The organism is Defluviimonas salinarum (assembly GCF_026013545.1).
In the GTDB taxonomy this organism is placed as follows: Bacteria; Pseudomonadota; Alphaproteobacteria; order Rhodobacterales; family Rhodobacteraceae; genus Albidovulum; species Albidovulum salinarum.
Window position 1 is genome coordinate 1 of the sequence record NZ_JAPDOG010000011.1, and the last position, 54,531, is coordinate 54,531.

Annotated in this window: 62 protein-coding genes and 1 pseudogene (1 of these 63 only partly in view); 37 read left to right on the forward strand and 26 right to left on the reverse strand. The window is 66.8% G+C overall.

The annotated features are described in order from the left end of the window. Nucleotides 1-107: 107 nt before the first annotated feature. The 4 genes from OM960_RS12895 to OM960_RS12910 all read left to right on the forward strand — a co-directional run bounded on the left by OM960_RS12895 (nt 108) and on the right by OM960_RS12910 (nt 3,299). Complete coding sequence (locus tag OM960_RS12895) at nt 108-875, forward strand: hypothetical protein (protein WP_264772208.1); 768 nt, start codon at nt 108-110, stop codon at nt 873-875. After that, nucleotides 872-1,423: a GNAT family N-acetyltransferase gene (locus OM960_RS12900; RefSeq protein WP_264772209.1), complete on the forward strand. Its 552-nt coding sequence runs from the start codon at nt 872-874 to the stop codon at nt 1,421-1,423. Before OM960_RS12895 ends, OM960_RS12900 begins: the two co-directional genes overlap by 4 nt. Before the next feature lie 30 nt (nt 1,424-1,453). Further along, nucleotides 1,454-2,335, forward strand: coding sequence for a hypothetical protein (locus OM960_RS12905; RefSeq protein ID WP_264772210.1), 882 nt, complete (start codon nt 1,454-1,456; stop codon nt 2,333-2,335). Nucleotides 2,336-2,438: 103 nt separating this feature from the next. Beyond that, nucleotides 2,439-3,299 (forward strand): hypothetical protein, encoded by an 861-nt coding sequence (locus OM960_RS12910; protein WP_264772211.1) that lies wholly within the window; start codon nt 2,439-2,441, stop codon nt 3,297-3,299. Nucleotides 3,300-3,344: 45 nt separating this feature from the next. Here OM960_RS12910 and OM960_RS12915 read toward each other — a convergent pair whose 3' ends face one another. From OM960_RS12915 to OM960_RS12930, 4 genes are all read right to left on the reverse strand, one after another. Next, nucleotides 3,345-4,010: a hypothetical protein gene (locus tag OM960_RS12915; RefSeq protein ID WP_264772212.1), complete on the reverse strand. Its 666-nt coding sequence runs from the start codon at nt 4,008-4,010 to the stop codon at nt 3,345-3,347. A gap of 356 nt (nt 4,011-4,366) precedes the next feature. Then, nucleotides 4,367-5,809, reverse strand: a complete 1,443-nt coding sequence (locus OM960_RS12920; protein WP_264772213.1) for an adenylosuccinate synthetase — start codon at nt 5,807-5,809, stop codon at nt 4,367-4,369. A gap of 80 nt (nt 5,810-5,889) precedes the next feature. Next, the gene (locus tag OM960_RS12925; protein WP_264772214.1) at nt 5,890-6,807 is read right to left on the reverse strand and encodes a hypothetical protein; all 918 of its coding nucleotides are present in this window, start codon (nt 6,805-6,807) and stop codon (nt 5,890-5,892) included. A gap of 90 nt (nt 6,808-6,897) precedes the next feature. After that, nucleotides 6,898-7,929, reverse strand: a complete 1,032-nt coding sequence (locus OM960_RS12930) for a J domain-containing protein (protein WP_264772215.1) — start codon at nt 7,927-7,929, stop codon at nt 6,898-6,900. A gap of 101 nt (nt 7,930-8,030) precedes the next feature. Here OM960_RS12930 and OM960_RS12935 point away from each other — a divergent pair, with 101 nt between their 5' ends. Next, nucleotides 8,031-8,714 (forward strand): NUDIX hydrolase, encoded by a 684-nt coding sequence (locus OM960_RS12935; RefSeq protein WP_264772216.1) that lies wholly within the window; start codon nt 8,031-8,033, stop codon nt 8,712-8,714. A gap of 132 nt (nt 8,715-8,846) precedes the next feature. Beyond that, nucleotides 8,847-9,221, forward strand: a complete 375-nt coding sequence (locus OM960_RS12940; protein ID WP_264772217.1) for a hypothetical protein — start codon at nt 8,847-8,849, stop codon at nt 9,219-9,221. Between the two features lie 86 nt (nt 9,222-9,307). On the opposite strand, the pseudogene ligA reads toward OM960_RS12940, so the two are convergent. Both ligA and OM960_RS12950 read right to left on the reverse strand, forming a co-directional pair. Then, a pseudogene (gene ligA / locus OM960_RS12945) lies at nt 9,308-11,282 on the reverse strand (NAD-dependent DNA ligase LigA). A gap of 95 nt (nt 11,283-11,377) precedes the next feature. Continuing rightward, nucleotides 11,378-11,824, reverse strand: coding sequence for a hypothetical protein (locus OM960_RS12950; RefSeq protein WP_264772218.1), 447 nt, complete (start codon nt 11,822-11,824; stop codon nt 11,378-11,380). A gap of 159 nt (nt 11,825-11,983) precedes the next feature. Between OM960_RS12950 and OM960_RS12955 the strand changes: the two genes are divergently transcribed. After that, nucleotides 11,984-12,622, forward strand: coding sequence for a hypothetical protein (locus tag OM960_RS12955; RefSeq protein WP_264772219.1), 639 nt, complete (start codon nt 11,984-11,986; stop codon nt 12,620-12,622). A gap of 3 nt (nt 12,623-12,625) precedes the next feature. Here OM960_RS12955 and OM960_RS12960 read toward each other — a convergent pair whose 3' ends face one another. After that, nucleotides 12,626-13,939 (reverse strand): HlyD family type I secretion periplasmic adaptor subunit, encoded by a 1,314-nt coding sequence (locus OM960_RS12960; protein ID WP_264772220.1) that lies wholly within the window; start codon nt 13,937-13,939, stop codon nt 12,626-12,628. Next, entirely contained in the window at nt 13,936-15,618 is a 1,683-nt protein-coding gene (locus tag OM960_RS12965; protein WP_264772221.1) for a type I secretion system permease/ATPase, read from the reverse strand. Before OM960_RS12965 ends, OM960_RS12960 begins: the two co-directional genes overlap by 4 nt. A gap of 126 nt (nt 15,619-15,744) precedes the next feature. Here OM960_RS12965 and OM960_RS12970 point away from each other — a divergent pair, with 126 nt between their 5' ends. Then, entirely contained in the window at nt 15,745-16,698 is a 954-nt protein-coding gene (locus OM960_RS12970) for a histone deacetylase family protein (RefSeq protein WP_264772222.1), read from the forward strand. 88 nt (nt 16,699-16,786) lie between these two features. Beyond that, nucleotides 16,787-17,206 carry a hypothetical protein gene (locus tag OM960_RS12975; protein ID WP_264772223.1) on the forward strand — a complete coding sequence of 140 codons (420 nt, stop codon included), beginning with the start codon at nt 16,787-16,789 and terminating at the stop codon, nt 17,204-17,206. A gap of 48 nt (nt 17,207-17,254) precedes the next feature. Here the strand turns inward: OM960_RS12975 and OM960_RS12980 are convergent, their stop codons facing one another. From OM960_RS12980 to OM960_RS13000, 5 genes are all read right to left on the reverse strand, one after another. Continuing rightward, nucleotides 17,255-17,668: a hypothetical protein gene (locus OM960_RS12980; protein ID WP_264772224.1), complete on the reverse strand. Its 414-nt coding sequence runs from the start codon at nt 17,666-17,668 to the stop codon at nt 17,255-17,257. Further along, the gene (locus OM960_RS12985) at nt 17,665-19,731 is read right to left on the reverse strand and encodes a hypothetical protein (RefSeq protein ID WP_264772225.1); all 2,067 of its coding nucleotides are present in this window, start codon (nt 19,729-19,731) and stop codon (nt 17,665-17,667) included. Before OM960_RS12985 ends, OM960_RS12980 begins: the two co-directional genes overlap by 4 nt. Beyond that, entirely contained in the window at nt 19,718-20,788 is a 1,071-nt protein-coding gene (locus OM960_RS12990; protein WP_264772226.1) for a glycosyltransferase, read from the reverse strand. The genes OM960_RS12985 and OM960_RS12990 overlap by 14 nt, the downstream gene beginning before the upstream one ends. A gap of 111 nt (nt 20,789-20,899) precedes the next feature. After that, nucleotides 20,900-21,253, reverse strand: a complete 354-nt coding sequence (locus OM960_RS12995) for a hypothetical protein (protein WP_264772227.1) — start codon at nt 21,251-21,253, stop codon at nt 20,900-20,902. A 215-nt stretch (nt 21,254-21,468) separates the two neighbouring features. Continuing rightward, nucleotides 21,469-22,053, reverse strand: coding sequence for a hypothetical protein (locus OM960_RS13000; protein ID WP_264772228.1), 585 nt, complete (start codon nt 22,051-22,053; stop codon nt 21,469-21,471). A 24-nt stretch (nt 22,054-22,077) separates the two neighbouring features. Here OM960_RS13000 and OM960_RS13005 point away from each other — a divergent pair, with 24 nt between their 5' ends. The 5 genes from OM960_RS13005 to OM960_RS13025 all read left to right on the forward strand — a co-directional run bounded on the left by OM960_RS13005 (nt 22,078) and on the right by OM960_RS13025 (nt 25,398). Beyond that, on the forward strand, nt 22,078-22,833 hold the full coding sequence (locus OM960_RS13005; protein ID WP_264772229.1) for an HD domain-containing protein: 756 nt from the start codon (nt 22,078-22,080) through the stop codon (nt 22,831-22,833). Between the two features lie 16 nt (nt 22,834-22,849). Continuing rightward, on the forward strand, nt 22,850-23,527 hold the full coding sequence (locus OM960_RS13010; RefSeq protein WP_264772230.1) for a hypothetical protein: 678 nt from the start codon (nt 22,850-22,852) through the stop codon (nt 23,525-23,527). Nucleotides 23,528-23,705: 178 nt separating this feature from the next. Next, nucleotides 23,706-23,870 (forward strand): hypothetical protein, encoded by a 165-nt coding sequence (locus OM960_RS13015; protein ID WP_264772231.1) that lies wholly within the window; start codon nt 23,706-23,708, stop codon nt 23,868-23,870. A 6-nt stretch (nt 23,871-23,876) separates the two neighbouring features. Continuing rightward, complete coding sequence (locus OM960_RS13020; RefSeq protein WP_264772232.1) at nt 23,877-24,593, forward strand: hypothetical protein; 717 nt, start codon at nt 23,877-23,879, stop codon at nt 24,591-24,593. A gap of 148 nt (nt 24,594-24,741) precedes the next feature. Further along, on the forward strand, nt 24,742-25,398 hold the full coding sequence (locus tag OM960_RS13025) for a type II toxin-antitoxin system PemK/MazF family toxin (RefSeq protein ID WP_264772233.1): 657 nt from the start codon (nt 24,742-24,744) through the stop codon (nt 25,396-25,398). Nucleotides 25,399-25,409: 11 nt separating this feature from the next. Here OM960_RS13025 and OM960_RS13030 read toward each other — a convergent pair whose 3' ends face one another. After that, a complete protein-coding gene (locus OM960_RS13030) occupies nt 25,410-26,438 on the reverse strand; it encodes a restriction endonuclease (protein WP_264772234.1) in 1,029 nt (342 codons plus the stop codon). A gap of 286 nt (nt 26,439-26,724) precedes the next feature. On the opposite strand from OM960_RS13030, the gene OM960_RS13035 reads away from it, so the two are divergent. Continuing rightward, the gene (locus OM960_RS13035) at nt 26,725-27,027 is read left to right on the forward strand and encodes a hypothetical protein (RefSeq protein ID WP_264772235.1); all 303 of its coding nucleotides are present in this window, start codon (nt 26,725-26,727) and stop codon (nt 27,025-27,027) included. Nucleotides 27,028-27,052: 25 nt separating this feature from the next. Here the strand turns inward: OM960_RS13035 and OM960_RS13040 are convergent, their stop codons facing one another. Both OM960_RS13040 and OM960_RS13045 read right to left on the reverse strand, forming a co-directional pair. Then, the gene (locus OM960_RS13040; RefSeq protein WP_264772236.1) at nt 27,053-27,820 is read right to left on the reverse strand and encodes a phosphatase PAP2 family protein; all 768 of its coding nucleotides are present in this window, start codon (nt 27,818-27,820) and stop codon (nt 27,053-27,055) included. Between the two features lie 106 nt (nt 27,821-27,926). Continuing rightward, complete coding sequence (locus OM960_RS13045; RefSeq protein WP_264772237.1) at nt 27,927-28,991, reverse strand: sigma-70 family RNA polymerase sigma factor; 1,065 nt, start codon at nt 28,989-28,991, stop codon at nt 27,927-27,929. A 154-nt stretch (nt 28,992-29,145) separates the two neighbouring features. Between OM960_RS13045 and OM960_RS13050 the strand changes: the two genes are divergently transcribed. Continuing rightward, a complete protein-coding gene (locus OM960_RS13050) occupies nt 29,146-29,757 on the forward strand; it encodes a thymidine kinase (protein WP_264772238.1) in 612 nt (203 codons plus the stop codon). Between the two features lies 1 nt (nt 29,758). Continuing rightward, on the forward strand, nt 29,759-30,688 hold the full coding sequence (locus tag OM960_RS13055) for a metallophosphoesterase (protein ID WP_264772239.1): 930 nt from the start codon (nt 29,759-29,761) through the stop codon (nt 30,686-30,688). A gap of 24 nt (nt 30,689-30,712) precedes the next feature. Here OM960_RS13055 and OM960_RS13060 read toward each other — a convergent pair whose 3' ends face one another. Further along, complete coding sequence (locus tag OM960_RS13060) at nt 30,713-31,423, reverse strand: hypothetical protein (protein ID WP_264772240.1); 711 nt, start codon at nt 31,421-31,423, stop codon at nt 30,713-30,715. 132 nt (nt 31,424-31,555) lie between these two features. Beyond that, nucleotides 31,556-32,074 carry a DUF3085 domain-containing protein gene (locus OM960_RS13065; RefSeq protein WP_264772241.1) on the reverse strand — a complete coding sequence of 173 codons (519 nt, stop codon included), beginning with the start codon at nt 32,072-32,074 and terminating at the stop codon, nt 31,556-31,558. Between the two features lie 176 nt (nt 32,075-32,250). Here OM960_RS13065 and OM960_RS13070 point away from each other — a divergent pair, with 176 nt between their 5' ends. The 5 genes from OM960_RS13070 (at nt 32,251) to OM960_RS13090 (ending at nt 36,569) form a co-directional block, all read left to right on the forward strand. Further along, nucleotides 32,251-32,478: a WGR domain-containing protein gene (locus tag OM960_RS13070; protein ID WP_264772242.1), complete on the forward strand. Its 228-nt coding sequence runs from the start codon at nt 32,251-32,253 to the stop codon at nt 32,476-32,478. A 47-nt stretch (nt 32,479-32,525) separates the two neighbouring features. Then, entirely contained in the window at nt 32,526-33,164 is a 639-nt protein-coding gene (locus OM960_RS13075) for an IS607 family transposase (protein WP_264772243.1), read from the forward strand. Continuing rightward, nucleotides 33,164-34,882 (forward strand): hypothetical protein, encoded by a 1,719-nt coding sequence (locus OM960_RS13080; protein ID WP_264772244.1) that lies wholly within the window; start codon nt 33,164-33,166, stop codon nt 34,880-34,882. Before OM960_RS13075 ends, OM960_RS13080 begins: the two co-directional genes overlap by 1 nt. A gap of 245 nt (nt 34,883-35,127) precedes the next feature. Continuing rightward, complete coding sequence (locus OM960_RS13085; RefSeq protein WP_264772245.1) at nt 35,128-36,081, forward strand: PhoH family protein; 954 nt, start codon at nt 35,128-35,130, stop codon at nt 36,079-36,081. Then, nucleotides 36,078-36,569 carry a hypothetical protein gene (locus tag OM960_RS13090; protein WP_264772246.1) on the forward strand — a complete coding sequence of 164 codons (492 nt, stop codon included), beginning with the start codon at nt 36,078-36,080 and terminating at the stop codon, nt 36,567-36,569. The genes OM960_RS13085 and OM960_RS13090 overlap by 4 nt, the downstream gene beginning before the upstream one ends. A gap of 20 nt (nt 36,570-36,589) precedes the next feature. Here the strand turns inward: OM960_RS13090 and OM960_RS13095 are convergent, their stop codons facing one another. Then, nucleotides 36,590-37,435 carry a hypothetical protein gene (locus OM960_RS13095; protein ID WP_264772247.1) on the reverse strand — a complete coding sequence of 282 codons (846 nt, stop codon included), beginning with the start codon at nt 37,433-37,435 and terminating at the stop codon, nt 36,590-36,592. A gap of 212 nt (nt 37,436-37,647) precedes the next feature. Here OM960_RS13095 and OM960_RS13100 point away from each other — a divergent pair, with 212 nt between their 5' ends. Beyond that, on the forward strand, nt 37,648-38,187 hold the full coding sequence (locus tag OM960_RS13100) for a hypothetical protein (RefSeq protein WP_264772248.1): 540 nt from the start codon (nt 37,648-37,650) through the stop codon (nt 38,185-38,187). 63 nt (nt 38,188-38,250) lie between these two features. Further along, nucleotides 38,251-39,006, forward strand: a complete 756-nt coding sequence (locus tag OM960_RS13105; RefSeq protein ID WP_264772249.1) for a hypothetical protein — start codon at nt 38,251-38,253, stop codon at nt 39,004-39,006. A gap of 141 nt (nt 39,007-39,147) precedes the next feature. Here OM960_RS13105 and OM960_RS13110 read toward each other — a convergent pair whose 3' ends face one another. After that, nucleotides 39,148-39,642: a hypothetical protein gene (locus OM960_RS13110; protein WP_264772250.1), complete on the reverse strand. Its 495-nt coding sequence runs from the start codon at nt 39,640-39,642 to the stop codon at nt 39,148-39,150. 57 nt (nt 39,643-39,699) lie between these two features. Further along, nucleotides 39,700-40,548 (reverse strand): ATP-grasp domain-containing protein, encoded by an 849-nt coding sequence (locus tag OM960_RS13115; protein ID WP_264772251.1) that lies wholly within the window; start codon nt 40,546-40,548, stop codon nt 39,700-39,702. 228 nt (nt 40,549-40,776) lie between these two features. Here OM960_RS13115 and OM960_RS13120 point away from each other — a divergent pair, with 228 nt between their 5' ends. After that, on the forward strand, nt 40,777-41,010 hold the full coding sequence (locus OM960_RS13120; protein WP_264772252.1) for a hypothetical protein: 234 nt from the start codon (nt 40,777-40,779) through the stop codon (nt 41,008-41,010). A 79-nt stretch (nt 41,011-41,089) separates the two neighbouring features. Here the strand turns inward: OM960_RS13120 and OM960_RS13125 are convergent, their stop codons facing one another. Both OM960_RS13125 and OM960_RS13130 read right to left on the reverse strand, forming a co-directional pair. Next, entirely contained in the window at nt 41,090-41,980 is an 891-nt protein-coding gene (locus tag OM960_RS13125) for a metallophosphoesterase (protein WP_264772253.1), read from the reverse strand. 8 nt (nt 41,981-41,988) lie between these two features. Next, nucleotides 41,989-42,588 (reverse strand): hypothetical protein, encoded by a 600-nt coding sequence (locus OM960_RS13130; protein WP_264772254.1) that lies wholly within the window; start codon nt 42,586-42,588, stop codon nt 41,989-41,991. Between the two features lie 144 nt (nt 42,589-42,732). Here OM960_RS13130 and OM960_RS13135 point away from each other — a divergent pair, with 144 nt between their 5' ends. Then, on the forward strand, nt 42,733-42,945 hold the full coding sequence (locus OM960_RS13135; protein WP_264772255.1) for a hypothetical protein: 213 nt from the start codon (nt 42,733-42,735) through the stop codon (nt 42,943-42,945). Between the two features lie 7 nt (nt 42,946-42,952). Here OM960_RS13135 and OM960_RS13140 read toward each other — a convergent pair whose 3' ends face one another. From OM960_RS13140 to OM960_RS13150, 3 genes are all read right to left on the reverse strand, one after another. Further along, nucleotides 42,953-43,234: a hypothetical protein gene (locus tag OM960_RS13140; protein WP_264772256.1), complete on the reverse strand. Its 282-nt coding sequence runs from the start codon at nt 43,232-43,234 to the stop codon at nt 42,953-42,955. Nucleotides 43,235-43,310: 76 nt separating this feature from the next. After that, nucleotides 43,311-43,577, reverse strand: coding sequence for a hypothetical protein (locus OM960_RS13145; RefSeq protein ID WP_264772257.1), 267 nt, complete (start codon nt 43,575-43,577; stop codon nt 43,311-43,313). A gap of 276 nt (nt 43,578-43,853) precedes the next feature. Beyond that, nucleotides 43,854-45,803: a DUF4139 domain-containing protein gene (locus OM960_RS13150; RefSeq protein ID WP_264772258.1), complete on the reverse strand. Its 1,950-nt coding sequence runs from the start codon at nt 45,801-45,803 to the stop codon at nt 43,854-43,856. 471 nt (nt 45,804-46,274) lie between these two features. Here OM960_RS13150 and OM960_RS13155 point away from each other — a divergent pair, with 471 nt between their 5' ends. From OM960_RS13155 to OM960_RS13205, 11 genes are all read left to right on the forward strand, one after another. Continuing rightward, entirely contained in the window at nt 46,275-46,682 is a 408-nt protein-coding gene (locus OM960_RS13155) for a hypothetical protein (RefSeq protein ID WP_264772259.1), read from the forward strand. 70 nt (nt 46,683-46,752) lie between these two features. Then, nucleotides 46,753-47,994, forward strand: a complete 1,242-nt coding sequence (locus tag OM960_RS13160; protein ID WP_264772260.1) for a phosphoribosyltransferase domain-containing protein — start codon at nt 46,753-46,755, stop codon at nt 47,992-47,994. After that, nucleotides 47,991-48,743 (forward strand): HAD family hydrolase, encoded by a 753-nt coding sequence (locus OM960_RS13165; RefSeq protein WP_264772261.1) that lies wholly within the window; start codon nt 47,991-47,993, stop codon nt 48,741-48,743. Before OM960_RS13160 ends, OM960_RS13165 begins: the two co-directional genes overlap by 4 nt. 4 nt (nt 48,744-48,747) lie before the next feature. Further along, nucleotides 48,748-49,863, forward strand: a complete 1,116-nt coding sequence (locus OM960_RS13170; RefSeq protein WP_264772262.1) for a cysteine protease StiP domain-containing protein — start codon at nt 48,748-48,750, stop codon at nt 49,861-49,863. Between the two features lie 5 nt (nt 49,864-49,868). Continuing rightward, complete coding sequence (locus tag OM960_RS13175) at nt 49,869-50,831, forward strand: HpcH/HpaI aldolase/citrate lyase family protein (RefSeq protein ID WP_264772263.1); 963 nt, start codon at nt 49,869-49,871, stop codon at nt 50,829-50,831. Nucleotides 50,832-50,922: 91 nt separating this feature from the next. Continuing rightward, entirely contained in the window at nt 50,923-51,513 is a 591-nt protein-coding gene (locus tag OM960_RS13180) for a TerD family protein (RefSeq protein ID WP_264772264.1), read from the forward strand. Nucleotides 51,514-51,524: 11 nt separating this feature from the next. Then, nucleotides 51,525-51,974, forward strand: a complete 450-nt coding sequence (locus OM960_RS13185; protein WP_264772265.1) for a tellurite resistance TerB family protein — start codon at nt 51,525-51,527, stop codon at nt 51,972-51,974. Nucleotides 51,975-52,032: 58 nt separating this feature from the next. Then, a complete protein-coding gene (locus OM960_RS13190) occupies nt 52,033-52,608 on the forward strand; it encodes a TerD family protein (RefSeq protein ID WP_264772266.1) in 576 nt (191 codons plus the stop codon). A gap of 72 nt (nt 52,609-52,680) precedes the next feature. After that, entirely contained in the window at nt 52,681-53,259 is a 579-nt protein-coding gene (locus tag OM960_RS13195) for a TerD family protein (RefSeq protein WP_264772267.1), read from the forward strand. Between the two features lie 86 nt (nt 53,260-53,345). Next, nucleotides 53,346-53,903 carry a TerD family protein gene (locus tag OM960_RS13200; protein ID WP_264772268.1) on the forward strand — a complete coding sequence of 186 codons (558 nt, stop codon included), beginning with the start codon at nt 53,346-53,348 and terminating at the stop codon, nt 53,901-53,903. Nucleotide 53,904: 1 nt separating this feature from the next. Further along, on the forward strand, nt 53,905-54,531 hold the 5' end (the start) of the coding sequence (locus OM960_RS13205; RefSeq protein ID WP_264772269.1) for a VWA domain-containing protein. Its footprint extends 633 nt past the window's final position; 627 of the gene's 1,260 nt are visible here — the first part of the coding sequence; the start codon lies at nt 53,905-53,907; the stop codon falls past the right edge of the window.

Here is a 54,531-nt window from a genome sequence, read left to right on the forward strand (position 1 = left end):
GAGGATTGGGCTCAAGCCCCCTGCGAAGCGTCAACTCGACTCGCTCCGGAGCGGCTCGATGCCGCCGCGGAGCGACCGGAAATCCCCGTCTCTTCAGGGCGGGGAAGATGTTAACAACCCTGATCGACGATAAATCCCTTGGTCGTGCCGATGCGCCCGAGACGCTTCTTGATTTCTGGCGTGGCGCCCTTGCGCGCCTGGAAGATCACCCCAGCCTCGCGAACCCTGACATGAACCGGGAATTGGTCGCGAAAGGGTTCTGGCAGGACCCTGTCGCGATCCAGGTTCTCCTCTGCTCGCGCGCCTCGCACGATGCCCTGGCCGGGTGCGAGGGCGCCCTCGGCGTCCATCTCGTCTCCACGCCAGACGGAGACCCCTTCGGGGACGATGCGGCTTTCGCCCGCCAGTACCGGGTGCTCGCCGTCTCCGATAGGTCGGAATTCCTCTCGCTGACGGAAGATCTTGCCAAGGATGACGATTACCCCGAAATCCATCTTCACGAATACCTCAAATCCTACTTGAACACCGTCTTTCACGAGATTGCTCACGCGCTTCTCTTCGCAGAGAATGCTGCCCTCCTGCCGCCCTCGGAGATCGAGTGCATGTCCAATGCGGGGGAGTTCGATCATGATGTCTTTGATTGCTCCACCGGCTACGGCATCCGCCCCCTCGCCATCGACGGCCAGGATATCTGGGCAGACGACATGGAGGAGGCCGCCGAACTGATGGAGATCCATGTCGAGGCTCTCGGACGCCAGTTCATGCGGCATGCGCTGACCGGCGACAGCGCCTTGGAGTGCTTCCCGGAGGCTTTTGGGGTAGCCTCCGAACTCGAGCGGATCATCGCGAGGCGCGATGATCCGGACCTCGCATGACCGATCAGCTCGACGGACCACTCTCCGAGGCCCTCGCGGCCTCCGGCTCCAGGCTTTTCCCGATGCGCGACCCGGCGACGGGCAACACGCTCATCATTGCCGACGAGGCCGGCCTTGCGGGCCGGATCCGGGCGCTCGCGCTGGCCGAGGAGGACACCGTCAATCCCGCCTACGGCTTCACGCCGAAGCCCGGGCCGCTCGACCTCAGCCTCGTGGCGCTCTGCAGGGAAGGCCGCCCTCTCGGCCATATCTCGATCTCGGTCGAGCCGCCGCGAAAGGGAACCGGGGAGATCGGGCTCTGGATCTCAGGCGTCTTCGTCGATGCCGGCCATCGCGGCCAGGGGATCGGCCGGGCACTCGCCGAGGCGGCGGCCCACCTCGCGGGAGGGACGCTCGACCATATCCGCAGCGCGGATCCGGCACTTGCCGATGGCCTCTGGTGGTCCCCCGGCGGCGATGCCAATGATGGCGGCCAGGCGATCCTCGGCATCCTCGCCGCGGAACTGGAAACGCTGGAGCCTGACGCCGACGACGCGCCCTGTCCCTGAATGCAAACGCGACCAACAAGTGAGGATAACTTGAACATCTTCGAGCGGAACTATGGAACGGCCTGGAAGGACGGGGACGGCCAGGTGGTGCTGCGCCCGCGGCGCACCGCGGACGGCGTGACGACCTTCGGCTGCGCCCTTCCCGGGCACGGTCTCGTCGCCTATGTCGACAATGGCCAGGTCGAAGACCTGACGATCTTCGACCTGGGAGAGGAGGACGACGGGGTTCTTGGCGCCCGGAATTTCGAGATCCGCGCCGATCTTGGTGCGCCGGTTTCCGGCACAGACTGGGCCTGGTATCTCCATTGCGCCGCCTGTGCCGACGGCATGGGGATCGGCGAGGTCGCGCGCTCCTGGATGGCGCTTCCGGTTGTCATCGAAACCGGCGAGGGGACGATCCCGCTCTGCGAAGCGGCCGATCTCGCCGCCCTCGAAGGCTACCGGCAGGAGGCCGCGGACGATCTCGCCGCCATGGACCGGTTGAGGGCAATCCCGCCGCTCGAGATCGGGCGCGTCTCGCGCCTGACCCTCATCGAGGCCCTGGCGGAACATATCGAGGATCTCCGCCACCTGGGGCTGCCGCCGGACCTGGCGCCGGCGGAGGGAGAGCGGCTGCTCGTTCTGGCCGGGCTCGAGGCGGGCCGCGAGCATGTCGCGGCCACGATCCGCATCGCGCGAGCACCGGCTTTCGATCCCGAAACCGGGGCGCTCCGCGGCCTCATCGAGATCCGCTCGGAGCCGGGGCGGCTGCCGGAGGGCGATCATACGCTCCAGCATTTCCTGCGCGGGGTCCTGCCGCCGGAGCCACGGACCCAGGACATGGACGGGCCGATCCTCCTGGCGATCGAGAAAATCCACCGCCTGGGGATGATGCCTCCGGCCAGGGAGGACGATGCGGGTCCGGCACCGTGACGGCCGGCGTCCACAATTTCGGAGGGCGCGGCGCGGATCGGCGCTTCCCCCGCACCCGCAAACCTGCGAAAATGCGAAAATACGAACCGGGAGGCGCAGCTTCATGATCGAGGCCATCGTCAGCGAGATCTCCACCGGCAGCCGGGTCTTCCGCCTGATCTCCGGCGACATCCATCTCCAGGTCGATCTCAGCCAGCCGAAGATCGCCTTCTTCACCCTCGCCATCGCCTCGGAGGACGGAAGCCCGGAATTCACCAATTTCGCGCGAAACCTGAAGGGTGGTCTGCCGCTCGAACTCTGCGACCTCCTCCATCATGCCGGAACGGAGCTTGACCTCGTCCTGGAGCATGACCCGGAGTCGGTCGACCTCTTCCTGAAGACCCGCCTCACGCTGAAACTGCCCGAGGGCGACCTCGTCGTGCTCGCCGGATCCTCGCTCGACGAGGCGCTGAGCCTCGGCACCGCGATGGCCGCGTTCGCCCATGACGATCTTGGCGAGACCGGAGAGCTCATCCGGCTCGCGAGCGGGCGCTCCTGGCGGCGCATGGGGGGCTGGCCCGATCACGCGACCGAAATCACCCGCCGTTACGGCCAGCTCCTCGATCTCGAGGCGATGGCGGAGGAGGGCGAGATCGTGCGTGGGCCCGAGCTCTTCAGCCTCCGTGACACCGATGGTGCGCTCATGGGCATCCTCGTTTCCTGGGAGGGGGAGCCGGCGAGCCCGAGCCTGGTCGGCGAGGCCCTCGACCACTGCGATGCGGCGGGACTCGACCTCGTCATGAACGGCGAGATGGCCTCCTACTTTCCGCTCTGGGCCGACATCGTTCCGGCAAGCGAGGAGATCGCGCCGGTGCTCGCGCACTACGGGGTGCGGGTCCACGACATGATCCTGCGCGGACGCCTCCTGCAGGAGGTCGGGCTCGATCTCGTGCCGGTCAGCGTCCCGGCCGCGATGCTGTCCTGATCGGGTCCGCGCCTTGCGGCAGCGGTTAGAACCGTGCCGGCCGCACTACATCGCGAAATGATAGTCGCTCTCGAACCGGCCCTCGATGACAGGAAGCGGATGCCAGGATGCCGCGTTCTTCCGCGCGATCGCATGCTCGATCACCGGCCTGAACTCCCGCAGCCTGACCCGCAGCAACCCGCTCCCGGAATGGGCGCAGCGATAGCCGTCATGGCGATCCAGGGACGATCCGTCGGTCAGCACGCCTGCCAGGCCCTCCTCGATGCGGGCAATCCGTCTCGCGGCGGTTTCGAAGTCCAGACCCGCCTCGAGATGATGCGTCCGGATCGGGCCGCGGACGGTCTTCGAAACCGTGAAGAGCCGGAGGGCTTCGGCTTCGATGACCGCCATGACCGGAAGGGTGACCTCGCGCCTAGCCTCCGCGTCAGCCTCCCCGTCGAGAAAGGCGTTCCAGGCGTCCAGGTACGGAATGTCGCGATCCGCGGCGATCGGCTCTCCGAGCATGCCGGCGTCCCGCAGGACATCGAGATCATCGAGGATGGCCATGCGCACCTGCGCCATGCCATCTGCATCCCTGACGCTCCGGATGAAGTCGCGAACCGCAACATCGGCGCTCGCCCCGTGCATGAGGTCGAAGAACGAGGCCTCTCCTGACGGGGCAAGGCTCGTATAGACGTGCATCGGCTTTTTCGCGATGGTTCTGACAAGCATTCCGACACCCCTTCCCGATCACGGTCAGGATCGGAGGGAATTGCGAAAAACACAAACGGCTATAGCTTATTCTGGACCCGTTTCCGGACGCCTTCGGGCTGCAAGACCCCCTTCGCGCGGCCTGAGCCCGTCCGGGTCCACAATCCAGCCCTCCGGCGTCCGCGCGATCGAGGCCAACTCGCCATGTTGACAAGTGAAGGCCGCGTCCGCCGCCGCGCCTCTCGACCTGTGGAAGTTGCTCGCCCGGTGTCCGCTCGGGCGCTGGCACCAGGAGCCGGTGCCGGCGCGGCAGGTGGGGCAGGGCACCGCCATCACCGGGTGGGCGTGGGCGGTGAAGTCGGGCGCCATCTCCGGCATCAGGCCATCTCCGGGCCGAGGCCGTCCGGTTCGGGCCGCGCGGCCTCGATCCGGTCGGCCCGTTTCAGCCATGCCTCCTCGGAAACCGACAGCCCGTCGCCGCGCGCGGCGCGGGCCCGAAGCCGGGAGAGCGCGCGCTCGGCTTCTCGCCGGTCGATCTCCGCCTTGAGACGGATCTCGCGCTGTCGGCCGAAGGAGGGCTCATCGCCGAGGGCGAGCCCGGCCGTATTCCGTGTCGGGCCTTTCGAGAGAAGCCGCACCGGCAGCCCTGTCGCCGCCTCGACGGCGGTCGTGAGCGCGTCCGCCGTCACCTCGATCTCGCGTCCAGCCTCGACGATCCTGGCGCAACCCCGGATCTGGTCGATGCAGGTCAGTCCGACTGCCGGTATCACGCGGATCCCGGATCCCTGCGCGAGCGCGATGTCGCGGGCGATGATCGCACCGAGCCCGGTGACGTCGAGAGGTGCGAAACGCAGGGTTCCCTGCCAGGCATTTGGCGCGTTCGTGAGGTCGACCACCTCGGCCCAGGGCAGGCGGCCCGCGGCCATCGCTTCGGGAAGCTCGTGGGGCAGGGGGCCCGCGCCATGCCGGGTCGCGTAGGCGCGGGTCATGTAGAGGGGCCGGATCTCGCCGATCCCGGCCTCCGCCGCGATCGCGAGCATGTTGCGGATCCCGGTATGGGACCGGGTGACATGCGGGAACTCGCCGAACTCCATGTCGAGGCGCAATCCCTGGGCGCCCTCGAAGATCACCGCGCCGTGGCGGCCGAGCGCCGCGTCATCGAGGAGATCGACTGCTGCGGCGAAGCAAGCGCAATCGGCGAGGAACGGCGCGACGAGATCGGTGCGGCCGAGAAGCACATCACGGAGCGGGCTCGCTCCGGCATCGAGGCCCAGCCTCGCGAGGCGGGCGGGCAGCCATTCGTCGCGGATCCGTTCGAGGCGGCTCCGGAGTCCGGGCCGTCGGATGTCGCCAGCGGTCAGGGCGAAACCGTTCTCGTGGCGCTCGATCGCCTCGCCGAAGCCGAGGCCGCAGGAACCGTGGCGCGCGCCGCCGCGGGCCATCTCGACGGCCTGGTTGATCGCCATGTCCCAGGGCGTGGTGACGATGGCGCGCGGGTCGATCGTGATCCGTGTCGGGCGGGCGCCAAGCGCATCGAGCGCGTCGATCTCGCGTCCGAGCATCATCGGATGGGCGACGAAGAAACGCGAGAGGTGGGACGCGGCCCCCGCGAAGCTGCCCGAGCCGACATGGTGAAAGACGTGGCGGCGGCCATCGGCGAGCGCGACGCCGTGACCCGCCTGGGCTCCGCCGTTGGAGCGCACGACGGTGACCTCGCGGCCCTCGCCGGCGAGCCGCGCGGCCAGCGCGTCGGTGGCGAGCCCCTTGCCCTCGTCGCCCCAGCCCGCGCCGATGATGGCATGTGCCAAGATCGCTGCCATTTCCGTTCCTCTCCTATTGCCACCGGCAGAGGCCGGCCCGACGAAAACGAGGGGCGCTGCAGCGCCCCTCGCGGCAGGCCTCACAGCCGGCGGAGGCCGCGGGCCGCACCGGCCTTCGCCGGGACGCCCTTCAGCGCATTGGCCACGACAAGCGCGGTCGATCCGGACCAGCTCGCGGCGACATCGGCGGCGAGCGCGCCCTCGGTGACCTGGATGAGCGAGATCACGGTCTCGGCCAGCGCATCCACGTCCTCCAGAAGGATCGTCCGCTCCGGCAGGATCGGTTTCCAGGTCCTCAGGACGCTGTCGAGGCTGTGGCGGGCGTACCCCTCATTGGCGAGGACGATATGAAAGACCTCCCAGTTGCGCTGCGCCATCTCGACGCAGTCGCGGGCGGTGAGGTCGCGCTCCTGCCGGATGCCGAGAACGCGCGCAAGTTCGTCCCGGGTCACGCCGTCATGCACCGGCTCGTCGCCGATCGTGAAGAGATAGCCCTTGCGGGCGCGCTTTCCGGCGGCGTCGGTCGCGGTCTTCAGTGCGGCGAAGAGGTGCGCGAGGCAGTAGCTTTCGCCATGGTTTCCGCCGCCATTGCCCTCAAGCCAGAGTTCACGGGCCTGCTTGGCGACACGGATATCCGCCTCGAACTGGGTCACCTGCAGCGGCGCCCGATCGGTCTTCGCATCGCCGACGGCGGCGATCAGGATATGCGGGTCGGTGACCGGCTTGCGATCGTAGATGCCCGTTGCGAGCGTATTGAGCCCGTCCCGCATCAGCTTCTCGGCGATCATGCCCATCGAGCCGGTCACGTCCGAGGCGAGAATGATCGGCGTCGAGGCCGGGTTGTCGGCGCTGTCACGGCTCTCGCGCATCGCGATCTTGGCCGGGTCGAATTCGGGTTTCATGCTGCGAGAGGTGAAGACCTGCGCCTGGCTTTTGCCGGTCACGTTCGAGTTGCTGTAACTTTGCCAATCGGCGGCGTCCCAACGTCCATTGCCCATGATGCTCTCCTGTGATGTCCTGGTCCGGATATAGCGTATCAAGTTGCAAGTTGCAAGATACATTTTAATAACGAATACCGAAACCCGCCGTCAGGCATAGACGTCCTCGGCGGTGACCGCGTACTCCACGAAGCGGCGCGGTCCCCAGGCCTCCACCAGCGCCTTTTGCCACCCGGCATAGTCGCGCATCGCGTCACCGGCGGGCGGGAAGCTCAGCCAGGCCGCGATCGGCGCCGGGACGGTCCCGTCATGAAGCTGGCTGCCGGCGGCATCGCCGAGCGCCTCACGCACGGTGAGGCGCACCAGTTCGGCATCGGTGCGGGCGTCGGTCCCGGTTCCGGCGACCGCGAGGCGGGGCAGGGCATCGAGGCTTCGCGCCGGCAGCAGGTCGGGCCGCGTTCCCATCGGCACGGCGAAACACCAGCCTCCCGCAAGTCGCACCGAATGGGTCTTCGGGTTGACGAGCACCGTCTCGGGACCGATCGCGCCGTGAACCTGGCCGTGCCATCCAAGCCAGGCCGCGATATTCATCAGGCCGGAGCAGAGCCACGCGGCGTGAACTGGCGGCATCGCGCCGGCGTGGGCGAGAAGGTCGGCGAGCAGGATTTCCTCGGGGTTGCGCTCGAGAATCGTGAGGCGGCCACCACTCTCGAGGGCCGTTTCTCGAAGGAGGCGCGGCAGAAACGGGCGCATCTGCGCCTCCATCCCCGGATCGGCGAAACGGAAGCCGGCGATCGCCGCAACCTCCCGCGCCGCGAGATCCACGAGATCCGCGGGATAGACCGTCGCGATGGTCCGGGAACCGACGAGGATCTCGCCGTGATCGGCCGTGCGGCTTGCGCGCGGCGCGATCGCCAGATCATGTCCATCCGCGGTGCGCAGGGTCCGGCCCGCCGGACCCCGGCGGGGCTGCCCGGCCGCGCCGGAAACGGCCAGCGCGCGGTCGCGCAGGGTGACGAGATGGGCCATGACCCGGGTCGCTTCGGGCTCGGCGCAGATGTCGGGATGCCAGGCCGCGGCAAGGCGGTGGAAGGCGCGGCGGATCTCTCTCACGGAACCCGGAAAGAGCGTCGCTGCCGCGGCGGGCGTGGTGCCAAGGATATCTCTGGCAGTCAGGGTCATCGCCACCTCCATTTTCGCAGACCAATCATGTCAGATTGATTTGTAACTTGCAAGTTGCTCTTTATTGATCTAGCATGTCCGGGAATGCCAGGGAGCCCCTCATGCCCACCTCTGATGCGGATCGGCGCGACTGGCGCCCGATCGCCACTGTCGACACCGTGATCCTGACCCTTGACGAGGGCAGCCTGAAGGTTCTCGTCCATCGCCGGCAGCGCGCACCCTTCGCGGGCGCCTGGGCGCTTCCCGGGGGCTATATCCGCCCCGGGGAGGATGACAGCGCCGAAGAGGCGGCCCTGCGAGTGCTTCGCACAAAGGCGGGGCTGCCGAACTTCTATATCGAACAGCTCGCCACCTATTCCGGACCCGCGCGCGATCCTCGCGGCTGGTCGATCTCGGTCGCCTTTCTCGCCCTTGTTCCCCGCGACCTGTTGCCGGACCTGGCGGAAGACGTCTCGCTCGCCGCGGTCGATGGCCTGCCCGACCTCGCCTTTGATCATGGCCGCATCGTCCGGGACGCGGTGGCGCGGCTGCGCGGCAAGGGGGCCTATTCCTCGCTGCCCGCGGCGCTCCTGCCTGAAAGCTTCACCCTTCCCGAGCTGCAACGCGCCTACGAGATCGTTCTTGGCGATCATATCGACGCGAGCTCGTTCCGGCGCAAAGTGCTCGATCTTGACATGATCGAGGAGACTGGCGAGGCGCAGGCGGGGGTGAGCAAGCGTCCAGCGAAGCTCTACCGGCTCACGGGCGCTGCCCGGACCTTCAATCGCACGCTTGGCGCGGCCTGATCGACGGTCTCGGTCCGGGCGCGCCTCATGGCGGCGAAATGCGAATACCGGCAGGAATTTTCAGGCCCTGGCGCTACGATCCGCACGCCGCCGACATGATCCGGCCGGCAGACTCCAACGCGAGAAGATCGAATGAAATATGACACCGAAGCCATGAACACGGCGGCCTGTCTCTGGGAGCAGTGCATCGAACCCACCCATGCCCTGTTCAGAGGCGTCCAGGCGCTCCGGGATATCCACGGTACTGTCGACGTCCGGGCAGGGATCGTCGGACTCTCCGAGGCCTGCGATATCGTCTACGAGACCGCCAGGGGGCTGGGCTACGACGACAGCTTCGACTGGGAATTCTGCCCGCTGTTCCTCCGGCACTGCACGACGGCGGATGATCCCGAGGCCACGGACATCGCCCTGAAGTTCAATCTCGCCGACGAGGCCGCCGTCAAGGCCAACGCCCAGCTGATCCTGGATCATGCCTGGAAGCCGTCGGACTCGTCTCCTTCCCTCTGACGGCGCCGGGCGGGCGGCCGATCAAGCCCGGGCCTGCGAAGACCTGAGGGCGGAGTTCCTCGGCCAGAGAACTCCGCCTTCAGATTTCAGGGCGCCGGCGCCGGATCCTCCCCGGCAAGCCCGGCCAGCCTCAGCCAGGCGTCCTCGTCGATCATCTCGATCCCAAGCTCCTCGGCCCTGGCCGCCTTGGAGCCGGCGCCCGGACCGGCGATGACGAGGTCGGTCTTGGGCGACACCGAACCCGCCACCTTGGCGCCGAGCGCCTCGGCGCGCTCCTTGGCCTCCTGGCGCGACATCTTCTCGAGGGTGCCGGTGAAGACCAGCGTCTTGCCGGCGACCGGGCTGTCCGTGGCGACGGGCGCAACGGTATCTGCGATCTCGAGCATGGAGGCGAGCCGCCCGATCGCGGCCATTTCGGCGGGCTGGCGCATCGCGTGGGCGGGCGAGGAGCTTCGAGACGGTGGCGCCGACGAGCGGGATGCCAAACCCGTGGATCACCCTGTCGAGCGGCTGCCGGCGCGCCTCGCGGATCGCGGCGAAGAGCTTTTCGGCCGATTTCTCGCGCCAGCCGATGATCCCGGCGAGCGGACGAGTCTCGAGGGTGAAGATGTCGGCCGGCTCCCTCACCCATCCTTGATCCCACATCTCCTCGACGACCGAGGCGCCGAAGCCCTGGATGTCGAAGATCTCGCGGCTGACGATATGCTTCAGCTTCTCGATCGCCTGGGCCGGGCAGATCATGCCGCCCGTGCAGCGGTGAACGGCCTCGCCGGTCTCGCGGATCGCCGCGGAGCCGCAGGCGGGGCAGGTGGCCGGATAGGCGAAGGCCGGGGCGTTGGGGGCACGCCGCGCCAGATCGACATCAGCCACTTTCGGGATCACGTCGCCCGCCCGGTAGATCTGGACAAGATCTCCGACGCGGATGTCGCGGCCCTCGCGGATTGCGCCACCCTTCGCGTCGCGCCCGGCAATGTAGTCCTCGTTGTGCAGCGTCGCGTTCGAGACGACGACACCGCCGACCGTCACCGGTTCGAGGCGGGCGACGGGCGCCAGGATCCCGGTGCGGCCGACCTGGATGTCGATCGCAAGAAGCCGCGTCCAGGCGAGTTCGGCGGGGAACTTGTGGGCGATGGCCCAGCGGGGCGTCGTCGAGCGGAAGCCGAGCCGCTCCTGCAGGGAGAGGTCGTCGATCTTGTAGACGACGCCGTCGATGTCGTATCCGAGGCCAGCCCGCATCTTCATGATCGCCGCGTAATGGTCGAGGAGGTCCCCGGCCTCATCGAAGGACCGCATCAGCGGGTTCGTGACGAAGCCGAGCTCCGCGAGACGCGCGACAGATCCGGTCTGGGTCGGCGCCAGCGGTCCGGAGGTCTCGCCCCAGCCATAGGCGAAGAAGGCGAGAGGCCGCTCACGGGTCTTTTCGGCGTCGAGCTGACGGAGCGCGCCGGCGGCGGCGTTGCGCGGATTGGCGAAGATCTTGCCGCCCCGGGCCGCCTGGGCCGCATTGAGATTATGGAAGTCGACATGCATCATGTAGACCTCGCCGCGGACCTCGAGGATCCGGGGGGCTCCCGTCAGGCGCTGTGGAATGTCCGGGATCGTGCGGGCATTGGCGGTCACATCCTCGCCGATCGCACCATCGCCGCGTGTCGCGGCATGGACGAGGCGGCCGTCCTCGTAGCGAAGCGAAAGCGAGAGCCCGTCGATCTTGGGTTCCGCGACCACCCGGAGCGGCGCGGTCCCGGCGAGGCCGAGAAACTTGCGCGCCGACGCGAGGAAGCCCTCCACATCCTCACCCTCGAAGGCGTTGGCGAGCGACAGCATCGGCTTCGCGTGCTGGATCTTGCCGAAACCCTCCGCGGCCGGGGCGCCGACCTTGCCGAGGGGGTCCGCCATATCCCGGAGCCCGGGATCCGCGGCCACGAGGGCGGCGAGATCGCGCCTTCGGGCATCGTAATCCGCGTCACTCAGGATCGGGTCGTCCTTCTGGTGATAGGCGATGTCGGCACGGGCAATCTCGTCGCGCAGGGCCTCGGCGCGACGGCGGATATCTTCGGTCATCTGGGCGCTTCCTCGGTCAGAATGGCGGCATCCTAACTTGCGAAAATGAATTCCGAAAGGTGAAAGATCATGAGGAAGCCGAGACGCCTGGCGCCTCAGGGCGCCGGCGTGTCGCCAGCAAGGATCGCCGGCAGCGGCATGCCGAAGCCCTTGCGGTAGATATCCTCGGCGGTGAGGCGGACCGCGAATTCCGCCGAGCCGCCGTCGTAGACGACGAGGTCACCGTTGTCGTGGACCTCGACCTCCCAGACCTCGTCCGGATCGCCCGCCTCCGCAAGGATGCGATCCTCCTCGGTCTCACCCTCCTCGAGATCATCGAGATCGACCTCCATGTTGCCCTCACGGTAGGCGTCAAGGATCGTTTCGTGATCGTCATTGGCCGAGGCGAGCGCCGCCTCGCGGGTCTCGTGGCAATTGTAGACCCTGAACCAGGCCTCGGCGGTCATCTCCGCGGGACCGTCCGCGTCCGGGGCGCTGCCCGGATGCGGCCTGAGACCGATCATCGGGGCCTCCGACATGAACTGCATCCAGCCCTTCTTCATCCGTAAAACTCCTCGAACGTTTCCGCTGGATTATGGACCCTCCGGACGAAAAGACGAATGCCGCACAGATCTCGACTTTCGTGCCACCAGGCCGCGCAAGAAGCTTGACCGATTGGTCAGGACCGAGCTAACCATTTCCTGACCGAATGGTGTTTGATCATGCTCTTTCCCAAAAGTTTTCCCGTCAATGAGGGCGATCTCCTGTTCATCGAGTTCGCCCCCGTCGTCCTGCCGGCCTTCACGACGCGCAAGGCCCGGCACGCCAATCACGACCTGCTCGCGCGCCACGGCATCGACGAGGTCGAGGTCACGCCGGTGCTTTACGAACGCCAGTCGGAATCCTGGTACGACGACAGTACGCGGTCCGGCGGCCCGGTTCACGAGATCCTGTTCTTCTTCGACCCCGACGAGTTCCCGGTCGCGGACTACGGGATCGTCTTCACGGACCCGACCTTCGAGGCCGCGGCAGCCAAGCATATGCGCGGCCTCTTTCCGGCCGAACGGTTCGGCGAGATCGAATATACCGAACTCGCCAACCAGTGCGACGACGCGATCTCGATGGAGTTCCCTATCGCCGATGGCCGTGGTTTCGGCCGTGCGATCCGCAAGGATCCGGTCTTCTTCGAGCACCTCGTCGAGAGCCCCATGATCCGCTCATCGCGGCTGATCTCGGCGGTCACGGCGGATCTCTATGCGCAGGCCGTCTCGCCCCATGCCGACGACAGCAAGCGGCCGCGGCCGCCCGAAGGCCTTTACGCGGGCATGTGGGTGACCTGGGGCGCGCCGACCCGGCACTGATCGTCAGCCGTCATGCATCGACCGCGAAAGGAAGCGCGTCAGCGGCTCCATCATGAGGGCGATCGGGGCCTGTTCGCGGGTCAGGAAGAAGGCCTCCACCGGCATGCCCGGCACCAGATCGCGGCCCCCGAGCACCGCAAGACCGGCGGCGGTCACCCGCAGTTCGGCCTCGTACCAGCGCGCCCCGGACCGCGCGTCGGACATCACGTGCGGCGAGACCCTGAGGACCTCTCCCTCGACCCTCGGCAGGCTGCGGGCACTGAAGGCGGGGAAGGTGAGCAACGCGCGCTGCCCGGCCATGACCCGGTCGATGTCCCGCGGATCGATCCGGGCAATCAGGTGGCTGGAGCGTTCGGCCGGAATGATGAACAGGACCGGATCCGCGGGGCTCAGCACCGCGCGCCGCCCCGCAACCCGCAGGTCGTGGACGATCCCGTCGACCGGCGCGCGGATCTCCAGCCGTCCGAGCCGTGCGCGGATCGCCGCAAGGCGCTCGGCGGTCTCCGCTTCCTGGACATCGATGTCGCGCAGCTCCGACAGGGCCGTCTCCCGACGCGACGCCCCGAGGTTGAGGATCTGCAGCCCGATCTCGGCCAGCATCTCGCGGGCCCCGGCCAGATCGGCCTCGATCGCGCCCGCGCTGCCCTCGGCCTCGACGAAGGCCAGCTCGGCCTCCCGGACAATTCCGGCCCGTGCGACCCCCTTCGCCGAAAGATCCTCCTGGATCGCAAGCGCTTCGGAGAGCAGCCCGGCCTGGCGCGAGAGGGAGGCTGACTGGACCTCGAGACCGGCGATGCGGGCACGCACCTGGTCCTCGCGCTTGCGCATCTGAGCCTCCTGCTGGCGCTCGGTCTCGGACCGGGCGGCAAAAAGCTCACGCTCGCCGTCGAGGATCCCGGCGCCACCCACCTTCTCGGCCAGGGCGACCAGATCGGCGGGGAAGTCGACCTCGTCACCGCCATCGCGCTCAGCCTCGAGGCGGGCGATCCGGGCCCGGAGCTCGACGAGGCGGTCCTCGAGAATCCGCGCCTCCGGCGCGAGGTCCGCCTCGTCGAGCCGCACCAGGACCGCGCCCGCCCGCACCGCCTGGCCGCTATCGACGAGGATCTCCTCGACGACGCCGCCATCGGGATGCTGAACCGCCAGCCGGTCGCTTTCGAGGCCGATCTCGCCCTGGGCGATCACCGCGCCGGAGAGCGAACCGAAGACCGACCAGGCCGCGAGGCCGGCGACGAGCAGGACCGAGAGGATGGTCGTCGCGATCACCCGCGGACGCAGACGCAGCGCCGCGGCGCCGCAGATCGGTTCGGTCTTCATGCCGCCTCTCCTTCCCGGATACCGGCGGGCGAGAGGATCTTCTCGCGCGGGCCGAAGGCGCGGACCGCGCCACCGTCAAGAACCAGGATCAGGTCGCATTCCTCGATCGCCGAGGGCCGGTGCGCCATCACGATCACGGCGGCGCCCCGTGAGCGCATCTCGCGCACGGCGCGGTTCAGCCTGATCGACCCGTCGTGATCGAGGCTCGAATTGGGCTCGTCGAGGACGACGAGGGCGGGCACGCCATGGACGGCCCGCGCGAGGCCGATGCGCTGCAACTGGCCACCCGACAGGCAGGGCGCGTCAGGATCCAGGAGCGTGTCATAGCCCGCCTTGAGCGACACGATCAGCTCATGGGCTCCGGCGATGCGGGCCGCCTCGACGATCGCCGCTGCCGAGGCGTCCGCGGCGAAGCCGGAAATGTTCTCGGCGATGGTGCCGCGCAGGAAGCGGACCTGCTGCGGCAGGTATCCGACATGGCTGCCGATCCTGTCGGGATCATATTGCCCGAGCGGCGCCCCATCGAGAAGAACGCGCCCCGACGCCGGGGTCAGCCCCCCGGTGAGGAGGCGGCCAATCGTGGTCTTGCCCGAGCCGCTCGGCCCGACGATGGCGAGCGCGCTCCCGGGGCCGACCTCGAAGGAGATGCCCCTGAGGACCGGGCTGCCCGGGAGATGGCCGGCCACGACATTCTCGAGCCGGACATGGCCGGCGGGCGCGGGCAGGGCGGTGCGGGCCGCCGCCGGCGCATGGGTCATGAGGCCCGATAGCCGTTTCCAGGAACCACGGGCCTTCTGCAGCGCGCCCCATTGCCCGATCAGCACATCGATCGGCGCGAGCGCCCGCCCGACGAGGATCGAGGAGGCGATCATGCCGCCCGCGGACATTTCTCCCCGGATCACGAGGAATGCGCCGAACCCGAGGATGAGCGATTGCAGTATCTGCCGGAACGTCCGCGAGAAAACCGAGAATGCACCATGCCGGTCGCTCAGATCGAGCCAGGACAGGATCGACAGGCGCTGAAGCTCCCGCCAGCGCAGGAAGACCGCACGACCGATGCCGAGGCTTGACACGGTGTCGTTGCCGGAGCGGATCTCCCGCAGCATCCGGTCGGCCGCGAGGGCGGCCGCTGCGCTCGCCTCCTGACGAGGGGCGCTCATGACCTGGCCGGCAATGGCGGCGGCGACCAGGATCGCCCCGCCGCCGACAGCAAGGAGGCCAAGCGCGGGATGGAGGACGAAGATCGCACCGATGAAGAGCGGTATCCAGGGCAGATCGAAGAGCGCGAGAAAGGCCGGTGAAGCGGCAAGGCGGGAGAGTGTCTCGAGATCCCGGCTTCCCGCCGCCGTGGCGGCGTCCTGCGGATCGCCGCGGGCCGCATCGAGGCTCGCGGCGAAAACCGGGCCATCGAGATCGGACTGGAAGCCCGCTCCGGCCCGCGCCGCGATCCTGGCGCGGCCATGATCGAGAAGGCCCATCATCGCGAAGAGGAAGAGCATGACCGACGTCAGGCTGATCAGGGTCTCGACCGAGCCGCTCGGCAGAACCCGGTCGTAGACCTGCAGCATGTAGATAGACCCGGTCAGCATGAGCAGGTTCACAAGCACGCTGAGAAGGAGAATGATACCGAAAGGATGCGCCGCGCGCTTCCGGGCCGCCGCGAATTCCGTGCTTGCCATGGTCCGTTGCCGAGTATCCGGATAATTTTCGACATGCTCGCGTTTTCGCATTCGACTTGCAAGACCGGGAATCGATATGCGAGAATTATTTCGAGTAAATCTTTCCTGCCAAGGACGCCAACAATCATGACCTGCGCCCTGATCGCGCCGTTCGGCATTGACACGCACCGGACCCCGCCCGGTCATCCCGAACGCCCCGAGCGGCTTGCCGCGGTGCTCTCGGCGCTCGATGAGACCTTCTTTCCGGACCTCCAGAGGTTCGAGGCGCCGAAAGGCGATCGGGAGTTCCTGCGGACGGTCCACGATCCGGATCACCTCGATCGGCTCGACTCCCTGACGCCCGGGTCCGGCGCGGTGGCAATCGACACCGATACGGTCCTTCTGCCCGATACGCTCGATGCGGCCCTGCGCGGTGTCGGCGGCGCCTGCCTCGGCGTCGATCTCGTGCTCGAGGGCCGGGCCCGGAACGCCTTCATCGCGTCGCGTCCACCCGGCCATCATGCCGAGCGCGCCCGCGCCATGGGCTTTTGTTTCTACGGGACGGTTGCCGCGGCCGCCCTGCACGCGGTGCGCAACCGCGGGATCGAGCGCGTCGCGGTGCTCGACTTCGACGCCCATCACGGCAACGGAACGCAAGACATCCTCTGGGACGCATCCGAGGTCTTCTTCGCCTCGACCCACCAGCGCAACATCTTCCCGATGCGCGGGACGGCCGAGGAGACCGGCGCGCATGGCCAGATCCTGAACCTGCCGCTGAAGAACGGCTCGGGCTCGCGCCAGATGGCCGAGGCCTGGGGGTCTATCCTCGCCCGCGTCGAGGAATGGCGGCCCGAGCTCATCCTCCTGTCGGCGGGCTTCGACGCCCATCAGCACGACCCGCTGGCCGGTCTGCGCTGGAGGGACACCGATTTCACATGGCTCACCGGGCGGATTCTCGATCTCGCCGAGCGGCATGCGCCGGGCCGGGTGGTCTCGGTCCTCGAGGGCGGCTACGATCTCGGCGTGCTCAGGCGCTGCGTTCCTGCCCATATGCGGCTTCTTGCAGGCCCGGCCCCCGAACGCCATCCGGAACCGGCCTGAACCGTCTGCGAAAAACCGGTCATGGTTCAGATTTTCCGGATGAGCGACTAGAGTTCCGCCAGCCAGAAACCAACCCGGAGATGCCGCGATGCCGGTCTACCACCTCTTCCAGATCCGCCCCGACGCGGAGCAGCTCCGCGCGCTGCGCACCAATGAAAAACCGGAACTTGCCGCGGCCTGGCTCAGCGGCCGGCTCGGCCAGATCGCCGGCGCGCTCGAGCAGGATCTCTACCGCTTCACCGCGATCGTGAAGGCGCGCGATCTCGAGGACCTGTTCTACAAGACGAATGCGATCGACGCGCCCTGGACGGACGGCCCCGCGGTCCTTCATGTCGAGCCTGGCGCGCAATCGACCTCGGTCGGGGACGTCGCCGTCGACCTCGAGGCCGACGAGGCGAGTCTCTGTGCGGTGCTCGGTTGGGAGGTGCTTTCCTGGGACCGGGCGCAGGACTTCCACGTGAAGGCCTCGCAGCTCCCGATCCCGGAGGAAAACGCCCCCGCGCCGTGACGCGGGTGACGTCGGGCGGCCGCGGCTTTCGCCCCGGCCGCGATCCGATCAGATGATGACCTCGAGATTCCAGAACGCCACGATCTGGCGCTCGCAGGCATCGCGGAGGTCTTTCGTCTCGCCGCAGATCCGCTCGGCGCGAAAACCGAAACGCTCAAGCCCCGAATAGTCGAGATGCGAGAGCACCACGACCTCGACGCCGCGCTCCATCGCGAGGGTCGTGAGCTGCATCGCCAGCGCCGCGAGATCGTTGCGCGGCTCCGAGATCCGCACCCCGACACAGACCGTGGAAGGGTCCCTGAAGTGCGCCAGGAAAGGGTTGCGGCCAGCCCCCTCGGGGAAGCGCTCCTTGCCTCCCTTACGCGCCCTGGGATCCAGGGGCGCCAGCAGGTGGTCGATATTGACGGCCTCGTGACAGGTGATGCGGGACATCACGCCGTTCCAGCGGGTTGCAATCGTCATTCGGACATCTCCATGATCAGGCGGGCAGCCTGGGCATTACCGGTTTCGGGAAGCGCGATGGCGGCGAGATTGGCGCGGATCTCCTCGGCGCGGCCGTTATCGAGAAACTCGGTGACCTTGCGCGAGAGCGTCAGCATCTCGTGCGGCTCGACGATATCGGCCAGGCCGCGGCTCACCGCCGCCATGGCGCGGGACTGCTGGTCGTCCATGAAGGCGTTCATCTGCGCCATGAAGATCGTCGGTACGCGGTTATACATCGCCTCGTGGAAGCTGTTGTAGCCGACAGCCGAGATGTAGAGGTCCGCCGCGGCGACAAGCGCGCTCGCGTGATGGGTCTTGACCACGCGGGTGTTCGGCCAGCTGAACGCGCCGGCCTCGACCGTCGCGGTCGGCCAGACCACGACAAGGTTCAGCGTGTCGGGGCGGCGCGCCATCATTGCGCAGATCGCGGCGATCTGGGCGCTGCGGTCCGCGGCGACACCGCCCCCGAGCATGGTCACGACGAGGTGGCGGTATTCGGTGCCGAATTCGGCCGCGATGCGCTTGCGCAGGGACCGGCGCTTTCCGGCGCTGAGGTTCATCTGCTGTACGATCGGCCCGACCGGCCTCAGGTGCGAACCCGAGGAATAGGAGGTGTTGAGCTCCTCGAAAGCCTCGGTCGGAACGATCACGCGGCTGAATGCCTTTTCCCGGTCGAGCGCGATCGAGTTGTCCTGGCCGGCCTGCCACATGCCGCGCCGCACCCAGACGCCATTGAGATTGTTCTCGACGATCGAGCGGTAGATCGAGTCGAAGACGTAGCCACCATCGAAGACAAGCGTACGCTTGGCGGCCGAAAGAGCCTTGAGGCGCGCATAGTTGACGAGGTCGTTCTCGTGCTCCTGGGCGTGGAGCGGCGACCGGCTGACCAGCGGCATGACTTCGAACCCGTAGCCTTTGAGCATCTTCATGCAGGACGGGAAGGCGGCAAAGGTCGGCGCACCCTTCGTGCGGTCCATCTCGGTGGCGATGAGCGAGCAGCGCTGCGCATGCCCCAGGCCGACACCGTTGGTCGGCACGAAGAGCACCGGCGAGGATGTCTCGGCCTGACGCTTGCGGCGCGGTTCGGAGGTGTCGGCAAGCTCCGGCTGGCGGAGCTGCGGGACAACCTTGAGCATGTCGACCGAGGCGGTGAAGCCAGAAGCCAGCACCTCGCGCCGGATCAGGGCGAGGTGGCGGATCACGCTGTTGGCAAGGTAGCTTCCGGCCGCGAGAAGATCGCTCGGCCCGTGCAGGAAGGCATCGACCGCCTTCGACCAGCCGCGCTCGCGGGAGCCATCGATCAGGGCGGCGCCGGCGACAGCGAGATTGGCCACGAGCGACTGGGTGCGGTAGGACGACGAGGGGGCGCTGAAGATCATGCAGGCATCGACGCGCGGCGCAAGTGCCGCAGGCAGGATCTCGCCGTAGTGATAGAACGGGATCGTGGTCCCGAACTGCTTGCCCCACTCCTGCTTGGTCTTGCCGTCGGTCAGGACCGCCACGCGGTATTCCGGCGAGGTGCCGATTGCCAGGAGCGCCTGGCGCTGGGTGTCGGTCTTCAGGTCGGGCGCAACGAGCAGCACGACGGGACGTTCGTCCTGGCGCGGCGCGCGCGCCAGCTTCACGCCGAAAACCGGCATGTGATGGGCGCCGCTGGCAATCCCGGCCGGAACATTCACGACCTCCGGATCGTCGCCAAGAACATAGGACAACTTCGACTTGATGCCGATCACCGCCTGCAGGTTCGGGAAGCGCCCGACGGCGATGGCGCGCGCGCCCGCCTCGAGGTCCATGCGCCGCAGAAGGGTGAGCTTGCGGTCATTGATCTCATGGGCGCGCAGGAGGACGAGGGTGTCACCGGCCTCGGGCGCCTTGCCGAGGATCCGCGTCACGCAATCGAACTGCGCGTTGCGGTTCAGCGATGCCGGGATCGCGCCGCGGCCGATGCCGGCGCGAATGCCGGCCGCCTCGAGCTGTGACGTAAAAACGGTCAGCTCCTCGAAAGCATCGGGATTCTCGGAACCGATATCACAGAAGATCATGATTTTCCCCCTGGGTCTTCCTTGCGCCGGCCAGGACCTTCCTGATGAAGCTCTCGGAGCTGAAGCCGGCGACGATATGCTGGGCGCGCCTGACGAAGCGCACATAGGAATTCGGATTCGCGACGAACCCGGCGATGATCGCGTCGACGTCCTCGCCGTCGGAGGCGACGACGGCCTCGCCGAAGATCTCGGCCGTGCCGGGATCGGTGATCACGACCTTGCCGGCGCAGATCGCCTCGGCGATGACCCGCCCGAAACTCTCGCGCCAGCGCGGATGGGTGTAATAGACGAAGAAGTCGAGCCCCTCGAGGAACTCCCCGACCGGCATGGCGCCGAAGGGCAGGACCGTCCAGTGCGCCGGGATCGACGAGGGGTCGACCAGGAAGCTGTCGCCGCCGAGGATCCGGCAAGCCTCCGCATGCGCGGGAAAATGACGCCTCATGACCTCCATCGCGGGGAATTTCTCGTAGCCGGCGCGCGACAGGCGGCCGCGGCGGTCGCGCGGTTCCGGGGTCGGTTCCGACATCTCGAAATCGCAGATGTTGAACCAGTCGAAATTCGCCAGCTTCCAGAACCGACGGGACGTCTTCTGCCAGGCCTCCACGCCACGACGGTTGTAGCCGGAGACCGGTGCCAGGAACCGCGCCTTGCAGACCGTCGCGTCGGCGACCAGGTCCAGGCATTTCGCAATGTCGAACCCTTCAGACACCCCGTCGGGACGCAGGAAGTTCTCGTGCGTGACGACGATCAGGCGGTCGCAGAGGATGCGCGTCTGCAAGTCGTCGTTGAACTTCAGGCACGATGGGTTGTGCAGGACGACGATCTCGGCGCGGATCGCCGCGTCGTTCCAGGTCATCTCGATGCCGACCTCGTCGAGAGCCTCCTGCAGCTTCGGATTGGGCTTGCGGCCCTTGAACATCTTCGTCTCGAGCGCGTGTACGCTCAGATCGACATGGCCGGCGATGGTGCGGATCTCGTGGGCGACAGCGGAGGAGGTGCCTCCGGAAAATCTCGGGTCGATGACAAGCGCTACGCGCGTTCTCTCTGTTTTTCGCATTTTACTTTCTGCCATTCGAAAATCTCAGGCTGGCGGGAGGCGCGAAATGGTTGCGCCGGCCTGTCCAGCCAGGATCGGGTAACGCCGCCCCGACGGGGGCGGCGTCAAGGTTCAGTAGATCGAGCGGCCCTGTTCGCCGTCGGACGTGGTGGCGGAATTGGACGCCCCCATGGCGGACGCCAGGGCGGTCGAAAGATCGCCATTGGAGAGCTCTTTCACGGCGTTGAGCGTCGTGGCCGACGGCGCCACCGCAAAGGCGTTCAGCGCGGCGCCGAGAGCGCCGGAAATGTCGAGCAGGCTGGGGTTGGCAGCGATGAACTCCGACAGCTCGTTGATCTGGCCGGCCTCAACCATATCCTCGACAGTCTGGAGATCGGTCGCACTCACCGCGGCAACCGCTGCGCTGCCGAACTGCATCCCGAGCATAAGTGCAGCGATCGCAATCGAAAGCTTGCTTTTCTTCATATGTTTTCCTTTTCGCGTTTTGGTCCGCCCGGCACGCTTCTGCCGGGAAGATCGCACAGACTTATGCGACGCGTTTTAATATATCCGCCCAGAAAAAGGAAGAACATGAGTTTTCGCACAATCATTTTTTTTCGCCGTCGCGAATGTGGATAACGCGAGTGATCCGCAGTGGCTTGGCCGTTGCCGGATAGAGCGGGAATGCGGAGCTGCTCCGCTCAGAATGCGCCCTGCGCCGGCGCTTCCGGCGGGAGGGGGAGGGTGTGGACTGCTGGCCGCGCAGAGCCGAGGCCGTCAACCCGCACCTCCATGTCGGTATCACGCTCCCAGAGGGACGGGTCGCCGTAAAACGCCACCGCCCGGCGCCGGGTCTCCGGATCGGCCATATCGACAACACCGGGCGTGTCGTCCGGGCCGAACAGGCGCGCCCAGCCGTCGACGACCCACCTGCCGTCGATGACGGCGAAATCGTGCCGTTCGCGGATTTCGGCGATGCCCGCCGCCTTCGGGTTCTCGAAGCACCAGAAGCCGCAAATACGGACCCTTTCGCCGAGAGCCCGCCGCGTCTGCGCCGCCCAGGACAAGGGGTCGGCAATGTCGGACCCATCCGGAAAGCGGCGCGAGCCATGAGGGTCCGTGCGGACCTGACCGGCAAGCATATCGCCGATCCTCGCGAGCTCCATTTCTGTCCGATTGCCCATCGCGCCTGGCTCCGGATTGCGCCTGTACCGATCATAAGCCAATCGGCGGAAAACCAGAAAAACGATTTTCCTGAGCGATTTTTCGCAGTCCGCGCCTATCATCGATCCACACAAGGATCAAGGCCAATGAATAAACCAAGTCACGACCCTTTCACCGACATCCTCGCGCTTCCCGTCGATAAGCGGGGTGCCTGGATCGCGACATCGCTCGGAGGGATGTGGTCGATCGAGCATCCCGCGCCCGGGGACGTCCGGATCGAGGATGTCGCTGCCGGCCTGTCGCGCAACTGCCGCTACAACGGGCAGCTCAAGGAGGATGCCGATTTCCTCTCGGTAGCCGAGCATAGCGTCGCAATGACAAAGTGGGCCGTCGCGAACGGTGTCGCCACGCATCGCGAGGATGCGCTGGCGATCCTGCTGCATGATGCCTCCGAGGCCTTCTATGGCGACATGGTCACGCCGCTGAAGGATCTCTTGCCCCAGTTCAGGAAATACGAGGACAAGGCGCAGGCCGTCATCATGACCGCTTTCGGTCTCGCCCCGGACGCCGTCTCGATCCGCAAGGAGGAGATCAAGCTCATCGACCGCCGCATCCGTCTCGACGAGCGTGACGCGGTGATCGAGGACCCGGCCCGCTCGATCGGCAAGCGAATCTCCTGGGACAAGGAGCCGGATCTCGCCTCCATCGACGTCGAGATCGCCGGCCTCAACCCCAGGGCCGCCCGCCAGGCCTTCCTCGAATGCTTCACCTGGATCGTCGAGGCCCTGCCGCTCCGGAACCCGGCGCTTGCCCGGCTTCATGACGGGTTCGCCGCGGCGGCCCGCCGGAACCTCGAGCGCATGACCAGCCGCGAGAGCATACCCTGCATGCTCGATATGTGAAAAAGGAACCGTAGCGATGATCTTCCCGGCCTTCGACCCCTTTGATTCCGGCGACCAGCAGACCCTTCGTCATGTCTGCCTCGAAACGCTGAAAAGGATCGGGAAGACCCGCTCTGCGTTCCTTTCGACCTGCGAGTCCCGGCCGCATCTCATCCATCAAGACCGCGCGGGACGCCTCGCCGCCTTCGGCGCCCTCCTGATGGGGGCGACGGTGCTGTCGCGCAACCGCACCCTTCCCGACCAGGATCCCGAACGGTTCCTCGGGGCTCTCGCCAGGATCGGCGAGCGCGCGGCTCCCGGCTCCCTGAAGGCGAAGATCCAGGGCTTTCTCGGCGGCGCGCCGGATGGCGGACCCGGGCTCCGCGAGCGCATGATCCCGGTCCTGGCCACCTGGCCCGGCTTCGACCGCGACGCCTACCTCGAGGGGCGGCCGCAAGGCGCCGACTTCATGGCCGAGTTCGGGATCGACTATCCGGCGCTGCGGGAGCTGTCCTTCGAGATGCACAAGCCCTGGACGCACCTGCGGGATCTCGAGACGCATATCGATGCGCTGATCCCGATCTACCGGCGCTTCGAGGAGGCTGCTTTCGCCGGGACCGATCCTGAACGGCTCGCGGAGCTTCTCGGCGACGGGAACGGCATCGGGGCGAATGCCTCCCCGGATCGCGACATCGATACAGAACCGGCACTCTGAGCAAATTTAGCCGCAACCCCCTTCCTTCAGGGCGGGGAGAGTTCACCGCCTCGCACCCTGGGAGGCCAGGCGCGGGAGAGGTTTTTTCCACATCTTTCGCGTTTTCAGGGGGTGACCGCCATTTCAATCCGTCCCGATCCTGAGATAGAATGCGAAAAACTGAATTTGGAGTGGCACTATGGGCAAGTACCAGACGGATGAGGCGGCCAGGGCGTTGCAGGCGGCGACCGATATCGGCAGAAGCCTCTTCCACCTCAACATGGTCATCCTTCTCGCCCCCTTCGCGTTCACCGCGCGGATGTGCCAGCCGAAACGGCGGTTCGGCCTGACCAGGCGGCCCTGAGGCGCCATGATCAGCGTCGCCGGTCGGCCGTTCTTCGGCGGCGAATCTCCGCGCGCCTCCTTGAGCCCCGGCAGCATAAGCAATCTCCCCGCCGAGGCGGCTAATCGAGCCAGGCGGATGATCCTCGCTCTCGGTCATGCCCGGGCCGAGGGAATGGCGGATCTCCTGGTCGATCCGTTTTCCACTGCGCCAACGCCCCTCCGCCTGCTTCGTGAGCGTGTCGCGGAGACGGACGCGACCGAGGCGGCGTACCCCGCGGACATTACGGACATGGGCCGGTCCGGCCGCGCAGAAGTCGTGCTGCGCGGGATCGGCATGGACGTCCTGACCGAATTTTGCGCGACACTCCTGCGCCTCGAGATGCTCATGCTCCTGGAGGCGCGGACCCTTTCGAATTTCATGATCGCCTCCGGCATCCACGAGGCGGCGGCCGATCGCCTGGCGCCGGTTACCGTCGCGGCCGCCGCGATGCAGCTTCTGGACGTCGACACGCCGGCATGGGTCCGGCATCTCGCAACCTTCAGCAGGCGGGAGCTCGCCGGCCTCGGCGCTGCGGCTGAGGCCGGCCGGACCCTCCAGGCCGATGCGCTTGCACGGTTTGGGCGGATCCGCGACATCGACGACCTCGAAGCGGCCGCCGATGAGGTCCGGGCCCGGGAGCACGCACTGCGCCGCCTCATCAAAACGCCCGGGAGACCCTATCCTTCAGGCCGGGAAGGATAGTACCTCGACTGTTCCGGGGCTGATGGCGGCGCGGCGGGCTCGCACAATCAGACCCCAGCGCAAGAGCAGTCGTGGCGGCGGATCGCGGGGTTTGGCACCGCCTCGAAACCGCCATCCTCGCGCACGATCCAATCAATAATGATGAGGCATGCAGAATTTTGTTGAAAAAAATGAATTGACGTATGGTTTTCCACACTTTATTTTTTCGCATATCGCTGGATTACTGTTTCGCATCTGTTTACCAGAGGCCTGTTGTGCCATGACGACTCTTACGGACAAATCTCGGCGTAGCGATCATTCCGGTCCGGATTACGACCGCCCGGCGCCACGCCGCGCGCCCGGCCTGAAGGATCGCATGGATCTCCAGCCGGGCGACCTGATCATCTATCCGTTCCTGTGGTCCTGGGAGAGCGAAAAAGGCATCGTACATGCCTCAAAGATGCGCCCCTGCGTCGTGCTCCTGCGGATCGACAACCCTGACGGCCCGAGCGTGGTAATCCTGCCGATCACGACCAAGCCTGCGGCGCAATGGCATGACCGGTTTCACGTCCCGGAAGACGAATGCCGCCGCGTCGGCATGGATCCGTCCCGCAACGCGTCGATCGGCCTCAATGACTACAACTTCGAGGTGGTGGCGACCTCGAGCTGCCTGCGCCATAACGTGCCCGTGCGGGCGTTCAGCGCCGGCTTCGTCGAAGGCCTGGCGACACGTTTTCTCGAGGTTCTCGCGGAGCGCCGCGCCTTTCAGGTGGTCCGCACACCGATCCCCGCCGAGGATGATGACTGCATGGCCCACATGATGTAGGGTCTGCGCGGCTACAGCAGCCAGACCTGCCTCATCGGCAGGCCGTCGCGGATATCGGCGGGCAGCCGGTCGCGGGTCTCGAGGAAGGCCTCGAGCACATCCTCCGCACCCCATAGCCGGATCTCGAACCAGAGTTCGGCGTGGCGCGCCAGCACCGGCCGGGCGAAACCGCCCCAGCTGACGAGCAGTCCGCGGGACGCCTTGGTCGCGCGCATCGCCCCCTCCAGCTGCTGGAGGGTGGCGCTATCGCTGACGATGTCGCCCGACTTGACCTGGACGACAAGGCGATCATCCATGCCAAGATCGCCCTTGCCGGCGAGAATGTCGACCCCGCCGTCTGGACCCGGCGGCGAAAGGCGGGTCCGGTAGCCCTTGGCCTTGAGGATCTCGGCCACCAGGCGGGCCAGCCCGTGGCCGGCGAAGACCGCCCCCATGCGCTGGAGTGTGCGATTCCGGAGCAGGCGCTCGATCTCGTTCGGATCCTCGGGCAGGACCGAGCGCGCCGCGCCGGAAGGGCCCGGATCGCGGCCATTGCGCAGGACCTCTTCGATCCGTCGCGCGGCGTCGTTGCGGGAAAGCTCGCAGACATGCTGCAGTGCGCCGAAGGAGTGGATGAGGTCGGGCAGGAAGGCCTCGCGGGGAATGTCGGTCCGGATCCAGCGCAGGCGGCGCGCCGGACGCCCGTCCGGATCCTCCTCGTAGCCGGGCAGGAACTGGCCTATGCCGACCTGGCCGGAACGGCGGAGCGGGCAGATCGCGAGATCGCCGGGTTGGGCGTCGTTGAGGAGAAGCTGGAGCTGACCCGCCAGGCTCTCGATCCGGGAGAGCTTCTCTCCCGGATTGGCGCGCATCACCTCGTCGAGGATCTCCTCCCGCTCGAAATGGCCGGAAAGATCCTCGCGCACCCCGGCATCGAAGGTAACGATCCCGGTAGCAATGGCGGCCTCCTCCGTGGCGGCGGATTTTGGCAGGCGGATGAGCCAGGCACGGCGCCCGGGGGCTGCGGTTACGGCCGGGGCAGGCAGGTTGTGAGAGGTCATCTGGGTCCGGTTGAAATCGTGGCGGCGCTGCTCATCCTGATATGCGAATATTGATAGCATTGCGAGGATGTACCGCTGTTTTCCCAAAGAAAAGGCCCGGAAGATCCGGGCCAAGTTGGAACAGGGAGGTGTATCGGAGAGGCCCGATGCGTTGAAAATATCTGCGAAAATCGGTGTTGTAAAGAGTCGTGCTGATTTATTTTTCGCAAATCTGTGGAGGGGTCGGGCTTGCACCTAACCCGGAAAATATGCGAATGTTCCGGAGATAATACACGCTGAGATAGAAATGCCTGAAACCATTGCCTGCGGTCTCTGCGGCCGCGAACACAAGCCGGTTTTCCTGGGTTCAACGGACCAGGGGGATGGCTGCGCGGCGGAGGTGGCCGAGGGCCGGCTCTTTGGTCACTACGGATCGGCAGTCGCCGACATGACCGTGCTGGACTTCAAGGGGGATGTGCCGGCTGACGGAACCCTCGTCTGCGATACCTGCATCACCGAGATGCTTGCCGATGGCCGCCTCGCGGAGGCCGATGGGGACCGTGCGACGCAGTCGGACGAGGCGCTTCAAAGCTCCCTGAAAGAAGTCTGATCTAGTAAAGTGGACTGCTGGTGCCTCAGGCTCCGCATTGCAGGTAAGCCCACCCTTTCCGGCGCAGTTCCCCCTTGGCCTCGGCGATCATCTCGTCGAGCCCACCGCCGAGGATCAGCGCCTCTACGACACTGCCGGCGAGGACCTCGCCAGCCGAGCTGTCGCTGGCGTAGTTCACCCCGGCAATTTCCCGGCGCGCGGCAATCTCGCGCGAGAGCTCGAAATAGGCGAGCGTGCAGTCCGGGTTGATCAGTGCGAGAGCATAGGCGATCGAGGCGGCGCGGGCCGAATGATCGGACGGGTAGGGGGGCTGCGGCGCGGCCGGGACGATGGTTTCGACGGCCGGATCGAGTTCGGCCGGCAACGGTCGCTGCCAGTGCCAGCTGTCGCGGAGCGCGAAGAACCGGACCTCATCCTGAACCACGCGAAGGTAGGACCAGATGGCGGGGAGCTCCTCTTCCGGCGGCAGGAGGCCGCCAAGTTCGAACCAGTCCATCGCGGTGTGATCAGGCATGCTTTCGGCTACGGCGAGAGCGACCTGTCGCGGAGTCCTCGCGTCACGCTGCAGGATCAGGAGGTCGATCACCTCGCGGCGCGCCTCGAGATCGCCGGCGGAATAGGGCGGCGGAACCCGGGTGTCGAAGTCCGGAGGCAAGTAGCGCGCACCGCCGCGAATGACCTCGAGAATCTCCGCCGGAGGGCTGCCGGTCAAAGAGCCAGTCTCCGCCAGTACCGGGGCGGCCAGGGAGAGCAGGGAGAAGGCCGCGACGAGCCCGATACGCAATTTGCACACCTCGTTTTCGTGGTACCGATATCTGCCCGACGTTGTCTTGTCGATCCGTTTTTCACGGCATTTGCCACAACCCTTGCATCAGGGGTGGGGCGACATCCATTCAGGGCTACCTGATCGCCTCGTTCACCCTGAAGCCGGAGCGCCGGATGAACCTTCGCATCTTCCTCATGGCCGAGACCTCGAGTTGACGAACCCTTTCACGCGTCACGCCAAACCTGTGACCGAGCTCGTCGAGCGTCCTGACGTCGTCTGGATCGAGCTTGCGCAGGGCGATGATCTCCCGCTCCCGCGGGCTCAAGATCTCCAGCGCCTCGGCAATGACCCTTCCGATCCGCGTTTCCGTGTCCTGCTGCACAATCAACGCCTCGGCGCCAGGCCGATCGTCGGCGATGCGGTCGATCCACTCGCCACCCTCACCATCCGCCGCGTCGTTTCGCGCGTTCAGGCTGGGGTCCGCGCCGCTAAGCCGGCCGCCAAAATCCTCGATGGCGCGAAGCGGGATACTCAGCCGGTCGGCCGCCGCGGCATGGATATCCGCCACCGTGTAACTGCGCCCGGATTGCTGGAATTGCCTCTCGACATCCGCGATCACCTTGCGCAGCGAGAAGAAGAGCTTGCGCTGCTCACCGGAACTGTTGATCCGCACCAGGCTATGGTTGCGCATCCGGTAATCCCTGAGACTGGACAGGACCCACCACTGCGCGTAGGTCGAGAAGCGATATCCCTTGTCCGGATCAAAACGGTCCGCGGCGGCCATGAGCCCGATGACCGCCTCATTGATGAAATCGTCCCGGTCCGATGACTCCCTCGTCATCTTCAGGGCGAAACCCCTGGCGAACGGGATATAGGCCTCGATCAGCGCGTTCCTGGCCGCCGTATCGCCATCATCGCGCCAAGCCCTGGCCAGGCGGATCTCATCTTCCTCCTTGAGGAAACCTCCAGAACCCCGCTGCCGGCCCTTGCCCCAGCAGGGCCCGGGCCTCATCGTCGTGCGATCGAGGGGTGCAATGGATTTCGCCACCTCGAAATCAATCTTCTGCATGTTCACTGCTGAGCCTTCTGGCGCCCGTGGGCTTACCAATAATTTTTCCCTTTTTCGCAAATTGGCGCAGCCATGGCAAGTCAAATCAAACCTCGGTGGCCTTAACGCGGACACGGCGACCCGGTCCAATCTCCGTCGCGGGGCCGCTAAGGATGCGGGCCTCCGGCTCGACCTGCCCGACGATGTCCGGGGCGGCCAGCCAATGTGGAAAACGCGCCCTTCGCCGTGCGTTTTTCGCGAAGCCGTCCTACGCTGGGACGCCCACTCGAAAAAGGAAATTCCGATGAGCCTTCTGACCTTCGTTCACGGGACCATGTCAAGCGGCAAGACCACCGCTTTGCTGCAGGAGGCCCATAATTTCCGGCTTCACGGTCTCAACGCTTACCTGCTGACCGCCGCGGCGGACACCCGCTCGGGCCTTGGCGTGATCCGCTCGCGGATCGGCATCTCGGCCGAGGCGCGGATCTTTGCGCCCGGGGAGGATCTCCTCGCGAAGATCGCCGCGGCCCACGAGAAGGCGCCAATCGCGGCGGTGATGGTCGACGAGGCGCAGTTCCTCTCGCGCGACCAGGTCTGGCAGCTTTCCGACGTTGCCGACGATCTCGGCATCCGCGTCACCTGCTACGGGCTCAGGACCGATTTTCTTGGCCGGCTCTTCGAAGGCTCGGCCGCGCTCATGGCGCTCGCCGACGAGCTCAAGGAGAATACCGGCGTCTGCGCCTCTGGCGAGAAGGCCAACATGGTGCTCCGGATCGGCGCTGACGGACAGGTGCTGATCGACGGGCCCCAGGTTCTCGTCGGCGGCGAGGAGAGTTATGTCGCGGTGTCGCGCCGGGCCTGGAAGATGGCCGTGAGCGCCACGCTTGCCGGCCGGCCGGCGCTCAGGGCGGTCTGATATGCGCGACTACATCCCGGACATCCACGGCGACGCAACCCGTCTCGCGAACATCCTCTCCGGGCTCGATTATGTCCGCGAGGCCGATTGCTGGCGCCATCCCGAGGGGCGCCGCGCGGTGTTTCTTGGCGACCTGATCGACAACGGCAGGGAGAACCGGGCCGTCCTGTCGGAGGTCCGCGCCATGATCGACAACGGCCAGGCGTTCTGCCTGATGGGCAATCACGAGCTGAATGCGATCCTTTTCCACCTCCCTGGCCGGGCCTGGGGCGGTGTCCAGGACGGCTGGATGCGGGCTCGCACCGCTTCGAACACCCGCCAGCACCAGGCCTTTCTCGACGAGTTCGCGGGCGACGACGCGGGGATTGGCGAGGCGATCGGTTTTTTCCTCTCGCTGCCGCTCCTCGACGAGGCGGCCGGCCTCCGCGCGGTCCATGCCTGCTGGGACGAGCGTGCCGTGGAGACCGTTCTCGCGCGCCGGCCCGACGCGCGACTCCGGGCGGAGGACCTTCAGGAGGTGGCGCTCGAGGAGAGCGACTTCGCCAGGGCCGTCGTGACGCTCGCGAAGGGACCGGAGATCGACCTGCCGCCCGGCATCTCCTACGCCGACATCTACGGCAAGAGCCGGAGCGCGGCGCGCCTCAACTGGTGGGCGCCCGAGACCGCGAGCTATCGCGGCGCGGTGCTCTCGGTCCCCGACCGGATGACGATTCCGGACCTGCCGCTGCCGCCCGAGGCGGTGCGCCAGGTCTACCCGAAGGACGCGCCGCCGGTCGTCTTCGGCCACTACAAGTTAACCGGACGTCCGGATATCCACGGCAACGCGATCTGCCTTGATTATCCGCAGACCGCCTGCGCGCTCCGCGAAAGCGAGGCCGGGCTCAGCCTCGCGATCCTCGAACTCGAACCGGAGAGCCTGGAGCCGGTCTGAGCCGTACCGGGCGCGGCAAGCGGCTCACGCCTGGGCGGCCGCGAAGCTCGGCGCCGCATCTGCGAACGGTACGAAGTCGCCATCCTCATCCACGACATCGAAGAGATCGAGCCGCTCAGGGAAGAGCACGCCGCTCGGGCAGGATCTCGCCCGCCGGTCATGGGCCTCGCCCCACCAGACGCCGACGACCAGCGGCCGCTTCGGCAGGACCACCTCACGGCAATAGAGAAGGACCGCCCCATCGAACCAGCGCAGGGGGTCCGGCCAGCGGACCAGCCGCTTCAGGGCCCGCCTGGTGAGCCGGTAGGTCTCCTCCTCCATCACGGCGCCCTGGCCGCGCGCCTCGGCGGCGATCTCCTCTTCCAGGCTGCGCCCGGCGAAGCGCGCCGCCGCCTCGCGGCTCTCGAAGGTCTGCTCGATGAAGTCGTCGGCCTCCTCGTCGTACCTCGTGGCCGTCCAGCCGGTCACGGCCCTTGCGTAGTCCTGAGCGAGCATCCAGGCGACGACCTCGGCGCGATCCTCATCGGAAAATTCCAGCGCATCGACCCATTTCGCCGCCGTGAAGCGCAGAACCATCTCCGGCCCGTTCAGGCCGGCGATCGCGCGCCAGTCCTCTGGATGGGTCGATACCGAGATCCCGGGGCCATCGATGGTCGGGCGCCGCTCGGCGGCCGGCCTGTCCAGAAAGCCGATATGGGTCACTTTCGGAATATGCTTCTCGACGATGTGGGGCATCGGTCCTCTTCCTGCCTGAGCTCTCGCGCACTGGCAATTTTGGAATCATTTTTCGCAATTTATCAGCACCACAGGCGGCAGGCAAGGGCGCGGAGCTCCGGTTCGGAAGGTGCGCGGCCGCGAACCGCCACTTCAGGGCGCGGGATCGGCGTCCTGCGTCCTGGCGGGCAGGGCGATCGTGGTGGGCGACAGGTCGATGACATAGGGATGGCCCGGAACTATACCCGCCCGGACATCCTCGGCGCCAAGGAACTCGACCCCGTCATCGCCGCCGAAAGAGGCGCGCTTGATCTCCCAGAGATCATCGAAGGGAACCTTGGCGGGATTGGCCTCGGCAGCATAGGCGACATGATCGACGCCGGCGGCGCGCACATCCTCGATCGGCGCGTTGGACATGATGTAGACCCCATGATCACCCACGAGATGCAATCCGGCAGGGACCTTGCCCGGATCGATATCCGTGTTCATGGCGCTGAAGGCAAGGCCATGGAGCCGGATCTCCTCCTCGAGCAAGGTGCGGCGCGCAGGATCGAGATCCTCGCGCCAGAAGGCGGGATCGACGAGCTGCTCCAGATTGGCCCGCCGGTTGCCGGATGCCTCGGAGAGATCGAGAAGACGCTCGAGATGGTCGGAATCGAAGGTCAGCCGCATGAGATCACCTCTGAAATTCCGGGCACTATCGGGCAATCGAGTGAAAACGGAAATGCCGGATTATCGGTTCGGTCCCCGCGGGAGTTCCCCGATTTCAATCAAAGCTCTCTCCATCTTCGTTTTCGCAATCCTGCGTTAGGATTTGGCTTCGCATCGGTCATGAATGGAAAACGAAAATGACGGAACCCAAGGCAATCAATCTCTACTTCCGGGAAGGCGGCTCGGACAAGATCTACCAGGCCCAGCTCGTCGAGGCCGGCGGCGGCTGGCGTGTCACCTTCCAGTATGGCCGCCGCGGCAAGCCGCTGACCGCCGGGGAGAAGACCGACGGGCCGACGACCTACGAAAAAGCCGAGAAGATCTACGACAAGCTCGTCGCCTCCAAGGTGGCGAAGGGTTGTTAGCAGTTGCCTCTTGATTTTATCTTTTCGCATCTTATGCTATCAATATGATGCGAAAAATGGTCAGTACAGGCGAGGCGGCGAAGGCGCTCGGGGTAACGCCCCTGACGCTTCGGCGCTGGGAGGCGAGCGGCAAGCTCCTGCCCGACGAGCGCACCGCCGGCGGCCGCCGGCGCTACGACCTCGCCCGGCTCCTGCCGGACCTGTTCCGCAAGCAGGACGCGGTGCGCCGCACCGTCGCCTATGCGCGGGTTTCCTCTCATGACCAGAAGTCGGATCTCGAGCGCCAGGCGCAACTGCTTGAACTCTACTGCGCCCGGCAGGGCTGGAGCTACGAGGTCGTGACCGATCTCGGATCGGGGATGAACTATCGCAAGAAGGGGCTGAGGCGCCTGCTCGACGACATCGTCGCGGGCGGGGTCGGCCGGCTGGTGATCACCCACAAGGACCGGCTCCTGCGCTTCGGCGCGGAGCTGGTCTTCGCGATCTGCGAGGCGAAGGGTGTCGAGGTCGTGATCCTCAATCAGGGTGAGGATACGAGCTTCGAGGAGGATCTCGCCCGCGACGTGCTCGAGATCGTCACTGTTTTCTCGGCGCGCCTCTATGGCGCGCGTTCGCGCAAGAGCGCGAAGATGGTCGCGGATCTGAAGAAGGCCGCCGAGGCCGCCGCCGGAGGCGGCGACCGCTGATGCCGGACCAGGTCCGCACCTTCCAGATCCAGCTGCCGCGCGGGGCCCACGAGGCGGCGCTCGAGGCGATGGCGGCCCTGTTCGGCCGGGCCGAGCGGCGGCTCCATGCGCAGATGGGCCGGCTCAACCTGGCCGCGTCCGAAAACGGCTGGGACCGCGAGCGGATCAACGAGGCGCGGGCGCGGCTGAAGCGGGTGACGCTGGCCGCCGCGGGGATCACCGCGCGCCAGTACAACGGCCTGCAGCGCGGCCTCGAGGGCAAGCACGACTCGGTGCGCGAACTGGCCCGGATCCGCATCGAGCGGAACGCGGCGAAGCGCGCCGATCTCGCGGCGAAGGTCGAGAGCGACCTCCGGCGCCTCGCGGCCCAGGCCGGCAACGACGCCGCGATCGCCGCCCGCGCGGCCAGGGGCAGGGGGCCGACGGCGGCCCAGGCGCGGCTCGCGATGACGCCGGCCGACAGGCGCGCGGCGCGGCGCACCCTGCACGAGCGGAAGCGGCGGCTGGGGCGGCTCGATGCGATGCTGGCGCGGGACCGCGCCATCGCCACGGCCGCGGTGCCGCCGATCGTCTTCGGCTCGAAGGATCTGCTGCGGGCGCGGGCGCGGATCCACGCCAACGACCGCGCGGGCCTCCTGGCCTGGCGGGAGAAATGGCATGCCGCGCGCCACCGCGAGGTGATGTTCATCGGCTCGGCCGACGAGACCGCGGGCAACCAGACCTGCCAGGCGCTTGATGCCGGCGCCGGCCGGATCGCGCTCTGGATCAAGATGCCGCCGGCGCTCGCGGCGGCGGGCTTCCCGGACCGGCTGCGGATCGACGATGTCGATCTGCCCGGCTTCGGCGGCACGGAGATCGCGGCCGCGCTCGAAGGCATTGCTACCGGCGCGCGGAAGGTCGCCATCGCCTATCGCTTCCTGCGCGATCCCGACTGGAGCGAGCGGCGGCACAAGTCGCCCTGGCGGGTCTGCGTCACGATCCGCTGCGAGACCCCGGAGGCGTCGTTCGACGGCGCGAACGGGGTTCTTGCCGTCGACGTCAATGCCGACCATCTCGCCCTCGCCCTGGTCAAGGGCGACGGCAACCCGGTCCGGGCCTGGCGGATCGCGCTGCCGCTCCGGGGCAGGAGCGCCGAGGCGCGCGTCGCGATCATCGGCGACGCCGCACGGACCGTCTGCGCGATCGCCGCGGCCCATGGCGTACCGCTGGCGCTCGAAAGCCTCGACTTCGAGAAGAAGCGGCGCGAGCTCGAGTTGCTGTCGAAAACGGCGCGCTCGCCGGCCGAGCGGCGCTACGCGCGGATGCTGTCCTCCTTCGCCCACGCCCGGATCGGCACCGCGATCCGGCGCCGCGCGGCGCGCGAGGGCATCGCCGTGCGCGACATCAACCCGGCCTATACCTCGCTGATCGGCCGGACCAACTACGCAAGGAGATACGGGCTCTCGCTCCACCAGGCCGCGGCCGTGGCGATCGCCCGTCGGGCGCTCGGGCATTCCGAACGCATCAATTACGTCTACGGGCTTCGCGGTCGCCGCAACGCCCGCCCGACCCGGACGGAGTCGCGGCGGCACGTGTGGCGCCAATGGGCGAGGCTCTATCGGGACACGGCGCGGACTGCATCCGGGCAATCGTCCTCGGAGACGCCGAAACAACCACGCCCCTCAGGGGCGGGGCGTCACGGGCGCTCTTCCGACGGCCTCAGGGCCACGACTGCCTGAGCGGGCCTTCGGGCCCGATCACGCCACAAGGCGGGGGCGCTGCTGACCCCGTTCCTGGACCCAGGCCGTGGATGATGCGGTTTGATCAGGAAAAATTTTGCGGTTCGGAATGGCGGGCGGCGATAATCCGCCCGCTTATCCACAACGCCGGCCGGTTCCGGGTCGGATTGAATTTGCGAATTTCCGTTTGGTGCGCCAATCTTGGATCGAGGACCCGGACGGTCCGGGCCCGTGGAGGCACCTGGATGGCTGATGGATCGGCGCCCGTGATCGGGCTGGCCGGAAAGATGGAGACCCGCATCTCCTTCCCCGACAACCGCGCGATGGTCGGGTTCTGCGGACCCTGCGACCGCAACCTCACGGAGCTCGAGCGCCAGTTCGGCGTCACCATCCTGCGCCACGGCAACAGCATCAGGATCCAGGCCGATCGCGATCATTTGGCCGAGATCACCGAGCAGCTCGAGGATCTCGCCCGGCGCGCGCGAGAGGGCGAGGCCATCGATCCCGGAATGAGCCCCGCCAATCCCGATCCTGCGATCCCGGCTCTCGTGACCCGCCGGAGGCCGGTGGAACCCCGGACCCGCGTCCAGGCCAACTACGTCCGGGCGCTCCATGCGCATGAGGTCAATTTCGGCATCGGCCCTGCCGGCACCGGCAAGACCTATCTCGCGGTCGCGGCCGGCGTCAGCCTCTTCCTGCAGAACCAGGTCGAGCGGCTGGTGCTCTCGCGGCCCGCGGTCGAGGCCGGGGAGCGTCTCGGCTTCCTGCCCGGAGACATGAAGGACAAGGTCGATCCCTACATGCAGCCGCTCTACGACGCGTTGAACGACATGCTTCCGGCCAAGCAGGTCCAGAAGATGCTCGAGGAGAAGTCGATCGAGATCGCGCCCCTCGCCTTCATGCGCGGCCGCACGCTCTCGAACGCCTTTGTCGTCCTCGACGAGGCGCAGAACGCCACCGCGATGCAGATGAAGATGTTTCTCACCCGCCTCGGCCGGGGTAGCCGGATGGTGGTGACGGGGGATCCCGGACAGGTCGACCTGCCGAAGGGCGTGGTGTCCGGGCTGGTCGATGCCGAACGGATCCTTGACGGCGTCGAGGGTGTGGGATTCACCCGCTTCACCTGTGGCGACGTCGTCCGCCACCCGCTGGTCGCGCGGATCCTCGCGGCTTATGACGGCGCGGAGGCGGCAGTATGAACGTCGTGATTCCCGATATCAATGACGCCCCAACCTTCCAGGCGGTCCTCGCGCCGCATCTTGCCCGGCTCAGGCTGGCGAAGACCTTCATGCAGGTCGACGCAAAATGGAGCGGCGGCGAGGCTCTCGAGTTCGCGCTCCTGCTCGAGGCGATGGCGGGGTTTCTCGATGGCGCGGCCGTCGAACGGATCGCCGAGGCCAGAAGCCGCCTCGATGCGCGGATCGGGGTTCCCCGGAAGGATCATGCCGCCGGGATCCGGGCGCGGAACGGGACCGGTTTCTGCGGTCTGGTGAATGGGATCACGGGCATCCTGCACGCGGGCGCGAAGACCAATTGCCAGGCCCGCTGGCGCGCCGAGGGCGTGGGGCCGTTTCTCGCCCTCGCCGAGGACCTCCGGCAGCGCTGTTTCGAGGGAGTTCCGGGAACCATCCGGGAGATCGAGGCCAGGCTCGAGGCGGCGCCGGATCCCGCTCCAGACTGTGCCTGACATCCGCCGGGGTCCCGATATCAAGGTTCCGGATGTTCACGAAGCGAGGGCTCGATTTCCGCAAGATGCGCGGCAATCTTGCGGGCATAGGCGCTGGCATCTGCAAAGTAGATGTCGCTGTCGCCAGGGCGGCACGCGGTGACTGCCTCGACATGTGCGCTCCGGCTTCCGTCGAGATGCAGCGCGAGACCGACATCGATGCTTCCGGAAACCAGCCGGTAGTCGGCCAGCAGGGCCTCGGCGGCCTTCCGCTGCATCCTTGGCCAGGTCGAATCCCCGGCCTCGAGCGCTGACCAGGGGTCGCGGGCCTGTCGGTTGCGATTTAAGGGGTCGAGCAGCAGGAGCGGCTCCGCCTCGCAGAAGCGGATCGGGGTTTCGGCCGCGATCTCACCGGCGACGACCAGGTAGCGCCGGCTGAATTCCAGCTCCAGGTTCGGCTGAACCAGGATGTCGTGGGTATAGGCATCCGCGCCGATCGCGGACCGGTGCTGATCGTAGCGGTCGCCGGCCTGGGTATAGCGGAGGCGGCCGGCCGGATCGCGCATGTTGCGCAGGATCGCGCCGCGCCCCATCCCGGAAAGGCGGTCCATCTCGCCCTGGACCCGGTGGCCCGCCACGATCCGGGCGTCGCCAAGCGCGGCCATGACCGCGGGCTCCGCATAGGTCGCGGCAACCGCCTCGATCCGGCACCGGAGAATCCGGTATCGGTCCCGACCCCAGAGCGGGTTCGATCCGTCATGCGCCCGGCGCTCATCGAATAGCTCGAGCATCTCCCCCAGCTCCTGGCGCAGGGCTGCGTAGAGCATGGCGTCGGAAAGCCGGATATCCGGCTCGGTCTCGTTGCTGGAGAGGTAGTCGATCCGCATCGGAAAGCCGCCATGCCGAAAACAGGTCCAGAATGGGATACCGGAATGTATATTGCAATACTGGTTTTCGCAATGCCGGAAGTCACCCGGATCCGGCTTGACTTCGCCGCGCCGGGCCGCATTGTAGGGACAGCGAAGATTGAAAGAGACCCCGCCCGTCGCGGCCCCGATATCGCCGGCCGCCTCAGGCGCGATGATCCTGGAGAATCTTCATGACAAAGACCGTCTTTCTCGTTGGACAGCCCCTTCCCCTCGAACCCCGGATCGCACTGGCCTCGGAAGGCTCGGGCTTGGGTGGCGTGCTCAACCTGCCTGCGGGCATGGTCATCATGCGCCTCGACAACCCCACGCCCGCAGAGATGAAGGCCTTCGCGGACAGAGCCATGATGCGGATCGGCCTTTTCCGGACCTTCCTGATCGTCAGCCCGGTCTTCGAGGGCTACAATTTCGACCTCCTCTGGTCCCCGGCGATCGCCAGGGCGACCGAGGAGCCCCCGGTGGGCGGGGTCGGCGAGAACGACCACCTTCTGCTCACCCTGATCCTCGTCGACGAGCGGCTCGTGGTACGGGCGATCCGCCAGTCCACCATCTCGCCGGAGGCCGGGCGCCTCCTGCGCCGCGGCCAGCTCGAGCTTCTTACCAGCCGGATCCGGCCCGAGGAGGTCGAGGCGGAGATGACCGAGCTCTTCCGGAATCATCCGCGCGGCCTGCCGAACGAGGTCTTCGACGTGGCCTGCCCGCTCGGAAGCTGATTGCGACGTTTCCGGTTTTCGCAATTCTGCCCTAGCCTGTCCTTCAAAGCGAAGGAGGCTCCCATGCTGTTCAAGGGAAAAACCGAAAATACGTTCCGGAAACCCGAAACCGAAGAGGCCCGCACCGGCGCCAATGCCGCGCTCGTGCCCTCGGACGCCTACCTGCGCAACCGGGCGGAGGAGCTGCGCGATCGCTTCGGCGTTACGCGCGGCGGCGGCTGGCCGATCCTGGTCGCGATCGATATCGCCATTACCGACCAGGATCGCCTCGAGACCTTCCGGGACGAGGCCGCGCAATTGCCGGATCCCGGGGCCGGGATCGACGTCCGGCGCGCCTTGACCCTCGAGAAGGGACAGATGGCGAAGAATATGGCGCTTGTCGGGCTCCTGGCCTGCCCGGAAAGGGGCCTCGCGGAATACGGCATTTCCGGATCCGTCCAGGTTCTCGTCTCGCCGCTCAGCGACCACATCCGGGCCGGCAACGCCCGGCCGCGCGGCCTCGCCGGCCCCGGTTCCGACGCGATCCGGGTCGAGATCCTGGCCGAGATCGACCGTCCCGAGATGCTCCTCGCCGGTGCGATCCGCGACCGGGATGGCCGACAGCCCCCCGTGGCCAGCCTCGAGGCCGGGCTTGCCGGCGTCCTGCTGCTGGGCAGGATCGCCCCGGAAACCGGCATGAAGGTGCTCGGTATCACCGAGGCGACCCGGACCCCGGTCACCGATCACCTGCGGGCGCGGGCCGCACGCATGGTTCTCGCGGAGAAGCCGCGGGCCGTGCGCGAACCGGAGCGCGATTGCGGCTACGAGATGGCTATGTAGCGGGAGCGGCCGGCAATCCGGAAACGGACTACCGGCTCTCCCACCAGGCCGCGGCGCCCACGAGGAGGATCGAAGCGACCCCGCCCGGCCAGCCGAAGACCTGCCAGGCGGAGCTGACCACCGTGAGGGCGATACCGATCTTCATGAAAAGCGCGGCCTTCCGGGAAACGGGATGACGCCGCATTCCGCCAGCGCGCGGCGCGCAACGCCGCTGCCCGCACGGGCCGCGTCGACGAGACGGGCCGGATCGGCGGCCTTGCTGCCGCAGGCGGCGACGAGGACGTCGCGCATGTGGCAAAAGCCACAGGCCTGCTCGGGCAGGCCGGCCGCCTCGTAGCTGGCCTGCCCGAGGCCGCAATAGTGACGCAGCGAGCCGCCGGTGCGCCGCAGGCGGTCCTCGAAGAGCGAGACCGCGAGCAGGCATTCATCAGCGAGATGGCGCAGCTCAGGCGGCCGCGCCGCCGCATCGAAGGCGCGCAAGATCCGAAGAGTAAGACGGTCCGGGTTCAGCGGCGCGGCCATGAAGCGCGCGACCGTGACGGAGAGGTAGTGCTCGAGATGCGCGGTCAGCGGAATGCCGGCTCCGGTCATTCCGTGGCGGACGAGATCGGATGCGGCGCAGACCAGGTGATCCATACGGACCTCCGGAACGGGGTGGCTCTCCGGAGTATTGTCTCACGGTTTTTCGCATTGTCAAAACAGGATCTCATCGAGTTTGCGGGCGATCGCCCCGAAATCCACACCCTCGTAGAAGCCGGAAGTCGAAAAGCCGTTCAGCTCGACGAGCCGCGGCGCCCCGGCCTCGTCGAGGACGAAATCCGCGACGACCGGGTTTTCCCAGCCCTCCATGGCGCGCGCCACCCGGACAGCGAGGTCCCGGATCGCGGCGGGGCAGGGCGGCGCGGGCTCGCTCACCAGGAAGCCGTAGGGCGCATGGGTCAGGGTTTCGCCATCGGCAAGCCAGAAGCGGTATTCATGCGGCGCGATTTTCCGCGCCCGATCGATGGCGACCAGGAGATCGCCGTGGAGATGGTGGATCTGGCGGATCGCGGAGATCTCCTCTGCGAGATCGCAGGTCCGGACCGGGGTTCCGGCAAACTCCTTCATCGGGCTGTCCGGGCGGATGAAGAGTTCCGGCCCGAAGAGCCTTTCGATCTGGGCGGTTCGTCCGGGAACCTGGCCGAGCGAAATCAGCACAAAGCTGCTATTCAGGAGCCATTCCTCCGGCATCAACCCGGAAAACTTGTGCAATTGCAACCTTTCCTCGCGCAGGAACACACCCCGGTCGAGATGGCCGCAATGGCGGCGGATATGGCCCGCCACCTCGAGCGAGACGAAACAGGCGACCCGACGGCCGGTCATCGGCTCCATCGGCGAGCGCGGCCCGAGCCTGTGGTCGAGGTCAGCGAGGATCCGCTTCCAGTCCTGCCCGGAGGAGAAGCGCACGACCTCGTGGCCAGCGGCCACGACGGCGGGTTCCGGGTCGAGACCGCGCAGGAGTTCCTCCTGCATGATCAGCGTCACGGGGCCTCGGTTCGGCATGGCATGTCCTTCCATCAGGATATTCGTCGGCGATCACGACCCGTCGATCAGGAGAGACCATGGCCTCCCGCACAGGCGTCGGCCAGAACCGGACAAGGGGTCGCCTTGAGCTTCGTCACGAATGCGAATATACTTGATGTGATAGTTTTTCGGAAGGCAGATCGACCGATATCAGAGCCGGACGGAACGTCTCTCGACAGTTCGCCCGGCGCCCGAAAGGAGACACCCATGGGATGCAAGACCTGCAACGACCGCGGCATCGTCCTGCGCAGCCCCGGCCTGCACGGGGGATCGCCCGCGCCCTGCCCGGACTGCCGCATGCGGCCCGGAAGCACGGAGGAGACGGTCCTCCCTGACGAGGCCTTCAAGGCCCTCCGGGACGCCGTCGATGCGCCGGGCCAGGCCATCGACGGCCTGGCCGAGATCATGAAAAGCGCCGATGCCACCTTCTCGCCCGACTGATGCCGGATCCTGCAGCGCAGGCCCTCGCGGGGTTGCGGCCTGGAGAGGATAGAAGTCTCTCCAGGCCCAAAACCCGGGATCAGGCGAATGCCGGGGCCTCCTCCGCAAGCGCGGGCCAGGGCGCTGCGCTGTCGAGGACGCGCAGCGGGTCGAAGCGGGTGGCCTCTCCGGGATAGCCGCGCATGTTCGACAGGAAGGCCACCGGCCCCTCCGCGCCCTCGAGACGCACCTCCTCGGCATCGTGGGAATGGCCGTGGATCCAGGCGTCGATCCGGAACGCACCGACCGTGTGCCAGAGATCGGAGGCATAAGCCCCGTCAACCGGATTTCGCCGGTCCTGGCGGTGGCGGGCCAAGGCCTGACGCACCGGCAGGTGATGGGTCATGACGAGCGTCCGGCCATCGAAGGGCTCTGCAAGGCGGTCGAGGATATAGGCCTTGTCGGCACTGTGCATCGCAATCGTGTCGGCCGGGATCATCTTGCGATAGACACGTTTTGCCTCGTCGAACCACTTGATCTGATCGTAGTCGTTCATCTCGGCTCCGATCGCGATCTGTGCGCCGCTCGCGAATTCCGGGTGAAGCCGCATATCGGTCCAAAGGGTCGCGCCGATTACCCTTGTGTCGCCGATGACCCGCAGGCCGCGGCGCAGGACATCGATATCGACCCCCAGGGCGCGCGCATCGGCGATGCGGGTGCGCTCCTCGGCCTCGTGCTTCTGGTAGCGCTTGGCGCCGTAGGGTTCATGGTTTCCGGGTACGGCAAGAACCGGTACGCGCCAGAGATCCCAGATGCAGATCATCTGGCTGACATGCCGTCCCCTGGTGTCGATGTCTCCGGGAAGGAGGATCGCGTCGATCTCCTCGCGCGCCGGCGCGCCCGGCGTGGCGCCGGGCTGGCAACCCGGAACCGGGATCTCGAAGGGGGCGAACTCGCAGTGGAGATCACTCCAGAACAGGAAGCGTGCCATCTAAAACCTCAGAAGTCCGGGGAGGAGGGGCAGGGGGCGCGCAGGTCGCGTGCCGCCGCGCGGATGCCCTCGGCGATCGCGGCGAACCATTCGCGCTCGCGGGGGCTGTCGATCCCGGGAATGCCATCCCGGATCCGGACCTCGAGCCGGTCGAGATGAGCGGCGGAGCGGTCCGCGAAGGCGGAGCCGTCCCATCCGTGGAGCAGCCGCGCCTCCTCGGCCAGGAGGCGGGTATTCTCGCGCCGCACCTCCGGGAACATGAAATCCGCAAGGTCGAGAAGGATGATCCGGTTGTCGCGACCCGGGACGTGATCGATGGTTGCCCGGATCATCGCCTCCGCCTCGGGGTCCGGGGTGTCGAGACGTTTCCGGAGCCAGAGGGCGGAGCGCAGCTCGACATCGGGGCCGCCATCATGGACCACGTCATGGGTGAGGATCGCCCGGTCGAGATGGCGATCGTAGGAAAAACCGAAGGTCTCCGCGGCATGGCGATACATCGCCAGGGGATGGGCAAAGGCGTGGTAGCGCCGATGCGTGTCGGCCTCATGTGCCGCCCGCGCGGCGCCCCAGAGGTCGCCGCCTTCAAGTCTGGTCCAGCCGGCCTCCATGGGACACCTCCGCTTGTCTTCGATTGAAGGATAGGCAGTTATGAGAAAATTCAAATGCGTTTCTTTTTTCACACAGTCGAATATCGTTTTTCTTAATCATGTGCTACCTGGGGATGGAGGTGAGCAGAAAGGAGAAGACAAACCATGATATCGCTCCACACGAGGGGGCTCGACCCCGACCGCGCGGCCCGGATGGCGGCGGCGCTCAGGGAGATGAGCCTCGGCGATCCCGTCGAGACCCGCGGTGTCTCGGTACTTGCCGGCCTGATGTCGGCGAAGTTCGAGGCGGTCCAGGCGGCGGCAGACTTCCAGACCGTCCAGCTCGAAGCCGAGGACGATTCCCCGCGGATGAACTGATCCGCGATCAGGCCCAGACCGGCAGGATCTCGGCGACAAGACCACGCGAGGCGGGGTCGGAGACGAAGATGAACAACCGCATCGAGTCCCGCAGATCCGCCTCCGCCTCGCGATCGACCTGGATGCCCTCTCCCGGGCGGTCGATGAACTCCATCCGGACGGCGTCCTCGTCGACCCGGACATCCGCCCTCAGGTGGACCGGGAAGCCGCCCTCCGGAATATCCTCGGGCAGCACGATCACGTAGGAAATCGTATCGCGGCGAAAGACCGCGCAGTGAGGCATCCGCATGGCGGGTCTCCGGTTTTGGCCGCCTGGCATCCTGCGCGGGTCCGGGACGGCGGGATTGGCATTCGCGGGGCGCGCCTTACGCGGCCTGCAACTCCCGCATCATCATCTCGACGCCGGCCGTGGTGATGCGCCAGGTCGAGGCCTTGCCGACCTTGACCGGGGTGCGCTCCGCGAGCCCGGCCTTTCCGAGCGCCTTCAGGGGCGTGATCGCCCATTCCTCGCGACCCCATTGCGAGGTCGCGAGATCGGCGAATTGCGGGACCGCGAGGCGGGCATCCGGGGCGACGGTCTCCATCAGGCGCTGGAGGACGGCAAGCTGGATCGGGGAAATGCGTTTGGTCACGTGATCTGCTCTCCAAAAGTCGTTGACCGGAAGATCCGGAGACGCTGCCCGGACTTCGAGGTGTCCCGGATGATAATGCGAAAATCATTCTTCGGAAAGATGGTTCTTGTTCCCTGCTGTGGACAGCGGCGATGCCGGTGGCGATTTCTTCCCGCCCGCCGCAAGGGTGGCCTGGCCGCCACCCCCGGCGTCCCTTCATCAAAACGCCCGGGAGACCCCGTCCTTCAGGTCGGGGAAGATGTTAACCCGGAACCAGACGAGGCGCCTGTGTCCTGATCAGCGCGAGGAAAGGTGGTCGGACAGAGCTTTCCTTGCCGCGGCAAGCGCGCCGCTCAGTTCGGCGATACGCCGATCGGCCGCGCCGATCTCGTCCTCCCTGGCAAGGAGCGAGGTCAGGAACCGCTGATGCGCCTCCGAGCCCTTCTGCAGCGAGCCGAGCATTGTCCGGAACCGCTCCTGATCGGTGACGAGGCGTGCGCGAAGAGCGCCCTGCGCCTCGATCTCGCGCCCCATCGCCACGGCTTCCTGTTTCAGGCCGGCCGCGCGTTCGAGATAGGCCCGGGTCTCGCCCGTCATCTCTCGCCCGCTCCAGGCCAGGATGTCCTCGGCCGAGAGATCGGCGATGACGTAGGCGAGATCGTAGGGGCTGGCCTCCTCGATGCGGACCACCTGGTCTGCGCCATCCGCGGCACGGATATCGAAGGCGAGGAGCGGCTGCCCGTAAGCGTCACGGGTCTCGCGCGGCGAAGGGGCGCCCTCGGTGGCGGTCACCGACCAACCGGCCGCGAGCGGATGCTCGATCGCAAGATCGCGCTCTTCCCCGGACAGGAACGAGATCCGGTATTCGACAGACCGGACCTCCTGGTCGCGGATCAGGAGGCTGCCCTGCGAGACACTGAGGCTTCGCTCGTTCCGGGAAAGTGAGACCTTCTCGTCGACCCGGACCTTCGCGTCCTCGCCGAAGGCGACCGCGCGGCCATCTCCGGGAGCGAGCAACGGGAAGATGGCGTCGCCAACGTAGCCGGTCGCGGCATCCTCCACGGTCATGATCCCTGCCGGGAGGCGTACCGGCAGGTCGTTGTCGATCTCGAGCACGAGGCTCGGATGGCCGCTCCGGTCGGAAAGGCCACCTCTCCATACCGAGAGGTGGCGGGCCTCCATACTGCCGGCAAGGAAGGGCAGGGAGATCATCTTGCCGGCGGGAAGGTCGACCGGGTCCGGGAAGGTAAAGCGCGATTCAGCCACGGATTCCGAGGCCGCCGCATCGGCCGCGATCGGGGCTGGCGCGGCCATCGCCCGGGCCGCCATCGGCGCCTCCATCTCCATCGCCGCGCCGTCCATCTGGGCGAAGCTGGCCATCACATCGCCGAATTTCGCGAGCCGTTCCTCCGGCTGGTTCTGCACAAGCTCTTCCCGGAACCGCCAGCTGCGCCCATGAAGATCGGAGCGCAGCGTCCTCGGGCTGCCTGCGCTCAGCGTCAGACCGACATCCTCCCAATCTTCGCCGGTCGCGTTCTCGATGACAGCCCAGGCCTGCAGATCGACCGCGCCGGTTCCGGAAAGCACGGCCCGGTAGGCGGTCTTCCAGGCCGGGGCCGCGATCACGTAGCTGAGCTCGGCGGCCCCCGCACCGTCGATCTCGACGCGGATGTCGCGGACATCCCCGGAAGCCGCACCATGAAGCGCCGCGAGACCGCGCGAGAGCGCGGCGTCGACCGCCGTGTCGAGAATGGCGATCTCGCTCGCGGGCAGGATCTCGATGCGCCGGATCGAGCCCCCTTCGGTCTTGAGGGCCAGGAGCGCCGGGCAGGGCGCCTCGCCGCAACCGGCCGGGTGGACGATCCCCATCACCTGTCCCTCGAGGGATGCCCCGCCTTGCGGGGTCACCCGCACGCGGGTTCCGGGAATGGCGGCGAGAAGCGCTTCCACATCGCCGATCCGGTCCGGGGGGATCGGAAGCGAGGAGAAGGCGTCCTCGACCGGGGATTCCCCATCGAGCAGGATCCGGGCGCCGGTAATGCCGGCGCCGCGCAGGGTGAGCGACTTCAGGAGGTCGTTGACGTCCCGGAGCGGAATCCGCAGCGTCATCCCGGACAGGTCATCAGCCTCGCGCGAGATCTCGGCAAGACCCGCATCGTAAAGGGTCACTCTGCGGACCGGGGCGCTCTCTGCGAGGGCCGGAAAGGCCCAAAGAGCGGTCGTTGCAAGAAGCAGGGGCAGGCGCATCATGAGGACTCCGTGCGGTAATGGCAGATCGTTGTCGGTTTTTCGCATATTCCGACCCGCCAGGCCAAGAGAAATCCCGGGGCTGGATCACGGGGGCGGCTGCGCCGTAACGGAAGCCGGCTGCGCCGTAACGGTCGCGTTACGGCTAAACCTTTGATAATGAAAGATGAAGATGAAATGTTACGCCGTAACAAGCGTAACGCTGGAGAAGAAAATATCAGGATAGGAATCTGTCTCCGGAAGAAGGGAAAAGACCCTAAAGATATATATCTCTATATTCCTGTTACACTGTTACATACATACAAATAGATGAATAAATACAGCGACTTGACGGCGTAACGCGACCGTAACGACGGCGTTACGGCCGTTACGGCGGGACTGCCGCGATCCGTGGCGCGGCCTTCGCGTTTTCATTCGCGATTTTCGCAGACTCGGATAGATTGCACATGACAGGACCGGAAGGAGGCCGACGTGGTTCGAGAAGAGGATATCCGCAGCGCGGACTTCGATTTCCGGGAAACGCGGATCAGCGCGGGCGGGGAGACGGATGTCTTCAGCGCGGGGCCGGAATCCTCCTTCGAGATCCACATCCTCTTGAAGCCGAGCCAGGTGCCGGCCTGCAGGGGCCAGATGATTTATGACGGCATCAGGGTGGTTTCCCCGGACGGCCGGCCGGTCCGGATCATCGGGGAGGACGGCCGCGCGCTCGACGCGGAGATGCGCGAGGTCCTGGCCTGGGAGATCGTCGAGGACCACCACAAGAGCGCCGAATATGCCTACGGCCGCGCGCCGGCACGTCACGCCTCCGGCGCCCTGGCGGTCCCGGGCGAGGTCATCGCTCCGGCGAGGGACCGCGAGGGTTGCACGATCGAATTCTGATTTTCCTGTTGCGCCGGTTTTTCGCATCGTGCAGTATGTGAAAAATTATTACCGCACCCAGGACTCTCCAATGACACTCCAGGACTCCCGCATCGCGCCGCTCCGCGGCCTGCCGCAGACGAATGTCTACGCGCTCTCCGGCGGCGCCATGCATCTCACCATCGACGAGGCGGAGATGCCGGTGGAGGAGATGCTTCGCCTGGCCGAGCGTCAGAACCCCAAGCGCGCCTTCCTCTTCGTGTCCCGGATCCTCGGCCGCCACATCCCGGTCGCGCCCTCGCTCCACCGCCAGGCCCTGGATCGGCTCGCCCGCGGCGTGATCCGCGCTTCCGGAACCGCGGGCGGGATGCTCGTCATGGGGTTCGCGGAAACCGCGATCGGCCTTGGCGCCGGGGTCCATGACGCCATTCTGGCGCTTTCCGGGATGACGGATGCCGCCTTCCTGCCCTCCACCCGGCATCCCGGAGACGATCCGGTCTGGTTCTCCTTCTCGGAGGATCACAGCCATGCCATGGCCCATCATGTCCTCGAGCCGTCCGATCCGGCCGTCGCGCATCTGCGCGACACCGCCCGCACGCTCGTCCTTGTCGACGACGAGGTGACGACCGGCGCGACCTTCGCCAACCTGATCCGCTCGATGCGCGCGGCCGGCCGCTGGCCGTTCGAGCGGATCTGCATCGTCACGCTGACCGACTGGTCGGGCGGCAAGGCGCGGGCGCTGGTCTCCGAAACCTCCGGCCTGCCGCTCGAGGCCATCTCCGCCGTGAGCCTGGCGAGAGGATCCTGGAACTGGATCGCCGCCGAAGGCGCCGCGAAACACGAGATCCCGTCCCTGGCGCCGGCTCTCGACGTCGAGGGCATCCCCGCGGGGATCGGCGGCTGGCGCCGCGGCCTTGACGGCGCGACCCCGGTCGAGGCCGGCCCGATCCTCGAGCGCGCGCTCTGCCGGGATGGCAATACCGAGCGGGTCCTCGTCATCGGAACCGGAGAGAACGTCTGGCATCCGTTCCGCATGGCCGAGGAGATCGAGAGGCTCGGCTTCGAGACCGGCTTTCTGGCCACGACCCGCTCGCCGGTGCTCCAGGGCGAGACGATCCGTCACAAGATCGTCTTCTCGGATCACTATGGTCTCGGCATCCCGATGTATCTGCACAATGTCGATCCGGACGAATGGGGGATGATCCTCGTGATGATCGAGCGCGAGGATGCGCGCGGGATCGACCCGCGCCTCGCCGCCGCACTCGGCACCTTCACCGCGGTGACCCCGTCCGGGAACTGCCTGAATTTTCGTCAGGGGAAACTGACAGCATGACACCCGTAATCCTTGCAGATCTCGACGACACGCTCTTCACGACCCTGAAGAACTACGCGGGCCGCGACCCGGCCTCACTGCGCAGGGTCACGACCGCGAAGAACGGAAACCATTCCTATCTTTGCGGCAGGCGTCAGGCGATCCTCGACTGGCTCGCCAATGGCGCAACCCTCGTCCCGGTGACCGCCCGGAGCCTCGACGCTTACGCCCGGGTTCATCTCGAGACCTTCGTCTCGGGTGCGGTCCTGTCGAACGGCGCGCTGATCATCGGCGCGGATGGTTCCGAGGATCTCGCCTGGAGCGCGCGGGTGCGCGGCCACTGCGATCTCGCCGCTCCGGCGCTGACAGAACTTCGGGCCCGCATGATGGCGTCCGGCGCCGACCTGCGGATCCATGACCACCTGCATGACGGTGTCCTGGTCGGCATGACGGCCAAGTCCAACGACGAGACGCCGGCGGGCGTCGAGGCCATTCTCGGCAAGGCCCGGGCGCTTTGCGAGGGTCTTGCCGCGGCCAGTCGCGTGGCACTTCACCTGAACGGCAACAACCTCGCCTTCGTGCCTGGCGGCGTGTCGAAGCGCGCGGCGGTCGAGCATCTCCTCGCCACCCGTGCCGATCTCTCCGGGCGTCCGCTGATCGGCGCCGGCGACTCCGCCTCCGACCTGCCCTTCATGGAGCTCTGCGACATGATGATCGTCCCTTCCGGGACCCAGAATTCCAGCAAGCTCTTTTCGAGATCCGGAGACTGACGCGATGAAGCATTCCAAGATCCATGTTCCTGGTTTTTCCGGAAGTTATGAAGAGGACGACATCACCTTCCTGCTCAAGGAGGTGGCGCTTGCCCCGACCCCGGTCGGGGCCAAGGAGGCCGCGATCCAGTCCGGGAACCGCCACTACTCCGAGATGATCTCCGAGGAGGCGCGTCCGGATGCGCGCTATCTCGCGATCTTCCGCCAGGCCTGGGCGGACGGCCGCGAGCGCATCGCCCGCGAGGTCGCGGCGATCGGTGCGACGATCCGGGAAATGATCGCCGGGGGAGACCTCCCACCGCAGGTGACACTCTGCTCGCTGGTGCGCGCCGGCGCGCCGCTCGGCGTCCTGCTGCGCCGGGAACTCGCCGATGCGGGCGTCGATGTCGCCCATTTCGGGGTCTCGATCATCCGCGACCGCGGCCTCGACATGAACGCCATGCGCCATGTCATGGCGCTCCGCGATCCGGCCGGCATCCTCTTCGTCGACGGATGGACCGGCAAGGGCGCCATTGCCCGCGAGCTTCGCCGTTCCTGGCGCGGGGAAACCGGCCGCGACCCGATCCTCGTGGTCCTCGCCGATCCTTGCGGTGAGGCCGACCTTTCGGGCTCCCACGAGGACTGGCTTATCCCGTCGGGTATCCTTGGCGCCAACATCTCAGGGCTCATCTCCCGCTCGATCCTGAATTCCGGGCTGATCGGCCCGGCGGACTTCCACGGATATGTTCCGGTCACCCATCTCGCCGATATCGACTTCTCGCGGGCCTTCGTGGATGACATCCACGGGCTGATGCGCGCCATCGGGGCCGGGAAGGGCCGCGCCAGGCGGAGCGGGACCGGGGACCTGGCGGACAATCCCCAGCGCCAAGCGGCGCAGGATCATGTCGCCTCGATCATGGTGAAATTCGGAATCACGAATGCCAATAGGGTCAAGCCCGGAATCGCCGAGGCGACCCGCGCGGTCCTGCGCCGCGCGCCGGAGCGGGTCCTGCTCCGGGCGCGTGACGACAGCGATCTTGCCGCGCTGATCCATCTTTGCGAGGCCGGACGCATCCCACACACCGTGGATCCAGGTCTCACCGGCCCCTACCGGGCCATCACCCTCATCTCCAAGGCTTGACCGCGATGATGCACCTCGACCTGACCCGCCGCGCCCTCCACCTTGGCGCCACGCTCTACATGCCCGCGATCAACCCACATGCGCGCCGCGCCCTCCTGGGTGAAGACCTGCACGGGGCCGGATCGGTCGTGATCTGCCTTGAGGACGCGCTCCACGCGAACGACATCGCCCGCGGGCTGGAGTCCCTGAGGCTGAGCCTCCTCGAGCGCCGCGCGGGCGGCGACCCGCGGCAAAGGACAATGGTCTTCGTCCGCCCGCGGGACCTCGGCATGGCGCGGCGCATCGCCGACATGGACGGGATCGAGACCGTGTCGGGGATGATCGTCCCGAAACTGACCCTCGGGAACGGCCCGGACTGGTTCGCGCTCTCGCGGGAGCGGGGCATCGCGCTCATGCCGACACTCGAGACGGCGGAGTATTTCGATCCTTTCTACGTGAGCCAGGTCCGCTCCATGTTCGATGCCGCCGGCAGGGAGCAGATCGTCGCGGTGCGCCTCGGCGGCAACGACCTTCTGAACACGCTCGGGCTGCGGCGGACCGGCGGCCGCATCTCTCACGACGGCCCGCTCGGCTACGTCCTGAACATGGTGAGCTCGCAGCTCATGTCGCACGGCTACCCGGTCGCCGCCCCGGTCTTCGACATCATCCAGGACCTCGACACCCTCGGGGCGGAAGTCGCGATGGACATCGAGCGCGGGTTCATCGGCAAGACCGCGATCCATCCCTGCCAGGTTCCGATCATCCACGAGGCGCTGAAGGTCGACCGCAGGGATATCGACGTTGCCAAGGGTATCCTTGATACCAGCGCCGCCGCGGTCTTCCAGGTCGGCGGCGTGATGTGCGAGCCGGCAACCCACGGCGCATGGGCGCGGCGGATGCTCGCACGCGCCGAAATCTGGGGGGTCCGCGGCCTGGCCCTCGTCGAGAATGGAGAGACAGCGCTCAGGTGTGCCGCCGGCGGAGAATAAATACACACTTTTTCTCATTTCCCTCTTGCGGGAATTTTGTGAAAAAATATATCGTAAAGCAATCTCAACGATCAACGAGGAGCAGACTTTAATGAGCATCACTCTCGCAAAAGGCCAGCAGCTTTCCCTGGCGAAGAATGCCGGGCTGTCCCGGGTCAGCATGGGGTTGGGCTGGGATGCGGCGAAGCCGAAATCCGGCGGCTTCTTCGGCAAGGTCTTCGGTGGTGGCGCCGTCGAGGATATCGACCTCGACGCCTCGGTCATCGTCTTTGACGCGGGCAAGCAGGTTCTCGACACCGTCTGGTTCCGTCAGCTGACCGGCATGGGCGGCGCGATCCGCCATTCGGGCGACAACCGCACCGGCGACGGCGACGGGGACGACGAGACCATCTCGATCGATCTCTCGGCCCTGCCGGCCAGCGCGATGCACATGGTCTTCACGGTCAACAGCTTCCTCGGCCAGACCTTCGACAAGGTCGAGAACGCCGTCTGCCGGCTGGTCGATGCCCGTGGCAACACGGAGCTCTGCCGCTTCAATCTCGCCGAGAAGGGCGCCCATACCGGGGCCATCATGGCGGTCCTGTCCCGCGCCTCCGGCGCCTGGGAGATGACGGCGATCGGGCGTCCGACGAACGGCCGCACCGTGAAGGACCTGGCGGCTGACGCCGTCCGCGTGATCTGAGGGAAGCGCAGATGCTGAGCTGGCTCAAGACGAAGGGCGCCGAGGCGCGCGCCACGCTGACCGCCGAGGTCGCGAAGTTCCGCAACCGCGGCTTCATGGAGGCGGTCGTCGCCTCCTGCGCGCTGGTCGCCGCCGCCGACGGCTCGATCGACGGCGCGGAAAAGCAGAAGATGATGGGCTACATCCGCAACGCGGACGAGCTCAAGCACTTCGCGACCGACGAGGTCGTGGCCTTCTTCGGGAAGATCACGTCGAGCTTCGAGTTCGACGTCGAGATCGGCCGCGCCGAGGCGCTGAAGGTGATCGGCCGTATCCGCGGCAACGACGAGCAGGCCCGCATCATGGTGCGCGTCGCCTGTGCGATCGGCGCGGCGGACGGCGACTTCGCCCCCTCGGAAAAGTCGGTGATCCGCACGATCTGCGGCGAACTGGGCCTCAATCCCGGCGATTTCGATCTCTGACGGGCCTTCGGGCCCGTCATCACCGAAAATCGAACCATAGAACCCGAAAGGAAACCCCATGGCACTTTCCCTCTCGAAGGGCGGCAACCTGTCGCTGAGCAAGACCGATCCGTCGCTGAGCAAGCTCGTGATCGGCCTCGGCTGGGATCCGCGCGCGACCGACGGCCAGCAGTTCGACCTCGACGCCTCGCTGTTCATGCTGAACGGCACCGGCAAGGTCCGCTCGGATGCGGACTTCATCTTTTACAACCAGATGACCTCGCCCTGCGGCTCGGTCGCGCATACCGGCGACAACCGCGACGGCCAGGGAGAGGGTGACGACGAGCAGGTCAAGGTCGATCTCTCGAAGGTGCCGGCCGACATCCAGCGCCTCGCGGTGACGGTGACGATCCATGACGCGCAGATCCGCGGCCAGTCCTTCGGCCAGGTCGGCAATGCCTTCATCCGCATCATCAACGAGATGACCGGAGCGGAAGTCGTCCGCTACGATCTCTCGGAGGACTATGGGACCGAGACCGCCATGGTCTTTGGAGAGGTCTACCGCCACAACGGCGAGTGGAAGTTCAAGGCGGTGGGCCAGGGCTATTCCGGCGGCCTGCAGGCCATGTGCCACCAGTTCGGCATCAACATCTGATCCGTACGCCCGCCCGGGCAGACAGCCGGGCGGGCGCTCCCGACAGTCCAATCCATAAAAAGGAAACCTGAAATGCCCGTATCGCTTTCCAAGGGCGGCAACGTGTCGCTCTCCAAGGAGGCCCCCGGCCTCACCGCCGTCACCGTCGGTCTCGGCTGGGACGCCCGCGCCACCGATGGCGCGGACTTCGACCTCGACGCCTCGGTCTTCATCTGCGGCGAGGACGGCAAGATCATGTCGGATGCCGACTTCGTCTTCTACAACAACAAGGTCGGCGCCGCCGGCGCGGTCGAGCACCAGGGCGACAACCGCACCGGCCAGGGCGACGGCGATGACGAGGCGGTCAAGGTCGACCTGGCCAGGCTCCCCGCCAACGTCAGGAAGCTGGTCTTCGCGGTGACGATCCACGAGGCAGAGGCCCGCAAGCAGTCCTTCGGCCAGGTGTCGAACGCCTTCATCCGCGTCGTCAACCAGGCCGGCGGCGCCGAGATCGTCCGCTACGATCTCTCGGAGGACTATGGCACCGAGTCCGCCATGATCTTTGGAGAAGTCTACAAGAACGGCGAAGACTGGAAGTTCAAGGCGGTGGGCCAGGGCTACGCCGGCGGTCTCGCACCGCTCGCGTCCGCCCATGGCGTGAACCTCGGCTGACCGGAGGTGACGGCCCGCTCCGGCGGGCCGTCCATTCCCGCGGGCGGCCGAGGGCCGCCTCCGCGAATGGACGAGGGAGTTCCCCCATGCAACTCAGCCCCGGACAGAATGTGGACCTGCCCGAAGACGAGGTCGCGATCCTGATCGATCGGCCCGGGGCGGGCCATGTCATCCACGCGATCCTGATCGATGCGGCCGGTCGCGCGCTCAGTCCGGGGCGGACGGTCTTCTATGGAAACGGCTCGGCGTCCGGGATCCGGGCCCGAAATCTCGCGCAGGGCGATCCCGAGATCGTCGTGACGCTCTCGCGGCTTCCCGACGCCGCTTCCAAGGTTCTCGTCGTGCTCTCGGTCCATGCCGGTTCCATGGCCGCGCTCGGGCAGGGCCGTCTTTCCCTGCGCTCCGGCGCGGATGAGCACCGGTTCGAGCTGTCCTTCGCCGGATTCTCCGAACGCAGCCTGATCCTCGGCGAGATCTACCGCCGCGGCGAGGGTTTCCGCTTCCGCGCGCTCGCCCAGGGCTTCATGCGGGGCATCGAGGCTCTGAACGAGACCTATGGCGCCGGGCTTGAAACCGCCGCTCCCATCATGCTTCCCGAGCCCGCGCGGGCCGCCAGGGAGCCCTCCCACAACCAAGGAGACTGAGATGCAGCATCTCACGCCGGGCGCGAATGCCGCGCTGACCGGAACCGCCTTCTCGATCGCAATCCGGCACGGCGCGATCGCGGGCGCCGATCTCGATGTCTCGGCCTTCCTCGTCACCGCGAGCGGCAAGGTGCGCGGCGACGCCGACATGGTCTTTTACGGCCAGGCCGAGGGGGCCGGCGGCGCCGTCCGCCTCATTTCCTCCGCGGGCGGCGAGACCCGCTTCAGCGTCGATGCCGGCGCGCTGCCGGCCGAGATCGAGAAGGTGGTCTTCACCGCGACGATCCATGAGAACAAGGCCACGTTCGACGCGCTTCCGCCGATCACGGTCGAGCTCGGCTCGGGCCAGCCCGCGGCGGTCCTTCCCTGCGCCGGCCGCACCGAGACCGCGCTGATCCTGGCCGAGATCTATCGCCGCGGCGGCACGTGGAAGCTGCGCGCGGTGGGGCAGGGCTTCAATGGCGGGCTCGCCGCGCTCGCGCCGCATTTCGGCGTCGTCGTGGAGGAATCCGCGCCGGCCCCGGCCGCCACGCCGAAGGTCAACCTCGAGAAGCGGCTCGTGGATCTCGCCAAGCGCGATCCCGAGCTCGTCTCCCTGGTGAAGAAGGTCCAGGTCTCGCTGGAGAAG

Coding starts and splice junctions, on each gene's coding strand:
- OM960_RS13050 (WP_264772238.1), top strand. CDS start 29,146: ATGAGCCTTCTGACCTTCGTTCACGGGACCATGTCAAGCGGCAAGACC.
- OM960_RS13125 (WP_264772253.1), bottom strand. CDS start 41,980: ATGGCACGCTTCCTGTTCTGGAGTGATCTCCACTGCGAGTTCGCCCCC.
- OM960_RS13195 (WP_264772267.1), top strand. CDS start 52,681: ATGCCCGTATCGCTTTCCAAGGGCGGCAACGTGTCGCTCTCCAAGGAG.
- OM960_RS12980 (WP_264772224.1), bottom strand. CDS start 17,668: ATGACGATTGCAACCCGCTGGAACGGCGTGATGTCCCGCATCACCTGT.
- OM960_RS13055 (WP_264772239.1), top strand. CDS start 29,759: ATGCGCGACTACATCCCGGACATCCACGGCGACGCAACCCGTCTCGCG.
- OM960_RS12930 (WP_264772215.1), bottom strand. CDS start 7,929: ATGACCCTGACTGCCAGAGATATCCTTGGCACCACGCCCGCCGCGGCA.
- OM960_RS13080 (WP_264772244.1), top strand. CDS start 33,164: ATGCCGGACCAGGTCCGCACCTTCCAGATCCAGCTGCCGCGCGGGGCC.
- OM960_RS13115 (WP_264772251.1), bottom strand. CDS start 40,548: ATGCCGAACCGAGGCCCCGTGACGCTGATCATGCAGGAGGAACTCCTG.
- OM960_RS13185 (WP_264772265.1), top strand. CDS start 51,525: ATGCTGAGCTGGCTCAAGACGAAGGGCGCCGAGGCGCGCGCCACGCTG.
- OM960_RS13060 (WP_264772240.1), bottom strand. CDS start 31,423: ATGCCCCACATCGTCGAGAAGCATATTCCGAAAGTGACCCATATCGGC.
- OM960_RS12920 (WP_264772213.1), bottom strand. CDS start 5,809: ATGGCAGCGATCTTGGCACATGCCATCATCGGCGCGGGCTGGGGCGAC.
- OM960_RS12910 (WP_264772211.1), top strand. CDS start 2,439: ATGATCGAGGCCATCGTCAGCGAGATCTCCACCGGCAGCCGGGTCTTC.
- OM960_RS13140 (WP_264772256.1), bottom strand. CDS start 43,234: ATGCGGATGCCTCACTGCGCGGTCTTTCGCCGCGATACGATTTCCTAC.
- OM960_RS13075 (WP_264772243.1), top strand. CDS start 32,526: ATGCGAAAAATGGTCAGTACAGGCGAGGCGGCGAAGGCGCTCGGGGTA.
- OM960_RS12925 (WP_264772214.1), bottom strand. CDS start 6,807: ATGGGCAATGGACGTTGGGACGCCGCCGATTGGCAAAGTTACAGCAAC.
- OM960_RS12915 (WP_264772212.1), bottom strand. CDS start 4,010: ATGCTTGTCAGAACCATCGCGAAAAAGCCGATGCACGTCTATACGAGC.
- OM960_RS13105 (WP_264772249.1), top strand. CDS start 38,251: ATGCTGTTCAAGGGAAAAACCGAAAATACGTTCCGGAAACCCGAAACC.
- OM960_RS13035 (WP_264772235.1), top strand. CDS start 26,725: ATGCCTGAAACCATTGCCTGCGGTCTCTGCGGCCGCGAACACAAGCCG.
- OM960_RS12950 (WP_264772218.1), bottom strand. CDS start 11,824: ATGAAGAAGGGCTGGATGCAGTTCATGTCGGAGGCCCCGATGATCGGT.
- OM960_RS12960 (WP_264772220.1), bottom strand. CDS start 13,939: ATGAAGACCGAACCGATCTGCGGCGCCGCGGCGCTGCGTCTGCGTCCG.
- OM960_RS13095 (WP_264772247.1), bottom strand. CDS start 37,435: ATGCGGATCGACTACCTCTCCAGCAACGAGACCGAGCCGGATATCCGG.
- OM960_RS12995 (WP_264772227.1), bottom strand. CDS start 21,253: ATGAAGAAAAGCAAGCTTTCGATTGCGATCGCTGCACTTATGCTCGGG.
- OM960_RS13165 (WP_264772261.1), top strand. CDS start 47,991: ATGACACCCGTAATCCTTGCAGATCTCGACGACACGCTCTTCACGACC.
- OM960_RS13030 (WP_264772234.1), bottom strand. CDS start 26,438: ATGACCTCTCACAACCTGCCTGCCCCGGCCGTAACCGCAGCCCCCGGG.
- OM960_RS13000 (WP_264772228.1), bottom strand. CDS start 22,053: ATGATAGGCGCGGACTGCGAAAAATCGCTCAGGAAAATCGTTTTTCTG.
- OM960_RS13200 (WP_264772268.1), top strand. CDS start 53,346: ATGCAACTCAGCCCCGGACAGAATGTGGACCTGCCCGAAGACGAGGTC.
- OM960_RS12940 (WP_264772217.1), top strand. CDS start 8,847: ATGAAATATGACACCGAAGCCATGAACACGGCGGCCTGTCTCTGGGAG.
- OM960_RS13190 (WP_264772266.1), top strand. CDS start 52,033: ATGGCACTTTCCCTCTCGAAGGGCGGCAACCTGTCGCTGAGCAAGACC.
- OM960_RS13070 (WP_264772242.1), top strand. CDS start 32,251: ATGACGGAACCCAAGGCAATCAATCTCTACTTCCGGGAAGGCGGCTCG.
- OM960_RS13120 (WP_264772252.1), top strand. CDS start 40,777: ATGGGATGCAAGACCTGCAACGACCGCGGCATCGTCCTGCGCAGCCCC.
- OM960_RS13180 (WP_264772264.1), top strand. CDS start 50,923: ATGAGCATCACTCTCGCAAAAGGCCAGCAGCTTTCCCTGGCGAAGAAT.
- OM960_RS12895 (WP_264772208.1), top strand. CDS start 108: ATGTTAACAACCCTGATCGACGATAAATCCCTTGGTCGTGCCGATGCG.
- OM960_RS13085 (WP_264772245.1), top strand. CDS start 35,128: ATGGCTGATGGATCGGCGCCCGTGATCGGGCTGGCCGGAAAGATGGAG.
- OM960_RS13090 (WP_264772246.1), top strand. CDS start 36,078: ATGAACGTCGTGATTCCCGATATCAATGACGCCCCAACCTTCCAGGCG.
- OM960_RS13175 (WP_264772263.1), top strand. CDS start 49,869: ATGATGCACCTCGACCTGACCCGCCGCGCCCTCCACCTTGGCGCCACG.
- OM960_RS12965 (WP_264772221.1), bottom strand. CDS start 15,618: ATGGCAAGCACGGAATTCGCGGCGGCCCGGAAGCGCGCGGCGCATCCT.
- OM960_RS13170 (WP_264772262.1), top strand. CDS start 48,748: ATGAAGCATTCCAAGATCCATGTTCCTGGTTTTTCCGGAAGTTATGAA.
- OM960_RS12900 (WP_264772209.1), top strand. CDS start 872: ATGACCGATCAGCTCGACGGACCACTCTCCGAGGCCCTCGCGGCCTCC.
- OM960_RS12990 (WP_264772226.1), bottom strand. CDS start 20,788: ATGCGAAAAACAGAGAGAACGCGCGTAGCGCTTGTCATCGACCCGAGA.
- OM960_RS13110 (WP_264772250.1), bottom strand. CDS start 39,642: ATGGATCACCTGGTCTGCGCCGCATCCGATCTCGTCCGCCACGGAATG.
- OM960_RS12955 (WP_264772219.1), top strand. CDS start 11,984: ATGCTCTTTCCCAAAAGTTTTCCCGTCAATGAGGGCGATCTCCTGTTC.
- OM960_RS13150 (WP_264772258.1), bottom strand. CDS start 45,803: ATGCGCCTGCCCCTGCTTCTTGCAACGACCGCTCTTTGGGCCTTTCCG.
- OM960_RS13005 (WP_264772229.1), top strand. CDS start 22,078: ATGAATAAACCAAGTCACGACCCTTTCACCGACATCCTCGCGCTTCCC.
- OM960_RS13010 (WP_264772230.1), top strand. CDS start 22,850: ATGATCTTCCCGGCCTTCGACCCCTTTGATTCCGGCGACCAGCAGACC.
- OM960_RS13015 (WP_264772231.1), top strand. CDS start 23,706: ATGGGCAAGTACCAGACGGATGAGGCGGCCAGGGCGTTGCAGGCGGCG.
- OM960_RS13100 (WP_264772248.1), top strand. CDS start 37,648: ATGACAAAGACCGTCTTTCTCGTTGGACAGCCCCTTCCCCTCGAACCC.
- OM960_RS12970 (WP_264772222.1), top strand. CDS start 15,745: ATGACCTGCGCCCTGATCGCGCCGTTCGGCATTGACACGCACCGGACC.
- OM960_RS13020 (WP_264772232.1), top strand. CDS start 23,877: ATGATCAGCGTCGCCGGTCGGCCGTTCTTCGGCGGCGAATCTCCGCGC.
- OM960_RS13135 (WP_264772255.1), top strand. CDS start 42,733: ATGATATCGCTCCACACGAGGGGGCTCGACCCCGACCGCGCGGCCCGG.
- OM960_RS12985 (WP_264772225.1), bottom strand. CDS start 19,731: ATGATCTTCTGTGATATCGGTTCCGAGAATCCCGATGCTTTCGAGGAG.
- OM960_RS13130 (WP_264772254.1), bottom strand. CDS start 42,588: ATGGAGGCCGGCTGGACCAGACTTGAAGGCGGCGACCTCTGGGGCGCC.
- OM960_RS12935 (WP_264772216.1), top strand. CDS start 8,031: ATGCCCACCTCTGATGCGGATCGGCGCGACTGGCGCCCGATCGCCACT.
- OM960_RS13160 (WP_264772260.1), top strand. CDS start 46,753: ATGACACTCCAGGACTCCCGCATCGCGCCGCTCCGCGGCCTGCCGCAG.
- OM960_RS13065 (WP_264772241.1), bottom strand. CDS start 32,074: ATGCGGCTGACCTTCGATTCCGACCATCTCGAGCGTCTTCTCGATCTC.
- OM960_RS13025 (WP_264772233.1), top strand. CDS start 24,742: ATGCAGAATTTTGTTGAAAAAAATGAATTGACGTATGGTTTTCCACAC.
- OM960_RS12975 (WP_264772223.1), top strand. CDS start 16,787: ATGCCGGTCTACCACCTCTTCCAGATCCGCCCCGACGCGGAGCAGCTC.